Below are 57,671 nucleotides of genomic sequence, written 5' to 3' on the forward strand. Positions count from 1 at the left end.
TTCGCAATAGGTGATGTAAATACCTATCCGGGCAAATTAAAACTTATTTTATGTGGTTTTCATGAAGCAACGCTTATGTGTCAGGCGGCTTTTCAGATTATAAATCCGGGAAAACGTTACGTAATGAAATATACTACTGTCTCAGGTGTAGATGGTTTTGATGGCTCCCGTAAAGAAGCTGAAAAGGCAGTTGTACAAAGTATTGATTAATACAAAAAAAAACTAAAGATTTTGAAAACTCACTTTTAGAATTAAAAGTGAGTTTTTTTATGCTGATTTCGAAATTTCGGACAAATTTAAGGCATTTTTTAGCGCCTTTTCATCTAAGGGTTTAATAAGATAATTGATGACGCTATTATACGTTTTGGCACGCTGCACATCCTCATTATTCGTGCTTGAAGTAAGAATAATAACTTTTGTATCCGTCTTGTATGTCTGCAAACGTTCCAAAAACTCCCAGCCATCAATTTCTGGCATATTTAGGTCAAGCAGGACAAATTGAGGATTTTTCTCTTCAATTTCCTCAAGCGCTTGTAATGGGTTGATATAACAATGGATATTTTTACATATATCGGCCATTGTAATAATCTTCATATTGATGAAATTGGTTATTTTCTGATCATCAACTAGGAACAAGTTTATATCTGTAAAATTTTCTCTCAATTCCATTTTTATTCATTTAAAATTTTGTCAACTTCTGAACCACTCATTTCAACAATTTGCTTAAGGCTAATATCCAGATCCTGAGCAGATATCTTTAAATAGGGCAAAAGGTCGCTGTTCAACTCTTCTATGGGCATTGCTTCGGCAATTTCAATAAGTCCAAGTATGCGGCTAAGAGGCTCCCTTACGTTATGCGCATTCATACGGGAAACTTGCACTAGCATTTTATTTTGATTACGCACCTCTTTAGTACGTTCAGCGATGATATTTTTTTGATTATTGACTATATGTTTGATCTGACGATTTTTTTCTTCAATCAGTTCTAGCGCTTCTTTTAGGTTTTTGTTTTTAATCTCAAGTTTGTTTTTAAAAACAATTTGTTCATATTTAGTTGCGATATTGTCCACAAGCAACTTTAATATCTGTACATCGCTATTATCAAAACATCCCTGATCGTCTGCGAGTATAGAAACGCAAACTTCCAATTCATTATATTTAAAATACCAACCCCATAAAAGTGGGTTTGTCGTATCCCTTCCCGAAACATATTTTTCAAAAAGAAATTCATGAGGGTTTTTACAAAAAGGTATGTGTTTTAAAAGTAGTTCCTCTTCATATGAAAAAATAACCTCTTCAAGTGGCTCTATCCAAAAATCTTTTTTATAAAATGTAAATACCTCATTAGCATCACTTTCTTTAAATAAAATTCTAAAAAGTTTATGATCAAACAGATATTTTATGTCCCTTTTTATAACTGTTCCCAGCTCATCAAATGTTTCTGCTTTGCTAAGTTTTCCCGAAAACTGGGAAAACGCTTCGTACGCGATTCTATACTTTGCTGAGACTATATCCAAATTTCTCTTAGGCTTTTAATTCTAATAATTCATTATCTATCTGAATACCACAAACATCAGCAATTGTATTAAGCATGTTCACTAGATCTGCCTGAGCCATAAGTTCCTGGATTTCAACGTCATCAAAGCCCGCATGTTGCAGTTCTTCAAAATCAGCATGCGTTATATTTCTAGGTTCAAGGGCAGCTTTACTTACTATTGTTATAGCAGTCTTATAACTCTTCGGAATAATATCCGAGTCCATATTTTGTGATACCCTAAAGCTGGCATCATCATTTAATACCTTACCCATACTATCTGCAAAAGCACCATGCGCTTGAATGCAGTAATTACATTTTTTTTTGCTAGAAACATTGTATAAAATTAAATGTTTTAGCAAAGAAGGAACTTCCCCTTCAACCAGTGTGGTTTTCAATTTAGTCCAGTTCCCTTCTAGCAATGTCGCATTATTTCCCTGACATTTAAACCAGTTAAGCACGAATGGAAGTTGTAATGATTTTTTTGTGTCATCGTAAATTGCCTGAACCCTGGGACTAGCATCCTCGTATTCAACAATTTTAAAACGACTTGGATTCTCAGTATTTGTATTTTTCAAAGCCATAATTTAATTTTAAGTGTGTAAAAATAATCATATTATCTCTTTATAAACAACAATTTATGGATGATATTCGATTTTAATCGGATTTTATTGGACTTTAACAGCATTAATTAAGTACAATTTAACAATAAAATACTTACTCGCAAAGAAGTTTTTAATTTTTTGATATTTTCTTTTTTTTGTCTGCTCTGTTTTATAATCTTTGTTACATTCGTTCAATAGTTCAATTTGAACAGAACGTGGTTATCAAGAAAGGCTGAGGGATTAGACCCACTGAAGCCTTAGCAACCCTCTATCTTTAGAGAAGGTGCTACATTCTACCTTAAAATCTTCAATGATATAAAGGATAGATAACATGCTTTAACCTTTTGGTTTTTTCGTGATAACCTTTGTGAATATGCAACTATGTGATCAGTAGTTCTTAACGGAATATGCTGTCGCTAGTAATTATGTAACGATAAAATCAAAATTTAAAGATGAGCAAACTACAGGATGCCCTACAAAAGCGGATACTTATACTCGATGGCGCCATGGGTACCATGTTGCAGCGCTATAAATTCACAGAAGATGATTTTAGGGGCCTTCGTTTCAAAGACTGGTTAGATTCCGTTCAGGGCAACAATGATTTATTATCGCTAACACAGCCCAGGGCTATTGCCGAAATTCATGCAAAGTACTTTGATGCTGGCGCAGATATCGTTGAAACCAATACCTTTTCTGGAACAACCATAGCGATGGCAGATTATCGTATGGAGGAGTTGGTATATGAACTTAATTATGAAAGTGCTAAGATCGCACGGCGGGTCGCAGATGAATTTACTGCAAAGGAGCCTCAAAAACCCCGGTTTGTTGCAGGTGCAATGGGACCTACAAATAAAACCGCCAGCATGTCGCCAGATGTAAATGATCCCGGTTACCGTGCCATTACGTTTAATGAACTGCGCAAAGCATACAAGCAACAAGCAGAAGCGCTGCTGGATGGTGGGGTGGATATCTTGCTTGTAGAGACGATATTTGACACCTTAAATGCTAAAGCTGCTCTTTTTGCAATCGAAGAAATAAAAGAAGAGCGCGGTATAGATATACCTGTAATGGTGAGTGGTACCATCACAGACGCTTCTGGCCGAACCTTATCCGGTCAGACTGCAGAGGCTTTTCTGATCTCGATAAGTCATTTGGAATTACTATCAGTAGGATTTAATTGTGCGCTGGGCGCCGAACAGCTCACGCCTTATCTTGAAGTGGTTTCCAATCGCTCCGAATGTGGTATTTCAGCCTATCCCAATGCTGGTTTGCCCAATGCCTTTGGGGAATATGACCAGACCCCACAGGAAATGGCAGACCAGGTAAAAGAATATCTTGAAAAAGGCCTCATTAATATTATAGGGGGCTGTTGTGGCACTACGCCAGAGCACATTAAAGCTATTGCAGAAGTAGCTAAAAATTTTAAGCCAAGAAAGATAAGAGAACTTAGCAGCAACTAAAAAATCCTAAAAGATAATATTCAAAGTATATTTTTTGGGAATTAAAATTAGTCCTGAACATAGCGTAACTTTAAAATGCTTGCCACTTTAAGGTATAGTTAGCCAAACTTAATTGAATGCACGAAGCAACACCTAGATATCTTAGATTGAGCGGTCTTGAACCCTTGATCGTAACACCGGAAACTAATTTCATAAACGTAGGGGAACGCACAAACGTGGCAGGCTCCCGCATGTTCCTACGTTTAATAAAGGAAGAAAAATTCGATGAGGCACTTGCCGTTGCCCGCCATCAGGTAGAAGGGGGCGCGCAGGTAATTGATATAAATATGGACGATGGCCTTATAGATGGTAAAGAATCTATGGTCAGGTTCTTAAACCTAATTGCCGCCGAACCAGATATTGCCCGCGTACCTATCATGATAGACAGTTCAAAATGGGAAATTATCGAGGCAGGACTCCAGGTGGTTCAGGGCAAGTCTGTGGTAAACAGTATCAGTCTAAAGGAAGGTGAAAAAGAGTTTATAGACCACGCAAAAAAAATAAGGCGATACGGTGCAGCCGTAATTGTCATGGCTTTTGACGAGGTGGGGCAGGCAGATAATTTTGACAGGCGGATTGAAATTGCGAAGCGCAGCTATGATATATTGGTAAATACGGTCAAATTTCCGCCAGAGGATATCATTTTTGACCTGAATATTTTTCCGGTAGCTACTGGTATGGATGAGCACAACCGCAATGCAATGGACTTTATTGAGGCTACTGCATGGGTGCGTCAAAATCTGCCATATGCCAGTGTAAGTGGTGGGGTGAGCAATGTTTCTTTCAGTTTTAGGGGAAATGATAAAGTGCGCGAGGCGATGCATTCTGTATTTCTCTACCACGCCATAAAAGCAGGTATGAACATGGGGATTGTAAACCCAACCATGCTAGAGGTTTACGATGATATCCCAAAGGAATTATTAGAACACGTTGAGGACGTGATCCTTAATCGCCGCGACGATGCCACAGAACGTTTGCTTGAACTGGCAGAAACCGTAAAAGGAAAAAATAAGGAAAAGGAAGTTGATCTTTCCTGGAGGGAAGAGCCTCTTCAGGATCGGGTTACACGGGCGCTGGTTAAGGGTATTGATCAATATATCCTGGAAGATGTTGAAGAGGCACGTTTGGCATCGGCAGCGCCTATTGAAGTGATAGAAGGTCATTTAATGATTGGGATGAATGTGGTGGGCGACCTTTTTGGCAGTGGAAAAATGTTTTTGCCGCAGGTGGTAAAAAGTGCCCGGGTGATGAAAAAAGCTGTAGCGTACCTGCTTCCTTATATTGAAGAGGAAAAATTGAAAAATCCACCTAAAGAAGATGAAGTCGTAAAATCAAACAAAATTTTAATGGCCACCGTTAAGGGCGACGTTCATGACATTGGTAAAAATATTGTAAGTGTGGTACTGGCGTGTAATAATTATGAGATCATAGATCTTGGCGTTATGGTTCCTCCAGAAAAGATCATTGCTTCTGCTAAAGAACATAATGTGGACGTTATAGGCCTTAGCGGACTCATTACTCCATCGCTTGATGAAATGGTTTATTTGGCCAAGGAAATGAAACGCCAGAATTTTACGGTGCCGCTTCTAATTGGCGGTGCAACTACCAGTAAGGCACACACCGCGGTAAAAATTGATCCAGAATATCAGCATGCGGTGATTCATGTAAATGATGCATCACGTGCGGTGACCGTTGTGGGCGATTTGCTCAATCCTGCATCATCTACTAAATATATAGCGGGGATTAAAGAAGATTACCTTGATTTCAGGGATAAATTCTTGAGCCGTGGGCGTAAAAAGGAATACTTGAGTATTGATAAAGCCAGAAAGAACAAATGGTTGCTCAATTGGGAAGAAAGTAAACTTGTCAAGCCAAATAAACCAGGCATCCAGATCATTGAGGATTTTGATATACGTAAGCTGGTAGAATACATAGATTGGTCTCCATTTTTTAGGAGTTGGGACCTTCATGGCCACTATCCGGAAATCTTGGAAGATGAAATTGTGGGTGCTCAGGCCAGGGAACTCTTTGCTGACGCAAAAGTTATTTTGGAGAAAATTTTGGACGAAAAATTGATTTCCGCGAAGGCGATTTTTGGTCTCTTTGAAGCAAATATGGTCAATGATGACGATATAGAAGTATATTTTGAAGGTGATAACACGCGGCAGGCCGAAACTTTTATCTTCAGGACCCTTCGCCAGCAAAGCAAAAAAGCCGAGGGCCGGCCTAATATTGCCCTATCTGATTTTATCGCTCCAAAAGAACATGGAAAGAAAGATTATATAGGTTGTTTTTGCGTAAGTACCGGTTTTGGCGCTGAAGAATGGGCGCAAAAATACCGTGATGAACTGGACGATTACAATAGTATAATGGTAAAGGCGCTGGCAGATCGTTTTGCTGAGGCATTCGCCGAATTTTTGCACAAAAAAGTACGAAAAGAGGACTGGGGCTATGCCGCAGATGAAAATCTGGACAATAATGATCTGATAAAAGAAAATTACCGTGGCATTCGCCCTGCGCCGGGATATCCCGCCTGTCCTGACCATTTAGAAAAGTTGACCATCTGGGATCTGCTTCAGGTAAAAGAAAAAATAGGTGTAGAACTTACCGAAAGTCTGGCGATGTGGCCGGCCGCATCAGTGAGTGGTTATTACTTTGGGAATCCGGAGGCGCGTTATTTTGGTCTTGGAAAAATCAAAGAAGATCAGGTAGCAGACTTTGCAAACCGAAAAAATATAGAATACGCAATGGCCGAAAAGTGGCTCAACCCCAATATAGCAGACGATTGACCTAAAAAAAATGCGTTAGGGATAGTAGTGGAAATCCCACAGCCCGAGGCACGAGGAGCGAGGAATTGTAACAGATAGCCCGCCCGAACGCCAAAAAAAAAGAATAAGTTAAAACCGTAAAGCCAGAAAAGCTTAACAGGAACACAATTATGAAAGTAACGGAACATATTGAGCAGGCACAAGGAAAAACCTTGTTTTCATTTGAAATTATACCTCCTAAAAAGGGGAGCAGTATTCAGGAATTGTACGATAATATAGATCCCTTGATGGAGTTCAACCCTCCTTTTATAGACGTAACCACTTCGCGGGAAGAATATATCTATATAGAGCGCGAAGGCCTGCTGGAAAAGAAAATAACACGTATGCGCCCCGGTACGCTGGGAATCTGTGCGGCAATTGCGCATAAATACAATGTGGATACCGTGCCACACGTGCTTTGCGGCGGTTTTACAAAAGAAGAGACCGAATATCTTATGGTAGATTGCCATTATCTTGGGCTTGACAATGTGATGGCACTTCGTGGAGACGCCATGAAAGAGCAACAATACTTTGAGCCCACAAAAGGTGGCCACAATTATGCAGTGGGACTTGTGGAGCAACTGCGGGATATGAACTGTGGGCAGTACCTTAATGACCGGGTAGAGTCTAAGAATTGTGCCGATTTCTGTATAGGTGTCGCGGGTTATCCAGAAAAACACCTGGAAGCCCCTTCCATTAAAAATGATCTTAGGAGACTAAAAGAAAAAATAGATGCGGGCGCACATTATGTGGTGACCCAGATGTTTTTTGACAACCAAAAGTATTTTGAATTTGTGGAAATGGCGCGCGCAGAAGGTATTAACGTGCCCATAATCCCTGGTATAAAACCGCTTGCGGTAGAGCGGCATTTGCAATTGCTCCCACAGGTTTTTAACCTTGATCTCCCACAGGCGCTTATAGAAGCAGTTGAAGGTTGTAAAAACAATAAGGAGGTTCGGGAAGTGGGCATTGAGTTCTGTATACAACAGTCTAAGGAGCTAATGGAATTTGGTGTGCCCGTACTGCATTATTATTCTATGGGAAAAAGCGACAATATTAAAGCGATCGCTTCGGCACTTTTTTAGAGGGGGATTTTATAGTCTAAAATTCACTTTTTTTACCATAAACTAACTTTTAGATATAGCAAAACGGCTAGATGTAAAACAGTTCTATTGTGATACATTTGCCGTTTATATTTTTTGAATGAATTTTAAGTTGGTAATCGCCTTATTCTGGGGCTCTCTTGTATTTGCTCAGGTTGAAGAACGCAAACCCTATAGCCTGGATGCAAACTTTTTTTATGGCACCATCCTGGAACATAATGCTGAGATCGCAGATCTGATCACTGCCCATCCCACCGGATTCATTTTGAGCTACAACCGCAAAACCTATGGTTTTAATGCCTGGGAAGCGCGTTATAATTATCCAGATTATGGAGCTTCATTTGTTTTTCAGGACCTAAAAAATAAGGCCTTAGGACAGAATTATGGAGTCTACGGTCATTTTAATTTCTATTTTTTAAATAGACGCCTTATGGCTCGTGTAGGGCAGGGAGTTGCTTTTGCAAGCAATCCTTTTGATCTGGAGAAGAACTTTAGGAATACCGCATATGGCAGCAAATTTCTTAGTTCTACCTATTTAATGCTGAATTATCAAAAGCCCAATATCATCGGAAAAATTGGGCTTCAGGCCGGTTTGTCGCTGGTTCATTATTCTAATGCGAACATCAAGGCTCCCAATGCAAGTACTAACACTTTTGCCCTTAATCTAGGGCTTAATTACCAACTAGCGGAAAGTGAACTACCAGCCTATATTCCGCAGGAAAAAACGCGTTTTCAGGAATCAGTGCATTTTAATCTTGTTTTGCGAAGTGGCGCTAACGAAAGCGATTATGTAGGTTTGGGTCAGGAGCCTTTTCTTGTAGTGTCTTCGTTTGTGGACAAGCGCATCAATCAAAAAAGCACCCTGCAGGCGGGAATGGATTTTTTCTTTTCAAAATTTTTAAAGAACGAGATTGAATACAAAGCATTGGCCTTTCCAGAATTTGACGTGCGCGGTGATGAAGACTGGAAGCGTATAGGTTTTTTTGCCGGTCACGAGCTGCGTTTTAACAAAGTCGCATTTGTGACCCAGGTGGGCTATTATGTTTATTATCCTTACGACTTTGAAGGTCGTGTATATTTTAGGGGCGGTCTGAAGCGTTACCTCACCGAAAAAATATTCTTATCTGCGACCTTAAAGTCCCATTATGCCAAAGCTGAAGCTGTTGAATTTGGTCTGGGAATTCGCCTCTAAAAATACTAGTTTCTGCTTACAATATTGAAATGAGTAAAGTACGGCATCGTGTCTGGGTAATTTTCTTACTAAGGAAGGTGGCGATAGCAATAAAACGTGCGGTAACTGCTTATTTTTACGTTAATTTGCGGGTTAATGGCAATAAGCCACAAAAATAGCTCTGGCATCACGTGATTTTTCCTTTGAATAGATTCTTATATACTTTAGTTTTTATAGGTTTTATATCCTGTGATTCAGAGGACGCGTCCCCATGTTTTAAAACCGCGGGAACCACGATCATACAGGAATTTGATCTTGATGGTTTTAATAGCATACGCGTAGCGGGCGATATGCAGCTGATCATAAAGCAGGGGGAAACTCAGCTGGTCCAGCTTAAAAGCGGGGAAAATATCATTGATGAGGTGCAGCTTGCGGTAGAGGATAGCTTGCTTGTTGCGCGCTATGATGATGGCTGTAACCTGGCCCGTGCTTATGGAGTGGCCCAGCTTATCGTGACCATCCCTGAGCTAAAAACGATCAGGAATGCTTCTTCATACGATGTGATAGGAGAAGGTACACTTCGTTTTCCGCAGTTGCGGCTAGAAAGCAATACGCTAGATGCAGATACTGATATATTCTATAATACCAGTGGTTTTGAACTTACGATGGATAATCAGCGACTTGAATTATCTGCCAATGGTAAAGCCTTGTTTAAACTTCAGGGGAATACGGAACGACTTGTAGTAAACTTTGCGGATAAAACGGCTCGTTTAGAAGGCCGCGAACTCATCGCTCAGCATGTTGAGGTCTTTCACCGCTCGGCCAATGCGATCATTGTAAACCCACAGCGCAGCCTTTCGGGCATTATAACCGGCCCCGGGGATCTAATCGCGATAAAAAAACCTGCCAGCGTGGATGTGCGTGAACGGTTTACGGGCAAACTTATTTTTGAAAATCAGTAAAGCAAATGAAATCGATTTTTACTTTTTTCCTGTGTATATGCGCTTTTCTAGGTTTTTCTCAGAAAGAACAAAAACCGGTTACCCTTGACGCTTCTTTTTTTTATGGCAGTATCCTGGAGCACAATCCTGATATCAACCATCTAATCACCGGCCATCCTACCGGCTTTATTTTAAGCTATAACCGAAAAACCTATGGTTTCAATGCGTGGGAAAGGCGTTATAATTATCCTGATTGGGGATTTTCGATGACGTATCAAAACCTACACAATGACTATCTGGGTGAAAATATAGGTCTTTATGGCCATTTCAATTTCTATTTTTTGAAGCGGAACGCGTATTTCCGGATAGGACAGGGTATAGCCTATACGAGCAATCCATACAATGCCGAAACCAATTATATCAACAACGCCTATGGTACGCGTTTGCTGAGTTCTACCTACATTGCGTTGCGCTATGATAAACAGAATCTTTACAAGGGTTTTGGGTTGAATGCTGGCTTTACCATAATTCATTATTCTAACGCAAATCTGCGAGCACCGAACAACAGCACAAACACTTTGGGTTTCAACATTGGTGCGACCTACAACCTGAATTATGAAGATTTCCCTGAATATATTCCGCGGGATGAAAATGATACGTATACAGAGCCGCTGGCCTATAATTTTGCTTTTAGAATGGGTGTAAATGAAAGCGATATTGTGGGGCAGGGCAGGCATCCTTTTTATGATTTCGGTTTTTTTGTTGATAAACGATTGAGCCACAAAAGCACAATCCTGGGCGGTGTAGATCTTTTTTTAGGTACTTTTTTAAAGGAATTGATCAAATTACAGTCGGTATCCTTCCCAGAACTTGGCGTTCGCGGCGATGAAGACTGGAAGCGTGTAGGGCTTTTTATAGGTCACGAACTGCGCTTCAATAAAATCGCTTTTGTAAGTCACTTAGGTTATTATGTGTACTGGCCATACGAATTTGAAAACCGTGTATACAACCGCCTGGGTTTAAAACGCTATTTCACGGAAAATATCTCTGCAGCCGTTACCGTTCATGCCCACGGTGCCAAGGCAGAAGCTGTTGAATTTGGTATCGGTTATCGCCTATAAGTTTAGTTCTTTGCTTAAAATTTGTATTTTTCGGTTTATGAAAAGGTGTTTTTTCTTATTGTTCTTGCTTTTCTCCACCCTTAGCGGTTGTAGGGATATGGAGACTAAAAAAGTCTCTTCGGAAACCATTCTTGCCGAAGAACTCAAGGAAATCGATATGAAAGAAGTGGATGAATATCCCAGCCTTGCCGGTTGTGATAGCCTTGCCACGCGCTCCTCGCGCAAAATGTGTTTTGAACGCGAACTGAGTACTAACTTTCAGCAGTTTCTGGCCACAAAAATCCTTGTTTTTTCAGATCCCATTCGCGATACGATTTGGCTGGACCTCAGTATCACCGCAGCAGGAGAAGCAGAAATAAATGCCATAAAAATACCCGATTCCTTAGAGCGGCAAATCCCACAAATGCAAGAGTGGCTGCGCCAGAGCCTAGATTCACTACCAGAGATCTATCCTGCCATAAAAAGGGGAATTCCCGTGCGCACCGCGTTTAGGATGCCGGTGGTTATCAGGGTAGAATGAGCTTATTTTCTTAAGCCGCGCCCCTTCCAGTCAAAAGATTGAAACTGGCTGCTTACCGCTATATAAATCGTAAAAAAAGGATAGATCAAAAAACTCCCCAAATAGCCAAATAAATAGCTTTTTTTGCCGAAAAATGACGCTGCCAGTGCAATTATTACAAAATCGATCAGGATTTTGAAAAGAACAATTGAGGTAAGAAAAACGGACGTTTTTAGGTAGAAAATGGCCAAAATGAAGGCAAAATTAGCCAGAAAAACAGCCCAACTCACTAACATAGCTACCCTATTTTTATATTTTGAAGCTTTTGCGGCCCAGCGCTTGCGCTGGTTTATGAGTTGGTGCCAACTTGTTTGCGCCTGCGTTTTTACGATACTGTTTTTGGATTTCAAATAACCAACGATATCAGGATTATCCTCTAAAAATTTTTGCATCATTAACAAATCATCACCGCTGGCGATATCTTCATTCCCAGTATAACCGCCTAGCCTAAAAAAATCTGATCTGCAGAAAGCAAGGTTGGCGCCATTGCACAAAAAGGGTTTTTTAATCCCAAAAGCTCCCATGGTTGCACCTTGTAAGCTTAAAAAATCAAGCTGCTGAAAAAGATTTAAAAAGGAAGAAGAGGTTTTAAAAAGCATAACTGGCGCAGCGATAAACTTTTTTTTATGATTTTGGATAAAACAGTTGAATTCTATCAGCCAGTTTTGAGGAACTATGCAATCGGCGTCTGTTGTGAGGATATAATCGTTCTTTGCATGTTCAATAGCCAATGAAAGCGCGGCTTTTTTTCCGCTTTTAGCGATTGATTTTTGGCTTAAAAGGATCATTTTAGATTGAAAAACGGCGTTTTTTTGACAAAATCCGGTAATTATTTCAACAGAATTATCCTTTGAATGATCATCTATAAAAATGATTTCAAACAAGCTGTCAGGATAGTTTAAAGCGCTTAGCGAATCTAAAAGTGCAGGTAGGTTTTCGGCTTCATTGCGGAAGGGGATGCAAATGGAAAAAGTTGTCTTTTGAATCGTTTTAGATGTTCGTTGGGGTAAAATTTTTAGAAAGCCAACGATCAATACTAGTATGATCAAACAGTAGATCGCAATTATTCCGGTTAAAATAGGGATCATAAACTAGAAGAAAGCTTTTATTAGCGGTATTTCTCAGCTTTGATGTATTAACTGAGATCAGTTCTTTCAATCCACTTTTTTGGATTTTTGCCAGTATGGAAAACACCTAAAACGAAAATCGTGTCCCGCTCAATAAGATAATGAATGCCGTAAGGAAAACGGGAGATATATTTAACCCGAATAGTTTTGTATTTTATCTGAAAGCCCACCGGATTACTTAAAACATCCTTATAACCTCCCTCAAGACAAAGTTCAAAATCTAAAGAGAGTCCTTTTCTTTGCTTTTCATACCAGCTTTGCGCATCAAGAATATCATTTAGAGCAGCTCTGGAAATGACGAGGGTATATGTTTTCATCTCGTTTTAGCGAGTTCTTCCCTTACCTGGTCAAGTGATAGATATTCCATTTTTTTATTGTTATGCATATCCAATCTATGATCCAATTCATTTTTAATGGGGTCAGAGAGGTCTATGGCTTCCTCAGAAAGAGAATCCCAAATTTCTTGAACAAGAAGAATTCTTTGGGAGTTGCTCATTTTTAGTATTTCTTCCTTAATATGCATGAAGCTCTCGTTTTTTGTAATTGATTATAAATATAGCGTATTTACCTCAAACTGGCATTTCGGTTTAATCCTTAGGTCATCCGCTTATCGAATAATAGGCTTATATTGATTAGTTTTGTTCCTATAAAATCCTGAACGCGGCATATTGAAATCAGAAAAAGTCATTCTAGGCATAGATCCCGGAACCACAATTATGGGTTTTGGCCTCATACGCGTGGTAGATAAAAAAATGGAGTTCATCCAGCTCAACGAACTTGTGCTCACAAAGTATAAAGATCCCTACGTAAAACTGAAACTTATTTTTGAACGCACCATAGAACTTATTGACACCCATCATCCTGATGAAATGGCGCTGGAAGCTCCCTTTTACGGTAAAAATGTACAATCTATGCTAAAACTGGGCCGCGCGCAGGGTGTGGCCATGGCCGCCGGACTTTCGCGCCAGATTCCTGTTACTGAATATATGCCCAAAAAGATAAAAATGGCCATTACCGGTAATGGGAACGCCAGTAAAGAACAGGTTGCAAAAATGCTGCAAAGCTTGCTGGGACTTAAAACCCTGCCCAAAAACCTGGATAGTACCGATGGCCTTGCCGCCGCGGTATGCCATCACTTCAATTCCGGAAGGGTGGAGGTAGGTAAAAGTTATTCTGGGTGGGCATCGTTTGTAAGTCAGAATGAGAAAAGGGTTGTCCCCCCTGCCCGCAAAGGGGGAGTTCAAAAAAAGTAATTTTTTGTGCTACAAAAAACCCTTCCGCTCGTTGGGCACCTTCCCTTGGTAAGGGCCGGGACTTTTAAACCACGGTTTTTTTGAAAACAATTCAATCCCACCAGTCTTCTTAACAAATAAAAAGTAAAAGCTCCCCTCCTTTTTTCAAGGAGGGGCTGGGGGGTGGTTTAATGTGGTTGTTAACTTATATTGTCAATTTTAGGTTTTAAAATAGCTATTTTTGCCAATAAATTTACTTTTTGAAACAAGAGGAAAATCTTTTAAGCGTTATTCAAAATCCCCCTTTGGGGTCTGGGGGAATATACATCCACATTCCATTTTGCAAGCAGGCCTGCCATTATTGTGACTTTCACTTTTCGACTTCCTTAAAAAAGAAAACAGAACTGGTTAATGCGCTTTGCAGGGAAATGACGCTTCGGAAAGAGGAGGTCACTGGTCCATTGGAAACCATATATTTTGGCGGTGGGACACCGAGTTTACTGGAGGAAGAGGATTTAGAAAAGATATTTAGCGCTATTTATTCCACTTTTGAAATCGCTGAAAATCCTGAAATCACACTGGAAGCAAATCCAGACGATCTTACCCGGGAAAAGCTGGAAATCTTCTCCCGCTCTAAAATCAACAGGCTCAGCATAGGCGTGCAGTCCTTTTTTGATGAAGATTTAAAACTGATGAACCGTGCCCACAATTCCGAAGAAGCCTGGGGTTGTCTGGAACTGGCAAAAGAATATTTTGAGAATATTTCCATAGATCTTATCTACGGAATTCCCGGGATGAGCAATACGCGCTGGGAAGAAAACCTAAATAAAGCGCTGGCACTCGATATTCCACATATTTCAAGTTACGCGCTTACTGTAGAGCCAAATACCGCACTCAAAAAATTTATTGATAAAGGCCTTGTCAAACCTGTTGATGACGCCATTTCGGAAGCCCATTTCGAGATTTTGCAGCAAAAAATGGAAGCCGCAGGTTTTGAGAACTACGAGTTTTCAAATTATGGAAAAGCGGGTTACTTTTCCAGGAATAATACCGCATACTGGACGGGAAAAAGCTATCTGGGCATAGGGCCATCAGCGCATAGTTACGACGGGAAGCGCCGCAGCTGGAATATCAATAACAATACACTTTATATAAAAGCAATTGAAAAGGGCGAACTCCCATTAGAGCGGGAAACGCTGTCTGTGACTGATAAATACAACGAGTATGTCATGACCGGGCTGCGCACCGTTTGTGGGATTTCCCTGGAGAAGATCACTAATGAATTTGGTTTAAAGTTTAGGGAATATGTGCTTAAACAGGCTAAAAAACACATTCAGGAAGACCTGCTTTATCAGGATCAGGACCGACTTCTAGTAACTCAAAAAGGCAAATTCCTGAGTGATGGGATTGCCAGCGATTTGTTCCTGCTTAATCAGGAAGATGTTTAGGCTTCATACGTTTTTGTAGCATTAATCTAAAAGATTTCCTGCAAGATGGCACTGTTGCTTTTGTCACTGGGTAGTTGGTTTTAAGTTAGTATATTTAGACTTCTGAATTTTATCCCTAAGCTTAAAAACATGAAAGCGACCTTCACGATTGACAAAAAACCGGTTTACGTAAATCTTTCAAAACCCATTGACATTTCTATACCGGTGCGCTCAGGTGAAAAAAATCCGCTGGCATGGTATATTGACCCCCCAGAAATCACGCCCGTGGTAGAAGGTAAATGGGTCGCTAAAGTAAGTGAGGGCGCAGTGGTCAACTTCAATAATATTTACTACAATCCCCATGCGCACTGCACGCATACAGAGTGCGTGGGGCATATTACCGAAGAATTTCACAGTATCAATGATTGCCTTAAAACCTTTTTCTTTAAAGCGGAACTGATCACCATTCCGCCCACGTCAAAAGGGGAAGATTATATCATCACAAAAAACCAGGTAGAGAAGGCGCTCAAGGGAAAAACACCAGAGGCCGTCATAATCCGTACCCTGCCCAATAGCCGCGAGAAAGCCCAGCGCAACTGGTCGCACACAAACTGGCCTTACCTGCTGGAAGAAGCGGCGGTTTTCTTTAGGCAAATAGGAGTAAAGCATTTATTGATCGATTTGCCCAGTGTAGACCGGGAAAATGACGAGGGCGTTCTTGCAAGTCACAATGCCTTCTGGAACACTGCGGGAGATACCCGATTTGATGCCACGATTACCGAGATGATTTTTGTGCCGCATACCGTAAAAGATGGCTGCTATTTACTGAATTTACAGATAGCATCTTTTGAAAACGATGCCACACCAAGTAAACCAATCCTTTACTTTATTGAATAATGAAGACACTTTTAAAGATTGAAGAATTAGGCCAATTCCTCTTGGCCATGTTTCTTTTTAGCCAGTTGGATCTGAGTTGGTGGTGGTTTTTCGGTTTATTGTTTGCGCCAGATATTGGTATGCTTGGGTACCTGGTGAACCCAAAAGTTGGTGCGCTGGCTTATACTATTTTCCATCATAAAGCCCTGGCCATTTTTTTGTTGTTGACAGGTTTTTATGCAGGGAACCTGGTGCTGGAAATGGCTGGGATTATTTTATTCGCACATGCCAGTTTTGATCGTATTTGGGGCTACGGTTTAAAATATGAGAAAGGATTTAAGTATACGCACCTGGGTGAAATAGGAGCTTAACACGGCCCTAATTTGTACCAACCTTATTTTGGTGACTTCCTTTAAGGCGATTATCTTTGTTATATGGAATATTTATTTATAGGCCTCGCTGCAGGCAGTATTATCGCCTATTTTGTCTTTGCCCGTTTCAATAAAACGAAGCGCCAGGAGCACGCCAGTTCCCAATCTACGGTACTGATGGAGAAAATTCGTTCGGTTTGTAAATTTATTACGGTGGAAGGCGATTTTTCTGAAATCTACCATTATAAAAACGTACAGGATAAGTGGATGAACCTATTTTTAGGAAGCAAAAAAGCTTTGGTCCTTATTGAGGCTAAAGCCTATGTAGGTTTTGACCTTACCAAAATAAAGATGCACCCAGACGTTGAAAACCGTACGATCACGTTGACTAATTTTCCGCAGCCAGAATTGCTGAGTATCGAAACCGATTTTAAATATTACGATAAGCAGGAAGGCTGGGCAAACCCGTTCACCTCTACAGATCTTACCGAAATAAACCGGGAGGCCAAGCAATATATTGTTGATAAAATTCCGCAAAGTGGATTGTATGCAGAAGCTTCAAAACAAGCCCTGAGTACAATAAGCCTTATGAAAAACCTGGTAGAAACCATAGGTTGGAAACTTGATTATACCGCTCTGCTCCAACTGGAAGAAGGAACCAAAAAAATAGAGAATGAAAATGCCTCCTGAACCGTCTAAAACCAGAAAAAAATTTAGCGTGCATCTTTTGGCACAGGGAGATGTGAAAGTATTTCAGGAACTGGCACACGAAGTCTGGCCCATCACGTACAAAGATGTTCTTTCTAAAGATCAGATCAGTTATATGCTTGAGATGATGTACAGCAAGGAAGCACTTAGGCAACAACAACAAGACGGCTGTGACTTATATCTTTTACAGGCAGACAAACATTCCATAGGTTTTCTCTCTTTGCAACACAACAAAGACAACTCAGGGAAAACAAAAGTGCAAAAGATTTATGTACTCACCGAATTTCAGGGTACCGGTGCGGGCAGGTTTTTGATGAATTTTGCCATTAAACAGGCAAAAAAGCAGGGCGCTGCTGCTGTTTTTCTGAATGTAAACCGATATAATAAAGCCCTCTATTTTTACGAACATTTCGGTTTTAAGAACATGTTTAGTGAAGATAATGATATAGGAAACGGGTATCTTATGGAAGATTATGTCATGGAAATGCCAATTACCTCTGCATAAGCTTCGCGAATTTTAAGATTGAATTCCTGTCTCATAGAACTTAGCAGTTATGAATGTTGAAGAATTCTATACATTTTGCCTTTCTAAACCGGGAGTTGCCGAAGAATTTCCATTTGATAGGGAAACGCTCGTCTTTAAGGTAATGGGCAAAATTTTTGTCCTGACTTCAATGAATACCTGGGAATCTGGTGCGCCGCAGATGAACGTGAAGTGCGATCCAGGGCAGGCAGTTGAGTTGCGCGAGAAATTTCCAGATCAGGTTTTTCCTGGCTATCATATGAACAAAAAACACTGGAATACCGTACATATAAATGCCGGACTACCAGATGCACAAATCCATCATTTTATAAACCACAGTTACGATCTGGTCGTAAGCAAACTTCCTAAAGCAAAAAGGCCACAACCTCTATCGTAAAAAAGCTAAGTATCTTTAAAACTCGAATTTCGGGAATAAGCATTTTGTTAAAGCGAAATTAAACTCCCTTGCATGGGACGCAGTTCTGCGAGCGGGTTATATTTGTACCTCAAACCTAAATTAATGTCAGATCCAGTAGCGCACTACACAAAGAATATTGAGGATTATAAAACGCAGCTTGCTGCCGTCAGGAAAAAATTACTTACAAGCAGTTCTATTCGTTTGGTTCTCTTTCTTACGGCCTGTGCAGGTATATATTTTGCGTGGGGAAATACACAGATAATCCTGGCGATTATAGTGGTTTTTATCATTATTTTCCTGTTTTTAGTCTCAAAACATAGTGATTTACAGTATAAAAGGGGTTTTCTGGAGGAACTTATTAAGATCAATACCACGGAGATCAAAGTACTCCATAGGGATTTTCACGATTTGCCAGATGGGGATAAATTTAAAAATGGCCAGCATGCTTTTAGTATGGATATTGACCTGTTTGGCCGTGGTTCCTTCTTTCAATATTTAAACCGAACCCGTTTAGATCCAGGTGCCGAAAAACTGGCCAATATTTTTACCGAAAATTCCATAGCAAACATTCCGCAAAAGCAGGAAGCGATACAAGAACTTTCAGCGAAAAGCGCGTGGCGGCAAACGTTCTCAGCTACGGCCGCCCTGGTAAAAACCGAAGTTCCGGTTACTTTTATCTTGAAATGGCTTAAAGCTTATAAGCCTTATGTACCACAAACAATGCGGTATATTCCGCAGGTGTTTTCGCTAATTTCGCTAGTGGTTTTTGTGCTTTATTATTTTGATATCCTACCTATAATGGTCCTTGTAAGCTGGTTTTTTGTGGGACTGGCTATTTCTGGGGCTTTTATAAAAAAAACCAATAAACTAGCCGAATATACGAGCAAGACCCAGACCACTTTTGATCAGTATTATAAATTGCTGATACAGCTGGAAAACGAGGAATTTACTTCAGCGTTATTACGGGAGAAAATGGCTAATATCGCCCCAGAAAATGGCAAAAAAGCCTCTGAAATCGTTAAAATTCTATCTAAAAGGCTATCTGCATTTGATCAACGCGGCAACTTGCTCGTGGGTACGTTTACCAATGCGTTCATGTTGTCTGATTTGCGCCACGGGTATGCCATTGAACAGTGGATCGCGAATCATGCAGAGCAGATCAGCGACTGGTTTGAGGTCATTGCTTTTTTTGACGCGTACAACAGTTTAGGTAATTTTAGTTTTAACCACACACGCTATACGTTTCCGGAAATTAAAACCGACGCAAAGATTCTGGAATCCACCGCAGCTTCACACCCGCTGCTTGATTCCAAAAAAGCGGTTTCCAATGATTTTAGCATTGATGAGGAGCAGTTTTTTATCATTACCGGGGCAAATATGGCGGGAAAAAGTACTTTTTTACGTACCGTTTCCCTGCAGATCGTAATGGCAAATGTGGGGCTGCCGGTGTGTGCCGCTTCCGCGAGTTACACGCCCATAAAGTTGATCACCAGCATGCGCACCACAGATTCCCTTACAGATGATGCCTCTTATTTCTTTTCGGAATTAAAAAGGTTGCAATTTATTGTCAAGGCCATTCAAACTGACCGGTATTTTATCATTCTCGACGAGATTTTGAAAGGGACAAATAGCACAGATAAAGCCATAGGTTCCCGAAAGTTTATTGATAAATTGGTCGCATCCCATTCCACAGGAATCATCGCCACGCACGATTTGAGCCTTTGCGCTGCCGCAGATGAACTCCCGCCGGTAGAAAACTATTATTTTGATGCAGAAATCAAAAACGACGAACTCTTTTTTGACTACACCTTTAAAAAAGGGATTTGCCAGAACATGAACGCAAGTTTTCTCCTTCGGAAAATGAATATCATAGACGCGTAAGATGGATTCACTCACCCAAATCGTTCTGGGCGCTGCGGTAGGAGAGGCCGTGTTGGGCAAAAAAGCAGGGAACAAAGCCATGATTTACGGTGCCATTGCCGGTACCATTCCTGATCTGGATACCCTTGTAGGCAAATTCCTGGATCCTTTGACCGCGATTGAGATTCACCGTGGGGTGAGCCATTCCATACTTTTTAGTATCATAATGGCGCCTGCTTTAGGTTGGCTGGTCTCTAAAATTCATAAAAAAACAGCGGCTACCTGGCAAAACTGGTCCTGGCTCTTTTTCTGGTCACTCATCACGCATCCTTTACTTGATGCGCATACCACATGGGGCACGCAATTGTTCTGGCCTTTTGACCTTCGGCTGGCCTATCAGAATATTTTTGTTATCGATCCGCTATATACCGTTCCTTTTTTAATATTTCTGATTTTGGCTATGCGATTGCCAAAAATATCTCTTAAACGGAGAAAATGGAACCGCATCGGGTTATTGGTTAGTTCGTCATATATGGTGCTTTCGCTGGTTTTAAAAGGGATTGCCTTTCATAAATTTGAAGAGGCACTTGATACGCAAGCAATAGATTACTTGGAAATGGACACCCGTCCTGCACCTTTTAACACCATTTTGTGGGCGGCAAATATAGATGTGGGTGACGCCTATCTATTGGCCGATTATTCCTTTTTTGATTCTAAACCTATTTCCTTTCGGCGGGTGCCGAAACAGCACCAACTTCTGGGCGATCTTGCCAATACCAATACGGTAAGCCGACTGGCCAAAATTTCTGAAGGCTGGTACGCAATGACTAAAAAAGATAGGGTTTTGTATTTCAACGACCTGCGTTTTGGCGTATATGACCTTACTGCGGAACAACTTGATTTTGCCTTCAGTTACAGGCTCCTTCCAGATAAAAACGGATTAAAAATCGAAGAAAAAGAGCGCGATCCCGAAGCCATGAAAACGGTGATGTTTTCCCTCTGGGAAAGGATTTGGGGCAACTAATCGCGGCAAAAGCAGTATCTTAGAAATATTGAACGACGCAATAAAAAACTAAAGAAAATGCATTTAAAATTAGAAGATATCACTTCAAAGGAGATTATGCCCGGGTATCACGGCAAACTCGTACATACCGAAACCATGACACTTGCCTTCTGGGATGTAGAGAAGGATGCGGAAGTGCCAGAGCACAACCATGTGAACGAGCAGGTGATGCATGTGGTTGAGGGTGAATTTGAACTTACGTTAGAAGGCGAGACCAAAACGTACCGTGCCGGGGATATCGTGGTCATAGGTTCTTATAAAAAGCATAGTGGAAAAGCACTTACGCCTTGCAAATTGCTTGACGTTTTTAGTCCGCCACGAGAGGAATATAAATAGTTTTTTCTTCGAAAGATTTAAAAGTTATGACATAGGACGTAGGATAATAGACGGAAGATAAAAGACTTAAAACGTAAGATTTTTTGAGGTTTTGAAGTCTTTCGACCAACAACAGCAGAATCATATAAACCAGATCACAATGCAAATCAATTTAGCCCATAAAAAAGCCCTCGTAGGCGGTAGCAGTGCCGGGATAGGGAAAGCTATCGCCTACCAACTAGCAGCAAGCGGTGCGAGCGTGACGCTGATGTCACACAGTGAGGAAAAACTAAAGCGAATCGTTGCAGACCTGCCCACGCACCAGGGACAAAACCATAAATATCTTGTAGTTGATTTTAATGATTTTGAAGCGTATAAAAGGCTGATTTCAGGCTATTTTGAAGAGCATTCCATTGATATTTTAATCAATAATACGCAAGGTCCGCCGGCAGGAACCGCACTAGAAATTCAGGTTGTGGATTATCAGAACGCCTTTGATCTACTTTTTAAAATCACCGTCTTGAATACAGAACTGGCGCTGAAAAATATGCAGAAAAACAAGTGGGGGCGCATTATAAATGTGGCTTCCGTTTCTGTGCGGGAACCTTTGTCCTATCTGGTGTTGTCAAACAGCATTCGGGCTGCGGTAGTCACCTGGGCAAAAAGTCTCGCTGCGGAAGTGGGCAAAGACCAGATCACCGTAAACAGCGTGCTTACCGGTTATTTTGATACGCAGCGTATCGCTGATCTCAATGCAAAAAAAGCGAAAGAGCAAAATAGTAGTGCAGACAAAGTGTTACAGGAAATGGAATCAAAAGTACCCGTGGGAAGAATTGGCAAACCCGAAGAATATGGCTTTCTGGTTGCATTCTTAGCCTCTGAACAAGCGTCATATATCACCGGAACGCAAATCCCAATAGACGGTGGCTTGTTGAAAAGCATATAGATGAAAATTTAGATGCTCAAAAAAGCTGCTTCTAGTTTCATTTTTCAGCTTTTGCAATGGTTTATGGGCGTTACCCTGCGGGTAGGGCTTTACGATGCAATTTTTTTGCTAGTACCTCACAAAAAGGCTTCCCCCGCGGGGGCAAACAGAGTCACTGCAATTCCTAACGCGTAATTTCATTTTAATACTTCAGGTTATTTTTGGTCCTTTTTGCAAAAGGTGTTCAGCATGAAAAAATGCTCTATTTTAGGCAAAAATGGCTAAAATAGGGTATTTTTCACTCAATTTTGGATAATAATCGCGTGCTTTTTTCCGCTTTGCTTCCTTAAATTTGAAGCATTCTCCGTTTAAAAAACAATGCTTATTTATGAAAAAACAGTCCTTTTTTCTCCTTTTCAGCCTGATTTCCATGTTTTCTTTTGGGCAATCCCAGGATATTTCTTTAGACAGTATTATCGCCACGTATGAGAACCACAAAGAGTATGACTGGAAAGAATATCCCCTGGGGAGACATGATGAAGCGCTCGCCATGGAGCGTGCAGATTTTTCAAAAGCATTACTGGCCAGGCTGGATAGCGTTTCCGTAGCGGGTTTGAACACTTCAGAATCGACTTCTTATAAACTATTGCGCTTTGTATTGCAGGATGAAATTGACGCGTATACCTATAAAATGTACCTCAATCCCATACAGGCCGATCAGGGTTTTCACCTGAACCTCAATTACAGGATTCGTCCCATAAATAGCTTGGAGCAGGCTAAAGATTATTTAAAAACATTAAAGGCGATCCCTTATTTTACGCACAGTAATTTTAAATTGATACGCAAAGGCCTTAAGGAAAGGATAATGCAGCCCAAAATAATCTTTAATTGTTATGAATCTACTTACACGATCCACATCGTGGAAAATCCGGCCGATAGCCCTTTTTATGCGCCATTTTTAAATCTGCCTTCCACCATTGCGCAGTCGCGGAAAGACTCTTTAATGCAAGCTGCAAAACAGGTAATTCAAGACAGCGTGGTGCCTAGTTTTAAGGAAATAAAAACTTTCTTTGAAGATGAATACATCCCAAAAACACGCGAAAAAATAGGGGTTTCTGAACAGCCCGGAGGTGCCGACTTTTATCAAAACCGAATTAATTTCTATACAACTTCTACAGAATATACGGCAAAATCCATCCATGAACTCGGCCTTCGTGAAGTAGCGCGCATCAAGGAAAAAATGGAAAATATCATTAAAAATGTCGGTTTTGAAGGGGATTTTGCCGCTTTTTTAGAGTTTTTGCGCACGGATAAACAGTTTTATGAAAAAACAGGAGATGGTCTATTGATGCATGCGCGAGATATTGCCAAGCGCATAGATAATGAACTCCCTGCATTTTTCAAGAAATTACCGCGCCAGCCGTATGGTGTGATTCCCGTTCCTGACGCTATTGCGCCAAAATATACGGGCGGTCGTTACTCGGGAAGTTCAATAAATGGTACGCAGGCCGGGCATTACCTGGTAAACACTTATAAACTGGATAGCCGTACGTTGTATACGTTGCCTGCGCTGACCGCTCATGAGGCCGTTCCTGGTCATCATTTACAAACGGCGCTCAATCAGGAATTAAGCGATAGTATACCGCAGTTTAGAAAAGATTTGTATCTCTCGGCCTACGGCGAAGGTTGGGGACTTTATAGCGAATATCTTGCTGCGGAAATGGGCATTTACCGAACGCCGTATGAAGAATTTGGCCAACTTACCTATGAAATGTGGCGTGCCTGCCGACTCGTAGTGGATACCGGAATACACGCCATGGGCTGGTCGCGGGATGAAGTTGTGGATTTTATGTCAAAAAACACGGCGCTTTCCCTACACGAAATCAATACGGAAACCGATCGGTATATCGGTTGGCCAGGGCAGGCACTGAGCTATAAAATAGGGGAGCTCAAAATCCGTGAACTGCGCAAAAAAGCGGAAAATGAGTTGGGCGAAGCGTTCAATATCCGTGATTTTCATAGTGTGATCTTAGACCAGGGTACGGTAACTTTGCCAATTCTTGATGCGCAGGTAGAGCAGTATATTCTTGATGCTAAAGCGAAATAAAAAAACCTGACTGATTTGAAAAATCAGTCAGGTTTATAGAATACTATTGAATTCGTCATTTTAATTATCGGTAATCAAAACCATTGGTTTGCCACTATCTTTTCCTTCCGTGGAAAGAAAATTGAGGTTTTTATTCTTGCTAAAAAGTTCTTTTGCTCTTGCTGCTGAAATTTTAGTCCCATTATAATAAAAATCTGCATTAGCAGATGTCATTTGCTCGATTATGAGATCTGCACTTGGTGGTGCAGGTGGGGCAGGGGGTGATATGGGAGATGGAGGTGTACTATTAGCAGCGGGTGAAGCTGGAGTTAGTGGGACGGGAGGAGCATTCTTTGTTGCTGGTGAAGCAGGAGCAGCGGGAGCAACTGGAGCAGGTGGAGGTGGCGGTGGAAGCAATTCTTTAGAGGGATTCGTTTTATACAGTTTTGTTTTGTGAAATTCGCTGATCAATATTTCCATGAATTTATCTACGCCATTGTTCGATTGCAATTGAACGGTGTAATTCATCATCTCGTATTCGGTCCATTTTGCGGTGATTCTATCAATGGTTTTTGCGAAATTATTGACTGTAGTTTCTTTTTTGTTAAGGTAAATTTTTTCGTCATTGATAAGAATCTTCAGAATGGGTGCTTTCTGAATTTCTATGTTGTTTAATAATATCTCTTTTTCTGGATTTATTGGCTTCGCCACAATTTCCTGATTGAAAAAGTAAATACAAAAAGCGAGAATGGGTAATAAAAATGCGAGTCTGGAGGCCAGTTGTCTGGCAGAAAAGGGTTGTGATAGCATAACGATTCGTTTTTTAGTTAATGAATAATTAATGGCGCTGGTCAATGTGGTGTGATGAGCACCTTGCGCATATTGAAGTAAAAGGTTTATGTAATTCTCTGGGTTGCATTTATGATTTAGTACTTTTCTGTCGGCCAGGAATTCGTGGTTTAGCGCGACACTCTTTTTTATGAAATGCAGCAGCGGATTGAACCAAAAAACAACTTGCAGCATTTCTATAAACAGAATATCAAGTGTATGTTTTTGATCAACATGGGCCTGCTCATGCAGCAGGATTTCGGGTGCGATTTGTTGCTGTTCATAAGCGGCTTTTGAAAGGAAAATGTAGTTTATAAAAGTATGCGGGACAGTGTCTACATCCAGTAAAACATACACGGAATTATCATTGAAAACATGCATATTATGCCTGATTTTAGTCCGAATTTGGTCAATATTTCGAAGAAAACGGAAGCCGAAAATCAAAACTCCCAGACCATAAATAATCCAAAAACCCAACACCCACCAGTTGGTTACAGAAGCTATAGGTTGGGCGCCAACTACCTCGCTTTCCGAATTTATATAGGTATAGGTCGTAATGGCTTCTTCAACAGCCGGAATGCTATAGGTGATCGTAATCAATGGAAGGATGAAAGCCAGCAACAGGCTCAAGAGAAGGTAAAACCGCTTAAAAGTGTGCGCGTTCTGTTGCTCGAGTGCCAACTTATAAAATCCCCACAGTACCAGTAAACACAATCCAGATTTGATAAGATAGTCTGTCATGATTTCTTGTCTTTAAGCTGTTTGTCAATCAGTTTTTTGAGATCTTCCAGTTCCTGTTCAGTTAAATCGGTTTCCTGGGTAAAGAAAGAGGCAAACTGACTGGCGGAGTCGTTGAAAAAATTCTTGATCATCCCGTTGACCTGTTTGGCGAAATAATCCTTTTTCCGCACCAGCGGAAAATATTCCCGCGACCGTCCTACTTGCACATAATCCACAAAGTCTTTGTCCTGCATACGCTTGAGTAACGTGGCAATTGTGGTCGTTGCAGGTTTAGGATCTGGATAGGCGAGAATGAGCTCTTTCATTAGGGCTTTTTCCTGCTTCCATAAAATTTCCATCAGTTGTTCTTCAGCCTTAGGGAGTTGCATGGTTTTATATTTATTCTACAAATGTAGAATAATATTTTAATTCTACAAGTGTAGAGTAAATTTTTTTATTGGGATTGTTATTTTAAGACAGATTTAATATTGTCGGCATTTCCACAATAGGTGAAATCGTACCTGATGCTCACATCCGGTTTGTCATTTAAAAAAGTGAACCACCCTTTTTCAACAAAGCTGAAATTTTGCCTCTCTGGGAATTAGGAACGTAAGATTTGTATATCTTCAGCCGTTGAGCAGTTAACGTAAACCTATTAACGATTCAAAATCCACAATCAATAAATGCCCAACATGAAACCTCAAATTATCCCCGAAACCGAAAAATAACCCTAGTTTTGCCCTCAAATTTGACAATTTATGAGCCTAGAACAAGATTTAAGAGACCGTAGCGGCAATGTTTGTGAACTGTGTGGAAGCACTGATGACCTGGATGTATTTACCGTTCCGGATTCCGCCGAAAGCACAGCAGATACGCACCTTTTTATATGCGCCACCTGTAGGGCACAAATACAAAATCCCGATGCGGTAGATCCCAATCACTGGCGTTGTCTTAACGATAGCATGTGGAGCCAGGTACCTGCAGTGCAAGTTGTGGCGTACCGTATGCTTCACCGTTTACAAGGGGAGGGCTGGCCACAGGATCTCCTGGATATGATGTATATGGAAGAAGAGAGTAAAACCTGGGCTAATGCAGGAATTACCCAGGAACCTAAAGCAAACGCGCTTATACACCGCGACAGTAATGGTGTTATCCTGGAAGCGGGAGACTCGGTAGTGCTGATCAAGGATTTAAAAGTAAAGGGCAGCAGTATGGTCGCCAAGCAGGGTACAGCGGTACGCCGAATCTCCCTTGATCATGAAAATGAAAAATATATTGAAGGTAAAGTTGATGGCCAGCAGATCGTATTGATCACAGATTACGTCAAGAAACTATAATCCCTTATATTTAATTCACTTTATACAATAAAGTGGTGTTTAGCTATATAGCTGGGCACTTCAAAAAAAACACGTTATATGGATAAAAAAAAGAAAAAAATAGCCCGCTTCGGTATGTTTTCCAAGGGTGCCGTTTATGCAATAATTGGAATTTTAACGGCTTTGGCAGCCTTTAATCTGGGCGGCTCAAAAAGTGGTAGCGGCAATGCACTTGAATTTCTCTCTGGCCAGCCCTTTGGTGAGGTACTGCTTGCAGTTTTGGCCCTTGGCCTTTTTGCCTACGCCTTTTACAGGATATACGAAGCCATTAATGGGCCCGGTGATTCATGGAGCGAAGGAAAAGGATTTGTGAAGCGATCAGGATATATCATTAGCGGAATTTTTTACGGTTCCCTTGGTTTTACTGCGGCAAAAATGGTACTGGGATCAGGTTCTGGATCTGGTAATGGCTCTATGGTATCTTCTATCATGTCAAAACCCTATGGACCGTACCTGATAGATTTTGTGGCCCTATGTATCGCCGGTAAAGGTATTTTTCAGTTATACAAAGCATATTCCGGTAAGTTTAGGGAAGATGTGGAAGAATCAGATTTAAATGAAAAAGAGCGGGAAGCACTCATTAAAGGTGGAAAAGTAGGTTTTACGGCACGCGGCATAGTTTCCCTGATCGTCGCATTTTTATTTTTCAAAGTGGCTCTGGGTGATAGTGGTTCAGGTTCTGGAAAGGGCAAAGTTGCCGCTTTTGAATTTCTTCAGAACACCTTTGGCGCCACGGTAATGGGTATTGTGGCACTAGGACTGGTAGCCTATGCGGTCTACATGTTTATCCAGGCCAAATATCCACAAATGAGACTTTAAATTACATAGAAATACTTCAAGCAAAAACCTGGCAAATCGCCGGGTTTTTGCTTGAAAAAGGGTATTTAAATGCTAAAAATCAAGACTTTTCGGAAGTTTTTAATTTAGTGAACTCGTGGTAAAAATGTGGAATTGTTTCGATTCCTTTTAGGAAATTCCAAATCCCGAAATGCTCGTTAGGGGAGTGGATAGCGTCACTGTCAAGACCAAAGCCCATAAGGATAATCTTACTGTCAAGCATTTTTTCAAAGAGTGAAACAATGGGAATGCTGCCACCACTACGTTGTGGAACTGGGGTTTTTCCGAAGGTTTTCTCGTAGGCTTTTGAAGCCGCCTGATAGCCTATATCGTCAATGGGAGTCACATACGCCTGCCCACCGTGGTGGGGTTTTACCTTAACGGTTACACCAGCAGGGGCGATACTTTCAAAATGATCTTTAAATAACTGGGTGATCTCCTGCCAGTCCTGATCAGGCACCAGGCGCATGCTTATTTTTGCAAATGCCTTGCTGGGGATCACAGTTTTTGCACCTTCTCCAATGTAACCGCCCCAAATCCCATTTACGTCCAGTGTGGGCCTGATGGAGTTGCGTTCATTTGTGCTGAAGTCTTTTTCTCCGTAAACAGCATCTATGTTCAGCGCCTTCTTGTACGTATCAAGTGAAAATGGGGCTTCGGCCATTTTTTTGCGTTCGTCATCGCTAAGATCATCTACTTTATCATAAAATTGCGGAATGGTAATATGGTTGTTTTCATCATGTAGGGATGCGATCATTTTAGTGAGCACATTTATGGGATTTGCCACCGCACCGCCATAAAGTCCACTGTGCAGGTCTCGGTTGGGTCCGGTTACTTCAACTTCCACATAACTCAAACCACGCAGCCCCGTGGTAATGCTTGGAACTTCTTTTGAGATCATTCCCGTATCGGAAATAAGAATCACATCGTTCTTTAATTTTTCCTGGTTGCGTTCCAGAAACCAGTTCAAATTGACGCTGCCCACTTCTTCTTCCCCTTCAATCATAAATTTGACGTTACAGGGAAGTTCATCGTTTTTGACCATATACTCCAAAGCTTTGACGTGCATATACATCTGGCCCTTGTCGTCACAAGCCCCGCGGGCAAAGATGGCACCATCGGGATGGGTGTCGGTTTCTTTGATCACCGGTTCAAAAGGTGCGCTGTCCCATAGGTCTAGAGGATCTGGGGGTTGCACGTCATAATGACCGTAAACAAGTACCGTGGGAAGTTCTTCATTGATTTTCTTCTCACCATAAACCACGGGGTATCCTGGGGTTTCACACACTTCTACTTTATCGCAGCCTGCTTCTTTGAGACGTTCTGCGACCTTGTCTGCGGTGGTAAACATCTCATCTTTGTAAGCAGGATCTGCACTTATGGAAGGAATTTTGAGAAGTTTTATGAGTTCGCTGATAAAGCGGTCTTTGTTTTCTGCTATATAATCTGCTGCTTTTGCCATAGTTATTGCTTTGTTTCAAAGTTAAAATTTATCTGTCGAAAATTTTTATGAAAAGTTGATTTTCATATCGAAAAAATTTTATATATTTGCCCTCGCATTTTCAGTGATGGGGATGCAGGTTTTACAGCGAGTCCTAAGTGTTGTAAAATAAAGTTGCAGGCGTGGTGGAATTGGTAGACACGCTAGACTTAGGACATAGCGAAATATAAAGTGTTAAAATATTAAAATGCGGGCGTGGTGGAATTGGTAGACACGTCAGACTTAGGATCTGATGCCGCGAGGTGTGGGAGTTCGAGTCTCCCCGCCCGTACAAAAGCCGAAGAGAAATCTTCGGCTTTTTCCATTTAAAAAAATGTCGAAAAAAATGTCAGGTACAACATAGGTACAACATTTTGCTAATTTCAGGGCAACATTTGTATTGATGTCAAATATTTCTATTTGTTATTAAACCCTATTAATTTTCTGGTAAAATAATAAATTCTGCTAAATAGCAACCTTATTACTTCGTAAGGGGGAGTTTATTATCATACAATATAACCGCAATTTAAACTCGTAAAATACTTCCATCAAAAGACTACGGCATAAAGCCAATGCTCTTTCCAACGCTTATTTATTCCGTTTCCTTTTGAGCCAAGATTTTATCTTCCGTTTGGTTTCTGCTCAAATATTGTTTAATCAAAAATTTGAGTATTATGACAACAAAAGCGAGTACCACAAAGCAGCGCAGTAGAGCGAAATCTACTGTCAAGAAAGAAGTAAACGGAAAGAAATCATCCATTCTTCAAATTCAGAACTTACAATTGGGCAAAATCAAGCCTGACCCGGAACAGCCAAGAAAGACTTTTAACGAGAATGCATTAAAGCAGCTTTCTGAGAGTATCGAAAAGCACGGTGTGTTACAGCCAATCACGGTAAGACAACAAAATGGCCATTTCATCATCGTGATGGGCGAACGTCGATATCGTGCCAGTAAATTGGCAGGAAAGAAAACGATGCCCTGTATCGTTAGTGCTTATGAGAACAATGATGTGCTTGAAGTTCAGATTATCGAAAACCTGCAAAGACAGGATGTCGAACCGACCGAAGAAGCTGAGGCGATTGCTTACCTAAGTGAGAAATATGAGCCTACCGAAATTGCAAAGCGATTGGGTAGGACAGATAACTTCATCAGACAGCGTCTAAAATTAGCTGGATTGATTGACGGTTTCAAGCAATTTGTACGCAATGGCGAAATGACCATATCATTGGGTGTCGGTGTAGCGCTCTTTGAACCGGAAGAACAACAAATGATGTTGGAAACAATGGGCGAAGATTTTAACGCACATCAGATAAACAGGATGATTAAAGACCAGACCTATGATTTGGAAAAAGCGTCTTTTGATGTAGCTGATAAAAAATTGGTTTCGAAAGCTGGGTCTTGTGTAGAATGTCCGTTCAATGCAGCCAATCAAGGCAATCTGTTCGGCGATGGTAAAATGGTCTGTACGAAAGCAGCTTGTTTTGAAACGAAGAAAAGCAAATCGTTCTTGAACCTGATTGAAAAGTCCAAGAAAGAGAATATCCTTTTAATCCCTGAAATACGACAATATTGGGCAGATGACGAAAGTAATCAGCTCATAATATCACAATTGGAAAAGAACGGATTGAAAGTCTATCTACTGGACGATGTTGAAATCATAGAAAATCCTATTGAACCTACCCTAGAGGCGATTCAGAAAGAATATCAACACTATGATTATTCCGAAGATGAAATCAAAGCAGAGTTGAGCGAGGCGTTACAGAATTATACAGAAGAATTGGAAAAATTCAATTCAGCAAAAGAAAATGGATTTAAAAACGGCATCGTATTCCATCCCGATTCATTCCAGCACAAGGAAATCTTTGTAAAGATTGTCGAAAAATCTAAGAACGATTCTATGGAATACTCGGCACCATTGGCGAATAGAAAAATGGCGGACTGCACGCCTGAAGAGCAAATCATTAAAATCAACGAAAGGGAAATCCGCAAGAAGCAAATAGAGAACAACAAGCAGTTTGAAGAAGTTGTCCAGATGATTCGAGAAACAAAATACATTGATACGAAGAAGACACTTTCAACAGACGAAATGGTCGCATTCTCGATATCGCTCTTTGAAAATAATGTGGACTATATGAGCCAGCAAAAGTATTTCTCAAAGTTCTTGTGCGACACTTCAAAGATGACAAAAGTTGAAATGGTTGAGAATTTCAAGAAGAAGTTCAAAAAGGAAATCTTTCACAAGTTAATACGCTATATGCTCACAAAGCAAGTGCATTTTAGCGAAAGCAATCACGTCAATAATCTGACCAACATTTCATTCTACAAAGCAATGCAAGGATATTATAAATCCAAGATTGCCGACATTGAAAAAGAATATACCGAAAAGAGGGACAAGCGTGAAGCACGTTTGAAAGAGCGCATCACAGTTCTTGAAAAGCAAATTGAGGAACTCAACGATTAGCTTTTGTTGTTTGAAGAAGGGTCGGCATTCGTGCTGGCCCCTTTTTCTTTTTTATGATAATGTTTTGAAAGATGGGTTCATAAGGAAGGGGGTATCAATCAATATCAGAGCAAAGGTAAACTCGTAAAATACACCCATCAAAAGACTACGGCATAAAGCCAACGCAACATCCTACGCTTATTTATTCCGTTTCCTTTTGAGCTGTGATTTTAGCTTCCGTTTGGGTACTGCTCAAATATTGTTTAATCTAAATTCAAAAGCTATGTATTTACAAAATTTGCAACAGGATGAAATTTTCGTGTCATCAGAAATGAAATCCTTAAAAAGTCTGACACAGATGGAATCCCGAAGAGGGCTTGAAAATGCCATTATCTCAAATGGCAAAATCGTTAACGTCGTATCGAACAGCTACGGTCACATTCCAAATCAACTGTTCTTCAAGAAAGCTGAAGAAATGCTGACTGATGCACAACTGAACTTCCACAAACGCACCATCAACAAAAATGATAGGTCGTTCATTACTGACTTTATTATCGACGACAAAAGCCAGTTTACAGTCAAGAACCATAAGGACTTGATATTGCCGATGCTTCGGTTCAAGAATTCGTATGACGGAAGTGAAAAGACCTCTGGACACTTCGGTTTTTATAGAGAAGTATGCTCAAATGGTCTGCACGTGTCACAGGCTGAAATCGAGTTTTCCATAAAGCACAATAAGAACAATACGCACTTGATTATGCCGAGGCTGAACAATCTATTCGATAAATTTCTGGACAATGAATTCTATACCATTACCAAGAAATTCGACAAGATGAAAGAATTTAAAATCATCGATACACAGGAATTTGTGAAGGCGATTCTTGACAGAACGAAACTGTTCCGATACGAGTGTAGCGACAAGAACAGCGACCCGTCGAAAAAATCTCGTGAGGTCATAGAAATCTTGAACTATGAAGCCTTGTTGCTCAATGAAGAACCAAATCTGTGGTTAGGTTACAATGCGTTCAATTCAGTACTTCATAATGTCTTAAAGAAAAGTTTCGGTCAACAGGAACGATTGGACAAGAAACTGTTCGATGAAGTTTATGCGATGGCATAACATCAATAAAGGTTCATCCAGTACCTTAAACTGGATTTTTTTTCATTTCAATATGATGTTCTTTTGGCAAATCCCAATAATTTCTATTAGAAATAACCATTTCAAATATTTACCACTTTATTGACATAGTGGCGATAATTAGTTTTCAAATATTCGCCACTTTTTTGTATTTTTGGCAAAGTTTTGATATTGTATTATGCCAAAAATTATAGAAAACAAGCTTATAGAAGCGTTTAAAGAGCAAAGTTCCTTTGATAGGGACCAGCTATTTCAGTTTTATTTGGACCTTGAACCGGATTTGAAGGAAAGTACATTTAGTTGGCGCATTTACGACCTGAAGAAAAAAGACATCATCAAAACTATTGGTCGTGGATTGTATGTTATATCCCATAAACCCAAGTATAGACCAGTACTGTCTGATAGTGTTCTAAAAATAGCAAGTAAGACCAATGAACGGTTTGAGGAAATCCAATATGCTATATGGGAAAACCAATGGCTAAATGAATTTACTCTGCATCAAGTATCCAATCAAATGATTGTAGTAGAAGTGGAAAAAGAATTTACAGAATCACTATACTATTATCTCAACGATTCGTTGAAAATGGATTTTTTCTTGAATCCCGATGACAAGGAAATTGAATTCTACATTTCCGAGAGTGCTGTCCCCGTGGTCATAAAACGTCTCGTCACCAGAGCACCGATAAGTAAATTGAAAGACAAAAAAAATTTAGTTCCAGTCGCCACACTTGAAAAAATAATGGTGGACTTGTTTGCCGATGAAAACCTGTACCATTTTTACCAAGGCTCTGAACTCATAAATATTTATGAAAAGATACTTGAGCGATACAGTATTAATTTCACAAAGCTCTTTAGCTATGCGAAAAGACGAAAGAAAGAACAGGAAATCAAGCAATTTATGAATAACCACATACCGAATATTTTAGAGGACATAATCAATGATTGAAAACAAAAGCTTCACAAAAGAGTGGCTGGGTATTTTTCGGTCAAAAAAAGAACATAAAGGCATTAATGTGACCATTTTGGAAAAAATGGTTCACGCATTTTCATTGTTGGAACATCTAAAAATAGAAGGACTTGATTTTGTCTTTAAAGGGGGCACTTCACTGGTGCTTTTACTTGAAGAAGGCAATCGGTTTTCAATAGATATCGATATTATTTCGAGTGTAGAGCGTGACCCATTGGAAAAAATCCTTGATGCGGTTGTTGCCAACTCACATTTTAAAAGCCACACTTTGAATGAACGTCGAAGTTATAAAGAAGGCGTTCCAAAGGCACATTATACTTTTGAATTTGATTCAGATTACAACCCGAACGTTCCAGGAACCATTCTGTTGGATATTCTTTTTGACAGCCCACATTATCCAGAGCTCATAGAATCTTCCATTGAAATTCCTTGGCTATCGGTTAATGAGCCTATAATATCAATTACCACACCTTCGGTAAATTCCATCTGTGGCGACAAGCTTACTGCTTTTGCGCCAGAGACCATCGGTATTCCATATTATAAGGGCGACCAGTTATTTGCAATGGAAATCTGTAAGCAATTGTTCGATTTAGGAAAGCTATTTGAAAACATTACGGCTATGGCAATGGTTAAAAAAAGCTTTTCAGCTTTTGCGAAAGCGGAACTATCATATCGCAGTTCGGATAAAGATTTCAGCGGCAGAAACCTCAAAGAAACAGATGTGCTTTGGGATGCCATAGACACCTGTGCCATCATCGCCAAAAGGGAACGTAACCCAACCAAGGAAACAAAAAAGAAGTTTGACGAATTAAACCGTGGCATACGCAGTTTTGGAAGTGCATTTCTTATGACGGGAAATTTCAGAATAGAGGAAGCCCTTGCAGCTTCTGCCAGGGTAGCTTATTTGAATGCTATATTGTTGCAAGATGAGATAACAGAAATTGAATATTACAAAGGACAAGACATAAGTAAACTTAACATTGAAAAAGCAGATTGGGCATTTTTGAACAAACTAAAACGACAGCCAGATAAAAGCATATTTTATTATTGGTATAAGGCGGTGGAATTACTATAAATATGAAGAAATGAATCTAAAATATATAATAGAAATATGCATTGGGATTGATATAGCCATTATTGGTATCGCTTATCCTATAATAATTGATAAAATATCGAATATTGGAAATAGGTATGACTCAAATTATCTTTCCGAAGTTTTTGAACAAGAATTTCCACAAAGGGCATATGGTCGCATTTTGCCATTTCGGAGCAGGAAAGTTACCACTTTCGAATGGCTGTTGTTCTTCACTATCGCATCATTTGCCTTTTTGATTGCAGGTGCCGAACCATTATTTTGGAAAAACTCAATATGGATGCAAAATTCTGCAAAATTATTGACATTAACTCTTACCTTTTTTCTTGTAATATCCTTTATAATCTGGCTTGACAAAATAGCGTTATACAACGGAAAACCAGCTCGCCTATTGAAATATCTGATTGCGAAATATCAATCAATTTCAAAAGAAAGTAGATATAAAGAAAACCTTATCAATTCACTTAACGAGATAGCCTATTTCGCTGTAGAAAAGGAGGATATCCATTTACAAGAGGAATTGAGTAAGTTTTATACTGAAGAGTTTATTAAAATTCGTCATAATCATAATTCAAGCGAAGCTTTAGAATATCCATTTTATTTTTATGATGTAACCCGTAAGCTAATTAAAAAATTGCTTCGGAAAGAAGTTTCTGAATTGGATAGATTGACATCTCCCGCAGTATCAAATTGGTGGTTGTTGGGACAGGATTTTCAGGAGATTCCAATATCAGAAAAAACGTATGATAGTATGTGGGGCAATATCTATCAGATTTCCGACAATGCAAAGTTTATAAAGGAGCATTGGAGCACTGCACACCAATATTATAGATTTCAATTAGGGAGGAAAACTGGCAAATACAACATCGATATTAGAGATTATGAGAACAAGGAGGAAATTGAAATAAGAGAAAGTGAACAGATAAGATTTTTAGAGTTTCACTATGCATTGGGTGGCTTGTTATTGTATCGTCAAAACAATAATGGACTAAAACGAATTCTAAATTTCACACAAAGTCAGCCGCCAGATTATTACCTATTGCCTAACTCTATGTATGACATATTCTACTGGTTTGCCTATTTTAAAGAAGGGTATGTAAACAGAGTTACGCCTACAGATTTTAAATACCCATTTCCAGACATTGATAATTTAGGCCTCTCACGACAAATAACCTTTTGGATTTGTCAATATGTATGTTTGCTTTTTATAAGACAATTTTTCTTGCAACCCTATTATACGTTTCATCAATTTACCGAACAACCAAGATTGCCAAATAAAGTACTTGAATTACTTAAATGGAAAGATGCTTTGGACTATTTCAAGTTTTGTTTAAACAAAATATTAGAGAATAAAGACTTATTGGATTTACTGGGCTATAATTTGTCAGATGCTATTTTTGAGGATATAGAAGGTTTTGAGCCTGAATTACGAATTAGAATTGAAGAGCAAATTCAACAGAATAGAACAAATGCACCATTATCTGATAATAAAATCAATCAATTTTTGGCCAGCAGTTCAACGATGATAGACGACGCATTTAATCAGTACAGCCTCATAATAAATAAAGATGATTTTGCAAATGATGAACCTGTGATGCGATTCGGTCTAAATGGAGGTTCCATACTTTTCCGAAAAGAAGGTTTTACAGAAGGAGACATACCACATCTAAATTATGATTCGATATTTGCACAACAAATCATTTATGACCAAATCAATCGATATATTCCAAACTCTTTCCTCGGAGCGAGAACACGTAGATACTTAATAGACAGAGAAAACTTTGAAGATGCGTTTAAAAGATTAAAATACGATAAAGAGAAACATCTAATTGTAGGGTTTGGTTTTTTCGACAATGGTTTAGTCGAAATACCTGATTTCCTTGAGAATATGATTAGGTTGACTTCGCCAGTTTTTACAAATGTACTATTCGTTCTGCCAAAGACTGACCTTCCGAGAATTAATCATCCAGACCTCAAAGCTGATGAGATTAAAGAACTGCGTCTTGAACCAATTATACCAGACAGAAACGTATATGCCTCTGTAATCGACTTGAATCTTGATGAGAATAGTGAGTTGAGACAACGCTGGAACACAAATGAAAATCAAAATCCAGCGGAATCTGTACAATTAACAATTGCATTCATCGCAGAGATTATTTGGAGACAAAATAGAGATGTCGTTCAGTTGAATATCACTTCGCCACTACGTGAACAAGGTATCAAAAATGATTTAAGCGATATTGTTCCTTTCAAGACCATTGAAAATGATTGAATTCAGAAACCCATATCACATAGAACCACCAGGTGTTTCACGACAAATATTATCGCATCCAACAAATGAAACTGAAGCAATAGAACTTGCAGTATTTCAAGAACATCGATACGCATTTTTCTATTGGAACAAATGGATGCGTAAAAATGAAAATACTAATCCACCTTGTTTGGTTTCGCTAGACTGGCATCAGGATTTATGCTACCCTTGTGAAACAGAAAAAGAATGGTTAGATAAATTAGATTTAACGAGTGATGCAGAAGTGTCTTTATTCTCTTGGGCAAAACTGGCTGGAAATAATGACGGTCATATTCTATGTGCTGCCTATCTCAATTTGATTGGGGATATCTATGTGCATTGCAGGCAAGCTTCCTTTCCAGATGCTTGGAAAGATGAAGAATTGATAGATAAGTACGGCAACAAACATACTATCAAAAAATTCAAAACTTTTGACACATTACAGGATGATTTATTGAATTCATCAGAAACATCTGTATTTTTTGATATAGACTTGGACTTCTTTTCGATAAAGAATGGCTTAAGTGATGGTTCTTTTGAATTTACCTATCTACAGGAACAAGAAATACGTACAATGTTAGATAAGGACAATCCATTAATTCATTGGATTTTTGAACGTTTAAAAGGATTTACTATCGCAACAGAACCAGAACATTGCGGTGGACTTTTAAGAAGTAATAAGTTTCTTGATTTAATTAGCAAAATCTATTTCAGTCCAGAATTGTTTGCACCTAAATGTAATTGGAAATGGAAACCTAAATATTGATGATGAATTGAATCGATAATAATACGGCCATTCAGCCCATTCCCCTACATTCCGCGAAAAGCTATATTTCAGGCAAAGCGCTTCATTAAAACAAGTCTTGGACACAACTATAAAGCTTCCGATTTCCTTTCCACTTGCCCACTCATTCCCAAGAAAATCGGGAAGTGGTCAAACTCCATTTCAACCTACACCTTTCAAGTTAAGTCCGCTTGACGTTCTACTTCAAAAGGATATACAGTTTTCATAATTCGTTCAGCCCAGTCCCCTGCATTTCGCGAAAAGCTACATTCCGGGAAAAGAGCTTCTCTGGACAGGTCTTGGACACAATCCCCAATTTCGACTTTCCATTCCGTTAACCCTTCCGCTATGCTGGAAAGTAACACTACATTCCCTTGCCAAAATCGTGAATCAAGTCCGTTTAAAAAAGGAAGTTAATTATCATACAATATACACGCAAGGTAAACTCGTAAAATACTTTCATCAAAAGACTACGGCATAAAGCCATCTCTTCTTCCCTCGCTTATTTATTCCGTTTCCTTTTGAGCCAAGATTTTAGCTTCCGTTTGGTTTCTGCTCAAATATTGTTTAACCAAAAATTTTAACATTATGAAAAATACAACTGTAAAATCCGACATTTCATTGCAAGAAGCAGAAGAACATTATCAATTGAGTAGTGAAAATTACACTATTGAAAGTGCGGAGAGTCATTTAGCTTACTACAGAGAAAAGCATCCCCTTTACTACCAAGTATTAAGTAATGTTTAATCTGAAAATCAGAAAGAACCTTTTGTAGAATGAGATAACTACTCACCAAAGTAATATTAACCTTTTATTGAATACGAATTTCATAACCCGTTCAGCACATTCCCCTGCATTTCGCGAAAAGCTACATTGCGGGAAAAGAGCTTCTCTAAATAGGTCTTGGACACCATCCCCAATTTCTACTTTCCATTCCGCTAACCCGATCCGCTGCGCTGGAGCGGAACGCTTCATTCCCAATCCAAAATCGTGAACGGAGTCCGCCAAATCGGAATTCCATTTAATCATTTGGTGCCACTTCCTATGTTATTGTACTTCACAAAGTCTTTAGAAATACTTCCGCACCCTCGCTGCCCTAACCTTTTTTTGCCAGCAAAATACCAACATTTTGAACTTGAACAGACTGCATAAACCGTTACGCTGCGCTTCACTTTTTATAAGTCCTTATCATTTCAAAATCTTGAAACTGTATCAGCAACAAAAAAAGGTAACAGCGAGGGCGCTATGGGAAGTAAATCTAAAATAAAACTTATGAAATCTTACAAAAACATACAAAGGGAAGCGACACCAAAAAAAACAAAAAAGGAAAACGCTCAAGATATAATAAGTAAATCACTTCAAAAAAATATAAACGCAAACTGTCTGAATGGTTCAGATAGCATTTTAATTAATCTTTAAATATTTTATTATGAGTACTTTAAAAAATCACGTACAGTTAATCGGAAACGTTGGACAAGAGCCAACAATCACGAACCTTGAAAGCGGAAAAAAAGTAGCCCGTTTTTCAATCGCAACAAACGAGTATTACAAGGATGCCAAAGGCGAAAAGCAAACCGAAACTAATTGGCATACCGTTGTAGCTTGGGGCAAGACTGCCGAAATTATTAAAAAATATGTTGATAAAGGCAAGGAAGTAGGTGTTACGGGAAAACTGAAATCCCGAAGCTACGAGGATAAAGAGGGTATCAAGCGATATGTTACCGAAATCGAAGCAAATGAAATCCTTTTGCTTGGAAGCAAAAATGATAAGTAATCATTGAAATTTTAGAGGGCGTACCTCTCAAACGTTGCGCCCTTTTTTTATTAATAATCTTTAAAACTTTTATTATGAAAACTATTAAAAATCACGTTCAGTTAATTGGAAACATTGGGCAAGACCCACAGGTTACAAATCTTGAAAATGGAAAAATTGTGGCGCAGTTCTCAATGGCTACAAATGAAAATTACGAAGACTCAAAAGGGCAGAAGCAATCGGAAACCCATTGGCATAGTATTGTGGCTTGGGGAAAACTTGCTTCAATCATTGAGAAATATGCAGTAGTAGGAAAACAAATTGCCATTGCGGGCAAATTGGCGCAACGCTCTTATGAAACCAAGGAAGGCGAAAAACGATACTATACCGAAGTTGTAGCAAGAGAAATTCTTTTGCTCGGGTCTAAAAATGGTAAGTAACCATAAAAATCCAAGAGGGCACAGATACCAGTTTTCAATTAGTTCGTGCCCTCTTTTAATTATTCACTTAAAATAAATGAACAATGAAAGCACAAGTTAACGAAATCAAAGAAGGATTGCAACATTTTCACGGAACGGAAATGTTCTATCAAATCCCATTATTAAGAACACGTTTTACGGACGGACTAAAATATCTTGCTAATGTGGCAGATTGTTTTTGGCTCATTACGGACACTTCCGTGATTGCAAAAAGTCTGATGAACCGAAGCGAATTTATAACCATAGACTTCAAAAGATTGCCCGAAGAAAAACAGGATTATTCGGGTTATGAAGCCGAGATAATTTACAGCGATGGCAATGATAATATTTTGGAAAAACACGGTTATCGGGCAACCGATTTTCCACTCGATGAACTGCGGTTATTTTTTGTAAATGATACGCTGATGTTACCAAGCGAATACTAAATTTTAAAGCTATGGTTTATCTGAATTTTACAGACTTGAGCGAGGAAACTCAAAACCGTCTTTTGGAAGATTCCAAAAAGGATGTGGAACGAAAATTTGGCGATGATATTCGCAAATACGTAAGAGAAAATTATACCTGTTTTGAAACGATGATAGAGGAAGAAGCATTGCGAAATTTATATTCCTATACGTTTATTTTCAACATCTAATTTTCTAAACTTTATAGTCAAGCACCTCTAAATTTTTGGAGGTGTTTTTGTATGCAATTAATTTCAAGTCGAGAAAAAAGCGTATCTTTATTTCGCTGAAATTCAGCACACATAAATTCATATAGTTATCCCATTTTTAACTTTCGCTGGTAGCTGTATCCATCTATATTTTACATATTGGAATTTCCGAATTCCTAAAAGGGCAATTTGCTTTTTAGCCAGATTGTATGAAATTTTTGTCACGCTTTGGCGTGACGAAAAGGAATAGCAAGAGGGTAACGGGCAGAGCCACGTTACATATTCCTTTTAGCGTATAAACCATTGAATTTCAAATACTTGAAAATTAATGGATTATATAAATTTCTTCAATTTGCGTCAAATGCCCTTGAACAACCTGTAAACAGGGATGGATTTACGTCAAATGCACAATAAAAGCGAAAGAAAATGGATTCATTCATCACCATCAGGTTCAAAAGGAAAACTGCCAAACGTTTTCAAGAATTTTCAAAAAAGCACTTCAAAACACATACTGAAACGATGGAAGCCATTCTTGATTTTTTCTTCTATAATGAGATATCGCCAAAAGAAAAGTTAGGTCCGACAGGGCGAACCATCGAAGCCAAACTATTAAAAAGAATCAATGCAGTCATCGCTATAATGCGTGATGTTGAAAAGACACAAACCAAACCAACGGTCGCAATGATTCAATCCCTTTTTGAGACAGAACAGCCAAACAAAAAACCGCTGATTTTGGAAAAGAAATATGCCGAAGAAAAAAAGGAAGTACGCTTCCGTGAAAAACAAAATCCAAGTAACCAACTGTAAATTTTTGAGCTATGTACATTACAATCACACCTCAAAAAATAGGAGGTAATTATTCTAAAAGTTCGGCTGATTTTGTTGGCTATCTGGAGAAGGAAAATCAAGGATTGGAACAGCAGGATATGGAGCATTTCTTTAACCAAGATGGCGACGAGATTTCAGCAGAAGAAGTGGTCAGGGAAATAGACGGCAATACTGCAAAACTTGAAAAACACGAACCACGGTTTTATTCTATTACCGTAAGCCCATCTAAATACGAACTCAAACGGTTGCAGAATCATAGTCAAGATTTGCAAAAATACACCCGTGAGATTATGAAGGATTATGTGGCTTCATTTAATCGCGAAATCAATGGGCGACCCATTAACATCGATGATATTAAATATTATGCAAAAATTGAACATCAAAGGACCTTCAAAGGCACGGACTTTCAGATAAAAGAAAACCAACCGTATGCTACAAAAATACTTCAACTAAAAACTGAAGTCCGAAATGTGCAAGAAGGGCGAGCGGAAGGAAATCTAAAAAAAATGGAAAAAGAGATTGGGAAACTAGAAAGAGAAGCACCGCACCAACAGAACGGAAAACGAATAGTACAGGGAATGCAAAAGGAGGGCAGCCAAAGCCATATTCACATCATTGTGAGCCGTAAGGATGTTTCCAATAAATTCAGTTTGTCACCTGGAAGTAAATATAAAGCTTCCGACGTTGAATTAAATGGTAAAACGGTAAAACGGGGATTTGATAGAGATGGGTTTTTTGAGAAAGCAGAAAAGACTTTTGATAAGACTTTTGGCTATCAAAGGAACTTCGCTGAAACCTATAAAGCAAGAAAGGATTTTATCAAGAATCCGAAAATCTATTTTGCTTCACTAATGAAACTGCCCACCAACGAAAAAGCATTGGCGTTCAAAATAATGGGGAAAAGTGGCATCCCGATGATGCCGAGTATTCCAGTTACACAGGCACAATTGGCAATGAAAATTTTTAATAGGCTACGACGTGGTGCGGAAGTGGCCATCAAATCGAGTTCCATCGGAATCTAATCTAAAACTATGCAAATGGACAATCTCGTAACGGTACTTTTTATTATTGGTTTGGCCAGTAGTGTTTTTTATGGAATATTTCGGATAAGCAGATATGCATTTGTCGTCAATTTTCTATTGATTGGTGCTTTTGTGTATTATTTAAATGAACAATTACCATTGTTTCAAATAGCACTTTATTTGGTTTGTCCTCTGACATTAATTAATATAGGAATGTATGTATTCTTGCATAAAACGGACGAGCCTAAAAGTGGAAATGCCAAATATCAAGTCAATTTTGCCACCACGAAAGGAAATTTTAAACTGGATAACATCAAACGAGGTGCATCCATAATAGGTTCTGCCGGAAGTGGAAAGACAGAAAGTGTAGTCTATGGTTTTTTGAAACACTTCGAAAAAGAAGGGTTTTGCGGAATTATCCACGACTACAAGGATTTTGAGCTTACCGAAATGGCTTATCCACTCTTTAAGGATGGCGATATCCCATTTAAGGTCATTTCCTTTGATAAAATCATACATAGGGTAAATCCTATTGCGCCACGCTATTTAGAGAACGAGGAAAGCGTAAATGAGGTTTCAAGGGTGTTAATTGAAAACCTTCTGGAACAAAGGGAATCAGGAACAACTGGAACTACAAAATTTTTTAATGATGCTGCGGAAGGCTTGATTGGTGGATTGATTTGGAAATTAAAAACTACCTATCCACAATTCTGTACCCTTCCACACTTGATTGCCATTTATCAATATCTGGATACAGAAAGCCTTATCCAGTTTTTGGAAACCAATACCACATCGAGGGCAATGGCGGATGCATTTATTAGCGGAAAGGATTCCGAAAGGCAAACTGCAGGTGTGAAAAGCACCTTGGCAAATGCGCTTAAAAGAATCAGCACCCAACGGATTTTTATGGCATTGTCTGCGGATGAAGTACCACTCAATATAAATAGTCCTGAAAATCCTACCGTGATTTCGGTTGTGAACAATCCCAAATTTGAAACTTCGTATTCGCCTGTAATCGCCACCATTATCCATACCATTACAAAACAAATGAGTGTGCGCAATGCAAACCCTTCATTTCTTATGATGGAAGAAGCCCCCACTATTCGTCTTTTGAATATGCACCGCATCCCAGCAACCCTGCGGAGCTATAACATTTCTACGATTTACGTAATGCAGGACAAAATCCAAAACGATATGATGTATGGCGATAAGGCAAGCAAGGCAATTTTGAGCAATCTTTCCTATCAGTTTTTTGGCAAGGTCAACGACCCAGATACAGCCAAATACTATGAACGCTTTTTTGAGATTATCAAAGACCCAACAAAAAGTATAAGTCGTGGGCATAACTTGGATTTTGATACACGTATTACTACAGGCGAAAAGGAAATCCCGAAAATTAGAGCAGATGTGTTTTTCAGATTAAAACAGGGCGAGTTTATCACGTATGCTGATGGGAAAGATAAGAAGGTGCAGTTTAAATTGGCCAACATAAAAAGAGAGTTTCCAAAAGAATCGAAGCAATATTCTCAGGCGGATTTGGAGGCTAATTTTGAGAGGATTTTTGAGGAAGCGAGGTCTATATTTGAATAGTAAGGAAAAAAGACCTCACTTTCTTCGTTAACCTAAATATCATTGAGCTTTTCTGCATCTATATTGAGAAAAAGGATGGAATGAATCATCTATAGTATTCCAAAAACCGTACCATTAAAACTTATTCGCCGATTAATTCATTACTATCTGACTATAGTCAAATAGTAGATGGTAAACATAAAATGATTCTTTTCCCCCAAAATTTTTTGTGTGAACTGAACTGTAGGTATTTTGAAAAAAACTGTGAAAACTTTGGAATTTTAAATATTGAAGAGTATTGATTTCTATATCTTTTTTTAAAATACTATTGGCTTTTGTCATTACTTTGTGATGGTCTATATTCAAATTCTCAATGAAGGCTATTTGTCCCTCAAAAGGAAGCCTTAAATTGGTGTGATTTCTATTTGCTACTTTTCTAATGTCACCTATATAAGCTTTTGTGTCCGATAAAATTCTGATTCGTTTACATTCTATTGCAAAATAGACCTGATTATTTTTGGACATCCATTCGCTTTGAAGTCCTAATCTATCCACGTATATATCAATTTTATCGGGTTTCTGTTTAGAATCAACAAGGTCTATATATCTTTCTTGGGTTTCAGCAGCAAAATGAATATCTTCTAATTTTGAGATTTTATCTTTTAATAGGTGTTTTTTAACGTTGAGATAATTATCTACTAAATCAAATTTCAAATAGTCCTCAAATGATAATGTACTATTCTCTTTGACTGCATTAATAGAGTATGGATTTTTTGTTTTTTCCTTTAGACAAATCCCGTAACATTCGCATACGTAAGAAATTATTTGCTGTATTCTTTTATTAGTTATAGAAAAAGTATTTTTCCTATGTTGTATGAATTGGGATGCATCAGAAATCATTAACTTCATTACTTAAGTCATTAAACTCTGCTTGCTCAATAGTGTTTCTAAATTCTGCTGCGTCATACCAAGCGATGGCGCGATGCCAACATTTATACTCATTTGGTTTAATTATATAAAATGAATTATTTTCAAATCCCTTAATGTCCTTTTGTAGATACAAGTTTTTTAGAGGATCACGCGTATTTGTAATTTGAGATATACTTAAATTGTCTGCCAACCTTTGCAATACTTCTTTTTCATCAAATTTATCTTTTGGGTATATAATTTTTTCTTCCGGTTCTACATTTAAAAGAACAAAGTTCATTGCAATGAAATAATCTAAAATGTAAATCTCTATTTGAATAAATTCATCCTCGTAAAGGTTCCCAATTTCATTTAGGTAAACTTCTGCATATTTTTGTAGAACGAAATCTTGGTTTCTGTAATGATTAAAATTAAAGTGAGTGAAATCCGTAACCAAATCTTGCTTGCTTTCTTGGAATTGGTATCTCGAGACATTAAGGGCATAATCTATTAAATCTTTTTCATAGTCTTTAATTTCGTAAATTTCAGCAATTAACCCATTTATTTTTAAGAAAATCTTGTCATCAAATTCAGGCTCTCCTAGATTAAAATCTGAATAATGCTTTCGGAAAGAATTCAAAAATTCATCTACCAATTTAATAAGCTCCTCATTCAATGAATTATCTGGCTTATTAAAAGGAATGTTCAAAAATTCGTCTACAAATCGAATAGCGGGCCTTGTACCAACACCCCAAGCGCTCGCAATTAAAAACATATAATAAGTAGCCATTTCTGAAATCAATAAACCATAAATAGGCTTGATTATATTTTTATTAAATGAAGAGATTGCAAAAGTACCCTTTCTAAATACCGAGTCCGATTCGCAATAAGAAATGACTGGTTTATTCCAATTCTTACTCTGCTCCTTTAATAGAATTTTACTCCCTTTAAAAATCTCTATTTTTCTCCCTCTTGAGAGTTTGACATCTGCTTCTCCTAAAGTTTTGGCCTTATTTACCTGTGTATAGTATTCATTTATTTCACTATTTTCAACTATTGGCAGTCCAATTAAGTTTGGATATGGTTTTGCATCCAGCCCCCTTTCTATACCAGCTCCTTTGAAAGTAGTTTTCTCATCTATTAAATCTAATATTTTTAATGTATTTTGAGACTCTAACCTTTTTATAAATCCAAAATCTAAAATATTTCCATATAATGCGACTTTAAACATCCAATCATTTTCAACAAAATGTTTTTGAGCAATTTTCTTGTTGTCGTATTTTTCAATGACCAACATTTTAAAATACTTTAAAAATGAGTTCACCTTTATACTCAAATGTTCGACAGAATTTTCGAGATGATTTTCACTTTTCGCTTGGCGATAAAAGACTATCGAAGTTGGGCTCTCTTGCTGCTCGAAAAGAGATTGTTTGACAGCTGATAAATCTAAAAACTTATTTAAGCAGAAGGAAGTTAAAAATTTATGCTTAAATTCTCTGGTTGTAGTTGAAACATTATAAAAAACGGTGCTGGTTACTATTAAGGCTGTAACAGTATCAACTTGCATAAAATCATTCGAACGCAATAAAAAGGATTGTGCAATTTCTAATTTGCCCTTAATTTTTTTGCTATAAGTATTACTGGAATTGACCCATTCTAAGTGTTTATACGATTTATCTTTTTTCCAAGGCGGATTTCCTAAAATAAAATTAGGTTTTTGTCCTATAACAATCTCGTTGAATTTGTGGTCAAGATCAAAAAAATCTGCTTCAAATAAATTTTCTCCTAAGAAATTCGGGAAAGGATATTTTTCTATATCCTTTGGATTTTGGTAATCTAAGAGAGCGATATATATTGAAAAGCAAGTTACTTTTAAAGCCTCCGGATTAATATCAATACCAAAAAGATTGTTTTTAGCTATATTCCTGATAGATGTACTGAAATCCTTATTGTTCTCTTTGCCATTTAAGTTAATTTCTTTTTCAATCATCTTTCTTAAAGACTGGACTAAAAATATTCCAGAACCCACCGCAACCTCAAAAATCTTGCAGGAAGATGTATGACTGTTTTCTAAATACTTATCTATGGTATCATTTAAAATATATTCCACCAAAAAAGGAGGTGTATATACCGCAGCATCTAACTTTCTTTTTTCCTCATCAATTAATGACTCATAAATACCAGAAATTACTTCTACAGGAATAATTGAAAAGTCAAATATGTGAAAATAATATCCATCAAACAAGGTTCCTTGTTCTTGGACTTCTCCTTTAAAAACATCTGCTAGAAATTGAGATTGGCTTGAGGTTAATTTTATATCGAATTCTTTAAATAGAACCCCATTGAAATTTTTATTTAACTTAATAAACAAGCTGTCCAATTTGGCAGGATCCTGAATTATTTTACTAAAGCTAAATCTTTTCTCATCAATGCTATTTCCTGTGATTTCATCATCGTCAATTTTAACCCCTCTATCAATCAAATAACGAATAAAAATTAATCGGAGGATTAAGGAATTTGCTTCGTTTTCAGTAAGTCCATCAGGCTTACTTATTAAAATTTGTCTAACAGAGCTTATATTTTGAAACAATCGATCATTTACCCGTTTCCGAAAATTATTTTTCTTTGTATTTTCGAAATATTCATATTGCAACCATTTCCAAGTAAGTCCGCTTTGTAAATTCCAAAAAGAAAATTTTGATTGTCTTTCCTCTGCATTTAAGGGAATTTCTTCCAGAGTTCTTTCTTTTTTATGGTAATTAAGAGCATTGTAAACTTTTACATCTTGATTTTTAACAATAAAAATCACAGGCGAATTGTCAAACGACCATACTTGTTTATGAATATCTAATTCACGAGTTGACAGATGATTTTCATCAAGATAAAAAAAAAGCAATAAGGGTTGCTGATTAAAAACGTAATAAGCATCAGGATTAATTATTTCTAATTTCTGCTTAACTTCAGGGGCAAATCCATCATAGGAAATACCATCTGCTCTATCCATAAAATAGACAGCTCGGTGCTCAATTAGCCCTAATTGATTTAATATGTTATTTAATGGCTCGATTAGAAATCAAAAATTTATTTACACAAAAATAGAAGTTTTAATAGACCATCCATAAGATAAATTGTATTTGTTTTGTCAAGCGGAACAGAATGATGTTTTATTTAAGCCACATAAATTCCGAAAATAGTCTGTTTATCTTAAAAAGGCCCTTTATCCCTCGGTCCATTATGGGTTACCTTCCATTGGCCATCTTTTTGAACCAGTTTAAAAACACCCGGTTTTGGGTCATAAGCTGTTGCATATTTTACCCAAGCCACCTCGCCATCCATAGCCTCATCCACCACTTTAAAATTAGCTTCTGAATCTTTATCTTCAGTAAACATTGCTTGAATGCTTGAAAGGTTTGCATAGCCTTCCGAAGTGGTAAATTTTTTCAAGGTAGCTTCATCACCTTGATAAAAACTTTCGGCAACAACTTTAGCGGTTTCAGAAGGGGAAAGGTTCTTTTTTTCTGAACACGAGAAGAACAACAATACGAGCGAGCAAATGACTAAATTTTTCATAACGTTACTAATTTGGGTTATTGATATAACTATGTGATATTTTCAGTTCAATATTACGTTCGCCATCTTTTTCGTGCAGTTCAAAAATTGCTCTGCGGTCAATGGATAGCGAAAACTTCGGCAAGACATAAACAAACCGAACCGTTTCGTTTTCTGTGATTTTAGAAGGCATATTATGTTTGAAAATCGGTTCTTGATACAGTCGTTGTAACGATTTCTTTTTCCCCTTCTGTCTTGTTTCAACAGAGAGTTTTAAGAAATTCAAATCATAATCCAACGTAGAATTATTCTCAATCTGGATAACGAAGTAGAGTTCTTCCTTATCAAAAACAATATTCTCAACACTCAAAACGATACCTTCATTTCGCTTTTTAATTCGACCTATACGCTGGTTTCTGTTAAGAAGATACGAGCAGAATTTTTGATAGTAATATGTTCTATTATCTACACGTTCTTCAGAGGATTCAGCAAGAATAGAATCGACTTTAATCGGTTTCTCATTCCCTATACTATTGGATAACGAAATGAAATAATTGAGCTTAGACAGCTGTTTTTTATATCTTACAATATACGAAAAAATTGAACCATTTCTATTGACTACCAGTAGATTACTTTCTTTACCAGGCTTTGCTTGTAGAAGTCCAAAATACTGTTCTTTTTCACGATTGTAGGTAAAAACAAAATTATCTGAACCGGTTATACCTTGCCGAATAGGTTCAGGGAAGAATAATGCAACGTTTTTGGTGTCGTTAGCATATATGGTATCGAGGATTGTAGTTGTTTGCGCTTTCGCGAAAGCGAAACTTAAAACAAGAGTGGAAATTATGATATACTTTTTCATAAGAATGTGTTTTTAAATGCCCATTATGGGCTCATAATTTAGGTTTTAGAATTAATTTATAATTATTCAATACCGTAACTTTTACGTTTCGGTTGTTACGTCTGAGTACTTTGGATATACCACCAACTTGTGGTACGGTTGGAATGTTGATGTCGCCAATAATATCGTCCAAGACTTCGGTGGTGGCTTCAGCTCTAAAATTGTTCTCGACATAAATGCCCTCACTACCATCTGACAAATCGAATGCTTTGAGTTTAGTAGGATGATGTTTAATGTTCTCAATATCTATCAATGCACGGTTGGGCTGAAAGCTTATAAAACCAAAAATTGGTGTGTTTTTAGGCATCTGCTTACCGTTTATTGTTGCAGGTTTGGTAAGGCGCATTCGTAATCTGGTATTTACTTTCACAACTTGGTCGCCATCGACAACTACATATATGGTTTCATCAGTATTACCGATGATTGAAAACTCGTTGGGTTTTGGCGATGCGGCAAAGAACAATTGATGTTCTAAGCCTAATTCTTTGGCTTCAATTTTTTGTTCTCTTTTTACTTCAGTAGAATCAATTTTTGATACCGCTTTGCGAACAGTTCTTTTATGTCCTAAGTTTTGGTATCGTTTCGATGAATATTGAATTTTGCCAGCTTCATAGATGCTATCTACAATACGCTCTTTTTCGCGTTCTGGTAAATCTGGGTCGTAGAATCCCAAGGAATCAATCAGTTTTTCATCATAGATGCTCGGTGCATTGTTTTCACGTACTTCCTTTAAATCATTGATGGCATCCAGTTTGGAATCGTATTCTTTTTGATTTTCTTCCAAATCGGGTATCAAGGTCTGTTCAAGGTTTTCATTTTCACTTTCATCATCGCCCATAACCATTATAGAGTATGATATCAGGAAAATGAAGATTACTGCCAAAACCGCTGCAAATACTATTTTGTTCTTTTCTACTCTCATCTGTTGATATTTATTTGTTTTTAAAGGTCAGATGTAATTCGCCAACCAATATTTCGATTAGTATCAAAAACAGTTATGGCTCATTTCATAATCGTGGTTTATAAATGCCGATTATCGGCTCAATTTTCATTGTTAAGTTTTTTTAAGGTGTTTTCAAAATAATCGGTTATCAATAATCCGTGTGGATTGTTTGGGAAGTTCCGATTGACCATTATGAGGTTTCCAGTTGAAACCAGTTCGTAGGTGTCAATAATGGAACCTCTATTGATTTCAAAAATGGTGGTCGTAGTGAAACTATATGAACCATTATTTTCAATTATCTTTGAATCAATACTCAACACTTTCTGAACCAAGGAATATTGCAACAATCGGTTATAAACACCATCCGCTTTCTTTTGGCGATAAAGGTTGTCAACTGAACTATTGCCCAACCAAAGCGCTTTTTCCAAATTACGTTCATAGTTGCTCGCATCGATATTGTAGAAATAGTTATGGAATAGTTCTAAATGTGCCAAAGCTTCAACCCTGAAATTTTCTTTTTGGGTAACGAGTTTAAGCGGAATTATACTACCGTCGGTATTGATGGCAAAGGCACTGTTTATCGCACTTTTATGAGTAGTAAATGCCATCCAAACGGAAAATGTGCTAGCCAAAAAGGCACATACCACGACTGCTAAAACGATAAACCTATTCAACTTTAGGACATTGTAAATATTCTTATAAGGTGTTTTCATTTCGATTGGATTAATTGGTAAATAGCCTTAATGTGAAAGATGTTGCACGTCTGTATAGTTTAAATTTCAGAAATACGATAAAGCCAACCGAACCAAGCTGTACAACAGGAGCGAAGAATCCTTCGCCCACATCGGTGCCAAAAAGATTATTCCAAAAGTTTGTGTCTATTTCCGTGTAGAGTGCATTTACAAAAACGTTGACCAGAAAAAAAGCAGGAACGAGCATATAGACCGCTGCATACAATTTGAAAAAATTATAGGCGAGCGAACGGAATTTTTCGAATACTGCCAGACTGATGATTAATGGAAAAAATGCCTGCATAATTCCCAAAAGGAAAAAGCGTTCAGCCAAAAACAACGGATAAATAAAAAGGTCAAGAATCCAAAGGAAGATACCGATGATGAATGAAAATATCTTGAATCCATAGAGCGGTGTAACCAATGCTTCGTAAAGCAATGTCATTGCGTTTTTTGCAGCATCAATAAGGCTTACATCTTCTTCAATGGGAATATCCTGCATTTGTAAAGGCAATAATGTTGGTGCAGTACCTCGATACTGACCTTCGATAGCAACCAAAATACCATCGAAGAAACCTAAAACCTGTGTAGAGAAAATGACCAAGAGAATGACCGCAAAATTCTTGGCCAATTCGCCCGGACTCAATCCCCAAGTGTAACCGTCTTTGTCTGCAATACCCTCATTGTATTTTTTAAGAATGTTGACCAGAAAAAACAGAACAGCAAGTGTTTTCATCCCTGCAATAGTGTATTGCGAGAAGTTGCTGCTCTGTATGGTCTGGAACACCGCATCTATGTATTCCAACCCAATCCCTAAAAGTATAGTTGCGGTCATTTTAATATCCTGTTTCGCGGTTATTTACCTTATCCTGCATTTTTCTGAAGGAAATGATATCACGATAGCGTTTTGTTTTAGTGGTTATGCTGGAAACCATTTGCTTTGATTCCAACTCTTTTGCTTTAAGAATTTCGGCACGTTCGGCATCGCTCATTTTTAGATAGTCGCTGGACAGGATTTTATCAATAAAATCCACCGTGTCCAATGAATTTTGAACTATGGCATCGAATGATTCCACAACTCTTGAAACTTCATCTGGTTTGATGTAAGGCGAGTTTAAAATATCCTGTAAATCATTTTGCATTACATTGATAAGGCGTTGATTGTTGTCTGCAATTTCTTGAACTGCTCTAAGTTGCTGAACCACACTTGAAACCTTTTCGATGGCCTCTTTTGCATCTTTTAAAAATTTTACAGACTTAATCATTTGAGCTGTCTGCTTGCCAGATTCTAAGAGTTGTTTTACCAAGCTGATAAAATTGGTATTGTCATAAGTGGGCATTCCCTGTGCAGTAGCGTTACCCGACATAAATAAGGTCAATGCTACTGTCATTAGTAAAATTTTGATTTTTGTCTTCATAATATTATGTTTTAGATGTGAATTGAATTATTGCTTTTTCCATATCGTGATGCTCGTTGTAGAGCTTCATTATTTCTTCGTTTTCCTGACCATCGGTTAAGTAAGCCGCATAGACTTCCTTCGGAACTTCAAGACGGAATATGTTACTTTCCCTACCGATTTTAATAAACATTTCGGTGTACTTCCGTGGTCCGGAAAGGTTGTTTTTGATGGACTTTAATTGGTTTAAATCGTGGCTTGAAAGGTTGAGTCTTTTAACCAGTTCGTCATAACCTTTTTCATTGTTAAGGCTGTAAATGACCTGCGTATTTTCCAATATGCTGGCTGAAGTTGAATTGTTAGGCAATTGATTAATGGATTGTAGAATAATCCCAATCGCACCGTTTTGTTTACGTATGGCTTGATAGTAGAATTCTACGCTTTCCAGAACATTTTCAAACTTCAGTTGCTTGGCAAACTCGTCGAAAAGGATGATACCTTTTTCAGCACGGTTTTTCCAAATAGTTCTTTGGATGGCTGACTTTATCAGCTTCAACATTACAGACAAGATTTCCTTATTGTCCTTTACTTCATCCAGTTCAAAAACTATCAAGCGTTTGTCCTCGATTTTGTACGTCTGGTCTTCGCTCACTTCAAAAAGGAAACTATATAGACCATCACCGACATACTCGGACATTACGTGCAAAAAACTCGTGACGTTAAAGTAATCGGGATGGATTTTTAAGGTGTCCAGAAGGTCTTTCTGATTCCTTTCTATAAAGCTGTAAAAACCATCTAAAGAGTGATTTTCTGGAATGTTATCGTAATAATGACGCAGTATCTTTTTGACCGAAACTGATTGAGCTTTTGTAACTTTTAAATCTGAAGCAAACAGCTCGAATAGGAAAACTGATAAATCTTCCAAACGTTCTGGAGTGAGGTCATCTTGATGACTAATGTAAAATGGATTAATGCCCAAATTCTTCCCGCTCTCATAACGCAGTACTGTATATTTTTCAGGATAGAGTTTAGCAAACTTGGTGTATGAGCCACCCAAGTCGATAATAACGAGACGAACACCACTTTCAAAATATTGGCGCAGGATGTTATTGGCCAAAAAGGATTTGCCTTCGCCTGTTGGCGCAAAAATGGCAAAGTTTCTTGCCTTGATGCGTTTCTTCTTTTCATCCCAAACATCCTTCAGGACAGGAATGTTATGTTCACGGTCATTAAAGATGATTCCGGTGTTATCAGATTTATAGTTTGTATTGTTGATGAACAGGCAAAGTGCGTGCTTCAAATCTGTCACATACAAATCATTATTTGAGAAGTTGGAAGAGAAACAGCAGTAACTATTTAGGATGTAATTCTTACGTTCTTCGCCTCTTGGATAATACGGGATGATATCCAATTCCTTAAATTCGGTCTTTATTTTTGAGGTTATCTTGTCGAGCTCTTTGCCTTCTTTTGCCCAATAAACAATATTGAGATGACCACGTATAATCCGTGCATTGTCATCCGCATTGATTTGGTCTAGAATATGCTGAATTTTGCCTAGTACCACTTTGTTTTGAGAACCAAAATTGGAACTCTTGTTCAGTTCCTCAATCTTCTTGTCGAGCAGCTTGCGCCACTTTTGTTTATCATCGAGATAGATTATCTGGTTGACGATATGATTTTCATTAAGCGTAAGCCCAAGACCATCAATAAACCCTTGATGAAACACAAAATCATCTGATGTGAATTTCTCATTGGTTTTGCTACTCTGTACACTTTCGCCAAAGCACAGTTCGCTATTGATGGCAAGGGCATCAAAATGGTTTTCGCCAATATTGACGCTTTTCTTTTCCAGTATTATGTCAGTATCAAAGCCTTCGTTGAATCCATTGAAATAGGAACTAGTGAGCTTCTGAATCTCTTCCGCTTTAAGCGGAAGGAACGCCATTTTTCTGCTATTGTTTATAAAGGAAACAGAGTCGCTTACCGAATTGACGAAGCTTTTGATATTGTCATCCAGTTCTTGTACAATTCCTTTTGAAACCTTTCGGAAGGGATTGACGTATTTTGGATTGTTGAGGGCCTTGTTTTTGGTCAGGATGAAGAACAGATAACATTTATGCTCTATGTGTGTACGGCCTTTAAAATGTTCGTGGGTTGCTTTTTCTAAAAAGGTTTTATTCGGAAGCTGTTCCGAGGAATAGGATTTTTTCAGGTAGATATCCTGTTTGTGAACCACTGTTCCAACAGGCAAAGATTTTAAAGCCTGAAACCAAGCACCGTGCATATCTTCAAAATCCTTTTCGGACAAAGAATAGATTTCGGGTAGGTTTCCTTCAAAACATAATACCACATTGCCATTATTGGCAAATACGATATTATCTTGAATATCCGTAATGGGTTGATATGCCGAAAGGTTAATCTTGTTCATAATCGAAGCCAGAATTTCTTTTGTTACTAATGATTTTTGGAAAAGCCTTAGCCATTTGGAATAGTTGTGGATTGTGGGCTATTCTCGTCAGCGCCACATAAAGGGAAGCGTTGAAAACCAACACACCTATTATTATCCCAAAGCTGAAAGAGAAGATGATGATGAGCAACGAAGCCAAAATAGAAACCATCATCAAAGCAAACAGGGAAATGGGCAGCCCAAAAATGACCGCCCTTTTCCTGATGTTTTTATAGACTTCGAACCGTTTCATTTATACAACGATTCCTATTAGGTAAGTAAAGATTCCGACTACTGCACCTGCAATCAATACAAATACTAAAACTCGGGTAATCCCCTTTTTTAAATCTGCATTTTCCCCAAAAAAATGTCCTGCGTTAAACAGGAAACCTACAAGGAAGATTACACCGAGAAGTATTGGAAAAATAGTTCGGATAGTGTCGCCTACATCGTTAACTGAATCTTCAATGCCACCAATTTGAGCAAAAAGCGAAGTGGTTAAGAGCGAAAGAATGGATGCTAAATAGTGTGATTTTTTCATAACGGAACAGTTTAAATTTTTGGTTCATTTTCGTTATTGGAAATTTACATATATTTGAACTTAAATAACTGAAAATCAAATAATTGTGAATAAAATATTATTTGATATTGTTTGAATTCCGTTGCTATTATTTGGCATCAAATCCTATGGATTTTTGAAGGGAAGTTGTTGATAACCCGAAAATTGAAAATGAAAAATCTGCTCAAAAACGTCAGTTTTGTGATTTTGGTTCTAAAAATGTGCTTCATTTTTGGACAAGAATCGACTGCTCAAAAACGAATAATAATTGACGTTGGACACGGCGGAAAAGATGCTGGTGCAATTGGTATAAATGACATTCAAGAAAAAGATGTGGTTTTATCGATTGCAAATGAGATTTTAAAGTTAAATGACGACTTGGAAAAACCACTCGATATTTATTTGACCAGGTATAAAGACACTTTAATATCATTATCGGACAGGACTAAACTGACCAAAGCCTTAAATGCTGATTTGTTTGTGTCTTTGCATTGCAATCATTCCGATAATCCGGATGCAAGAGGTATTGAAGTTTACGCTTCAAGAAAACAAGAAAAATTCTCAAAAGCATCGGTTTTTATGGGCTATCAAATTGAAAGTGCACTTTGTGAAGCAATAGGCTATGATAGCAGAGGTGTGAAGTTTACGAACTTTCAGGTGCTAAGGGAAACAGCAGATTATTGTACTGCCATATTAATAGAATTGGGCTTTTTATCCAATTGGGATGAAGAAAGCTATATCTCAGACAACCATAATATTGAGCGTATCGCACTATCGATATTATTATCCATTCAAAAATCAATAGAATTATGAAAGATATTTTTTTAGAGTTAACGAAGAGCTTGAAGGACATTGTTTTACAATGTGTTTCAGAAGTTATTTTACTGTACAAATCCTTTAGAAGTTAGATTACCTAAGTTTATTATCTACACATTATAAAAAACAATTTATTCAATAGTGTATTTAAGTATTTGCTTAAATAATATAATAATGATATATTTGTGGCCACTTTAAATCAAAAAAGATGAGCTTGGAAATAACCTGTACACGGAACGAAGCAGACAAGAAGCAAATATCGAGATGTAAGGAAACCATAGAGAATTCTTCAGGTAGCTTAGAAGCAATAAGCAAAATTTTGTCTCTTGCGGGAAGCGAGGTACGACTGAAAATTCTATTTCTATTGAACATAGAGAATGAACTGTGTCCTTGCGATATTGCTGACATTCTTGAAATGAGTGTTCCTGCCGTATCCCAACATATCCGTAAAATGAAGGATGCGGGAATTATTACATCGAGACGTGAAGGGCAAACATTGTATTATTCGCTGGTAAAGAGTGAGGACAATGTTTTGAATGGAATTTTCAATTCAATTTCAGCAAGAAAGAAAACAGCTTAGAAAGTTTACATTATGGCACCGAATAAAACTTCAAATACCGCGGCCTATACCGGCATTTTTACCGCAGTTGGAGCATCAATATGTTGTATAACCCCTGTCTTGGCATTAATTGCTGGAACAAGCGGAATTGCATCTACATTCTCTTGGGTCGAGCCATTTAGACCCTATCTTATCGGCTTGACCATTATTGTTTTGGTCTTTGCCTGGTACCAGAAACTACGACCGAAAACACAGGAAGAAATAGATTGCGCCTGTGAAGATGATGCGAAACCATCGTTTTGGCAATCCAAACGGTTCTTATTGATAGTAACACTA

General features: G+C 38.4%; 59 protein-coding genes, 1 tRNA gene and 1 riboswitch (2 of these 61 only partly in view). Of the genes, 41 read left to right on the plus strand and 19 right to left on the minus strand.

The genetic code is table 11. The annotated features are described in order from the left end of the window. Nucleotides 1-210, plus strand: the final stretch of a protein-coding gene (locus P162_RS10760) for an NAD(P)/FAD-dependent oxidoreductase (RefSeq protein WP_031427407.1). The gene continues 843 nt to the left of window position 1, outside the view; only the last 210 of its 1,053 coding nucleotides appear in the window; its start codon lies beyond the left edge, outside the window; the stop codon is at nt 208-210. Nucleotides 211-267: 57 nt separating this feature from the next. Here the strand turns inward: P162_RS10760 and P162_RS10765 are convergent, their stop codons facing one another. Genes P162_RS10765 through P162_RS10775 form a run of 3 tightly spaced genes read right to left on the minus strand, consistent with a single transcriptional unit; the run spans nt 268 to nt 2,118 of the window. After that, nucleotides 268-669: a response regulator gene (locus tag P162_RS10765; protein ID WP_051907861.1), complete on the minus strand. Its 402-nt coding sequence runs from the start codon at nt 667-669 to the stop codon at nt 268-270. Nucleotides 670-671: 2 nt separating this feature from the next. Beyond that, entirely contained in the window at nt 672-1,517 is an 846-nt protein-coding gene (locus tag P162_RS10770) for a hypothetical protein (protein ID WP_031427409.1), read from the minus strand. A gap of 7 nt (nt 1,518-1,524) precedes the next feature. Beyond that, a complete protein-coding gene (locus tag P162_RS10775; protein WP_031427410.1) occupies nt 1,525-2,118 on the minus strand; it encodes a carboxymuconolactone decarboxylase family protein in 594 nt (197 codons plus the stop codon). Between the two features lie 237 nt (nt 2,119-2,355). Beyond that, nucleotides 2,356-2,472, plus strand: a riboswitch (SAM riboswitch). 119 nt (nt 2,473-2,591) lie between these two features. On the opposite strand from P162_RS10775, the gene P162_RS10780 reads away from it, so the two are divergent. From P162_RS10780 to P162_RS10810, 7 genes are all read left to right on the plus strand, one after another. Further along, nucleotides 2,592-3,599 carry a homocysteine S-methyltransferase family protein gene (locus P162_RS10780; RefSeq protein WP_031427411.1) on the plus strand — a complete coding sequence of 336 codons (1,008 nt, stop codon included), beginning with the start codon at nt 2,592-2,594 and terminating at the stop codon, nt 3,597-3,599. A 116-nt stretch (nt 3,600-3,715) separates the two neighbouring features. Further along, nucleotides 3,716-6,427, plus strand: coding sequence for a methionine synthase (gene metH, locus P162_RS10785; protein ID WP_081868414.1), 2,712 nt, complete (start codon nt 3,716-3,718; stop codon nt 6,425-6,427). A 149-nt stretch (nt 6,428-6,576) separates the two neighbouring features. Beyond that, a complete protein-coding gene (gene metF, locus P162_RS10790) occupies nt 6,577-7,530 on the plus strand; it encodes a methylenetetrahydrofolate reductase [NAD(P)H] (RefSeq protein WP_031427413.1) in 954 nt (317 codons plus the stop codon). A 118-nt stretch (nt 7,531-7,648) separates the two neighbouring features. Next, entirely contained in the window at nt 7,649-8,740 is a 1,092-nt protein-coding gene (locus tag P162_RS10795; protein WP_031427414.1) for an acyloxyacyl hydrolase, read from the plus strand. Nucleotides 8,741-8,922: 182 nt separating this feature from the next. Continuing rightward, entirely contained in the window at nt 8,923-9,681 is a 759-nt protein-coding gene (locus tag P162_RS10800) for a head GIN domain-containing protein (RefSeq protein WP_031427415.1), read from the plus strand. A gap of 5 nt (nt 9,682-9,686) precedes the next feature. Continuing rightward, a complete protein-coding gene (locus P162_RS10805; RefSeq protein WP_031427416.1) occupies nt 9,687-10,781 on the plus strand; it encodes an acyloxyacyl hydrolase in 1,095 nt (364 codons plus the stop codon). A gap of 97 nt (nt 10,782-10,878) precedes the next feature. Further along, nucleotides 10,879-11,301 carry a hypothetical protein gene (locus P162_RS10810; RefSeq protein WP_164076246.1) on the plus strand — a complete coding sequence of 141 codons (423 nt, stop codon included), beginning with the start codon at nt 10,879-10,881 and terminating at the stop codon, nt 11,299-11,301. A gap of 2 nt (nt 11,302-11,303) precedes the next feature. On the opposite strand, the gene P162_RS10815 is transcribed toward P162_RS10810, so the two are convergent. From P162_RS10815 to P162_RS10825, 3 genes are read right to left on the minus strand one after another with little or no spacing between them, the layout of a single operon-like run. Next, the gene (locus P162_RS10815) at nt 11,304-12,428 is read right to left on the minus strand and encodes a glycosyltransferase family 2 protein (protein ID WP_031427418.1); all 1,125 of its coding nucleotides are present in this window, start codon (nt 12,426-12,428) and stop codon (nt 11,304-11,306) included. A gap of 47 nt (nt 12,429-12,475) precedes the next feature. Then, entirely contained in the window at nt 12,476-12,784 is a 309-nt protein-coding gene (locus P162_RS10820; RefSeq protein WP_031427419.1) for a hypothetical protein, read from the minus strand. Continuing rightward, nucleotides 12,781-12,963: an addiction module protein gene (locus tag P162_RS10825; protein WP_164076247.1), complete on the minus strand. Its 183-nt coding sequence runs from the start codon at nt 12,961-12,963 to the stop codon at nt 12,781-12,783. Before P162_RS10825 ends, P162_RS10820 begins: the two co-directional genes overlap by 4 nt. Before the next feature lie 172 nt (nt 12,964-13,135). On the opposite strand from P162_RS10825, the gene ruvC reads away from it, so the two are divergent. The 12 genes from ruvC (at nt 13,136) to P162_RS10885 (ending at nt 24,292) form a co-directional block, all read left to right on the plus strand. Beyond that, nucleotides 13,136-13,720 (plus strand): crossover junction endodeoxyribonuclease RuvC, encoded by a 585-nt coding sequence (ruvC, locus tag P162_RS10830; protein ID WP_081868415.1) that lies wholly within the window; start codon nt 13,136-13,138, stop codon nt 13,718-13,720. Between the two features lie 239 nt (nt 13,721-13,959). Then, nucleotides 13,960-15,147 (plus strand): radical SAM family heme chaperone HemW, encoded by a 1,188-nt coding sequence (gene hemW, locus P162_RS10835; protein WP_241077758.1) that lies wholly within the window; start codon nt 13,960-13,962, stop codon nt 15,145-15,147. Between the two features lie 129 nt (nt 15,148-15,276). Next, nucleotides 15,277-16,023 carry a cyclase family protein gene (locus P162_RS10840; protein WP_031427423.1) on the plus strand — a complete coding sequence of 249 codons (747 nt, stop codon included), beginning with the start codon at nt 15,277-15,279 and terminating at the stop codon, nt 16,021-16,023. Next, nucleotides 16,023-16,373, plus strand: coding sequence for a DUF4260 domain-containing protein (locus P162_RS10845; RefSeq protein ID WP_031427424.1), 351 nt, complete (start codon nt 16,023-16,025; stop codon nt 16,371-16,373). The genes P162_RS10840 and P162_RS10845 overlap by 1 nt, the downstream gene beginning before the upstream one ends. 63 nt (nt 16,374-16,436) lie before the next feature. Then, nucleotides 16,437-17,063, plus strand: a complete 627-nt coding sequence (locus P162_RS10850; RefSeq protein WP_031427425.1) for a DUF4230 domain-containing protein — start codon at nt 16,437-16,439, stop codon at nt 17,061-17,063. Beyond that, nucleotides 17,047-17,586 carry a GNAT family N-acetyltransferase gene (locus P162_RS10855; protein ID WP_051907863.1) on the plus strand — a complete coding sequence of 180 codons (540 nt, stop codon included), beginning with the start codon at nt 17,047-17,049 and terminating at the stop codon, nt 17,584-17,586. The genes P162_RS10850 and P162_RS10855 overlap by 17 nt, the downstream gene beginning before the upstream one ends. Nucleotides 17,587-17,635: 49 nt before the next feature. Further along, nucleotides 17,636-18,001 (plus strand): MmcQ/YjbR family DNA-binding protein, encoded by a 366-nt coding sequence (locus P162_RS10860; RefSeq protein ID WP_031427427.1) that lies wholly within the window; start codon nt 17,636-17,638, stop codon nt 17,999-18,001. A 123-nt stretch (nt 18,002-18,124) separates the two neighbouring features. Then, nucleotides 18,125-19,903 carry a MutS-related protein gene (locus tag P162_RS10865; RefSeq protein WP_031427428.1) on the plus strand — a complete coding sequence of 593 codons (1,779 nt, stop codon included), beginning with the start codon at nt 18,125-18,127 and terminating at the stop codon, nt 19,901-19,903. 1 nt (nt 19,904) lies between these two features. Beyond that, a complete protein-coding gene (locus P162_RS10870) occupies nt 19,905-20,906 on the plus strand; it encodes a metal-dependent hydrolase (RefSeq protein WP_031427429.1) in 1,002 nt (333 codons plus the stop codon). A 57-nt stretch (nt 20,907-20,963) separates the two neighbouring features. Next, nucleotides 20,964-21,281 (plus strand): cupin domain-containing protein, encoded by a 318-nt coding sequence (locus P162_RS10875; protein WP_031427430.1) that lies wholly within the window; start codon nt 20,964-20,966, stop codon nt 21,279-21,281. Nucleotides 21,282-21,420: 139 nt separating this feature from the next. Continuing rightward, nucleotides 21,421-22,206 (plus strand): SDR family oxidoreductase, encoded by a 786-nt coding sequence (locus P162_RS10880; RefSeq protein ID WP_031427431.1) that lies wholly within the window; start codon nt 21,421-21,423, stop codon nt 22,204-22,206. A gap of 367 nt (nt 22,207-22,573) precedes the next feature. Beyond that, nucleotides 22,574-24,292, plus strand: a complete 1,719-nt coding sequence (locus tag P162_RS10885; protein ID WP_031427432.1) for a DUF885 domain-containing protein — start codon at nt 22,574-22,576, stop codon at nt 24,290-24,292. Between the two features lie 60 nt (nt 24,293-24,352). Here P162_RS10885 and P162_RS10890 read toward each other — a convergent pair whose 3' ends face one another. After that, the gene (locus P162_RS10890) at nt 24,353-25,840 is read right to left on the minus strand and encodes a M56 family metallopeptidase (protein WP_051907864.1); all 1,488 of its coding nucleotides are present in this window, start codon (nt 25,838-25,840) and stop codon (nt 24,353-24,355) included. Beyond that, nucleotides 25,837-26,208, minus strand: coding sequence for a BlaI/MecI/CopY family transcriptional regulator (locus P162_RS10895; RefSeq protein ID WP_031427434.1), 372 nt, complete (start codon nt 26,206-26,208; stop codon nt 25,837-25,839). Before P162_RS10895 ends, P162_RS10890 begins: the two co-directional genes overlap by 4 nt. A gap of 369 nt (nt 26,209-26,577) precedes the next feature. Here P162_RS10895 and P162_RS10900 point away from each other — a divergent pair, with 369 nt between their 5' ends. Together P162_RS10900 and P162_RS10905 are read left to right on the plus strand one after the other, a co-directional pair. Continuing rightward, complete coding sequence (locus P162_RS10900) at nt 26,578-27,156, plus strand: PhnA domain-containing protein (RefSeq protein WP_031427435.1); 579 nt, start codon at nt 26,578-26,580, stop codon at nt 27,154-27,156. A gap of 78 nt (nt 27,157-27,234) precedes the next feature. Beyond that, on the plus strand, nt 27,235-28,014 hold the full coding sequence (locus P162_RS10905) for a DUF1206 domain-containing protein (RefSeq protein ID WP_031427436.1): 780 nt from the start codon (nt 27,235-27,237) through the stop codon (nt 28,012-28,014). A gap of 79 nt (nt 28,015-28,093) precedes the next feature. Here P162_RS10905 and P162_RS10910 read toward each other — a convergent pair whose 3' ends face one another. Beyond that, complete coding sequence (locus tag P162_RS10910) at nt 28,094-29,494, minus strand: dipeptidase (protein WP_031427437.1); 1,401 nt, start codon at nt 29,492-29,494, stop codon at nt 28,094-28,096. A gap of 228 nt (nt 29,495-29,722) precedes the next feature. Here P162_RS10910 and P162_RS10915 point away from each other — a divergent pair. The 15 genes from P162_RS10915 to P162_RS10990 all read left to right on the plus strand — a co-directional run bounded on the left by P162_RS10915 (nt 29,723) and on the right by P162_RS10990 (nt 44,549). After that, nucleotides 29,723-29,804 (plus strand) — tRNA-Leu (locus P162_RS10915). A 382-nt stretch (nt 29,805-30,186) separates the two neighbouring features. Then, nucleotides 30,187-31,974, plus strand: a complete 1,788-nt coding sequence (locus P162_RS10920; protein ID WP_031427438.1) for a ParB/RepB/Spo0J family partition protein — start codon at nt 30,187-30,189, stop codon at nt 31,972-31,974. A gap of 262 nt (nt 31,975-32,236) precedes the next feature. Further along, the gene (locus P162_RS10925; protein ID WP_031427439.1) at nt 32,237-33,073 is read left to right on the plus strand and encodes a DUF932 domain-containing protein; all 837 of its coding nucleotides are present in this window, start codon (nt 32,237-32,239) and stop codon (nt 33,071-33,073) included. A gap of 196 nt (nt 33,074-33,269) precedes the next feature. Beyond that, the gene (locus tag P162_RS10930) at nt 33,270-34,037 is read left to right on the plus strand and encodes a DUF6577 family protein (protein ID WP_031427440.1); all 768 of its coding nucleotides are present in this window, start codon (nt 33,270-33,272) and stop codon (nt 34,035-34,037) included. Further along, nucleotides 34,030-35,133: a nucleotidyl transferase AbiEii/AbiGii toxin family protein gene (locus tag P162_RS10935; protein WP_031427441.1), complete on the plus strand. Its 1,104-nt coding sequence runs from the start codon at nt 34,030-34,032 to the stop codon at nt 35,131-35,133. Before P162_RS10930 ends, P162_RS10935 begins: the two co-directional genes overlap by 8 nt. A gap of 10 nt (nt 35,134-35,143) precedes the next feature. Continuing rightward, complete coding sequence (locus P162_RS10940) at nt 35,144-37,423, plus strand: hypothetical protein (RefSeq protein ID WP_031427442.1); 2,280 nt, start codon at nt 35,144-35,146, stop codon at nt 37,421-37,423. Continuing rightward, nucleotides 37,416-38,207 (plus strand): UPF0489 family protein, encoded by a 792-nt coding sequence (locus tag P162_RS10945; RefSeq protein WP_164076248.1) that lies wholly within the window; start codon nt 37,416-37,418, stop codon nt 38,205-38,207. Before P162_RS10940 ends, P162_RS10945 begins: the two co-directional genes overlap by 8 nt. A 606-nt stretch (nt 38,208-38,813) precedes the next feature. After that, a complete protein-coding gene (locus P162_RS17705; protein WP_164076249.1) occupies nt 38,814-38,972 on the plus strand; it encodes a hypothetical protein in 159 nt (52 codons plus the stop codon). 682 nt (nt 38,973-39,654) lie between these two features. Next, complete coding sequence (locus tag P162_RS10960) at nt 39,655-39,999, plus strand: single-stranded DNA-binding protein (RefSeq protein ID WP_031427446.1); 345 nt, start codon at nt 39,655-39,657, stop codon at nt 39,997-39,999. Nucleotides 40,000-40,073: 74 nt separating this feature from the next. Beyond that, the gene (locus P162_RS10965; RefSeq protein WP_031427447.1) at nt 40,074-40,418 is read left to right on the plus strand and encodes a single-stranded DNA-binding protein; all 345 of its coding nucleotides are present in this window, start codon (nt 40,074-40,076) and stop codon (nt 40,416-40,418) included. An 83-nt stretch (nt 40,419-40,501) separates the two neighbouring features. Then, complete coding sequence (locus P162_RS10970) at nt 40,502-40,882, plus strand: DUF6876 family protein (protein WP_031427448.1); 381 nt, start codon at nt 40,502-40,504, stop codon at nt 40,880-40,882. An 11-nt stretch (nt 40,883-40,893) separates the two neighbouring features. After that, a complete protein-coding gene (locus P162_RS10975; protein ID WP_031427449.1) occupies nt 40,894-41,091 on the plus strand; it encodes a hypothetical protein in 198 nt (65 codons plus the stop codon). 444 nt (nt 41,092-41,535) lie between these two features. Continuing rightward, nucleotides 41,536-41,916 carry a BfmA/BtgA family mobilization protein gene (locus P162_RS10980; protein WP_031427450.1) on the plus strand — a complete coding sequence of 127 codons (381 nt, stop codon included), beginning with the start codon at nt 41,536-41,538 and terminating at the stop codon, nt 41,914-41,916. Nucleotides 41,917-41,927: 11 nt separating this feature from the next. Then, entirely contained in the window at nt 41,928-42,959 is a 1,032-nt protein-coding gene (gene mobB, locus P162_RS10985) for a MobB family relaxase (protein WP_031427451.1), read from the plus strand. A 9-nt stretch (nt 42,960-42,968) separates the two neighbouring features. After that, nucleotides 42,969-44,549 (plus strand): type IV secretory system conjugative DNA transfer family protein, encoded by a 1,581-nt coding sequence (locus P162_RS10990; protein ID WP_031427452.1) that lies wholly within the window; start codon nt 42,969-42,971, stop codon nt 44,547-44,549. Between the two features lie 132 nt (nt 44,550-44,681). On the opposite strand, the gene P162_RS10995 is transcribed toward P162_RS10990, so the two are convergent. From P162_RS10995 to P162_RS11035, 9 genes are all read right to left on the minus strand, one after another. Then, a complete protein-coding gene (locus P162_RS10995) occupies nt 44,682-45,428 on the minus strand; it encodes a hypothetical protein (protein ID WP_008610926.1) in 747 nt (248 codons plus the stop codon). After that, a complete protein-coding gene (locus P162_RS11000; RefSeq protein WP_081868416.1) occupies nt 45,418-48,438 on the minus strand; it encodes an Eco57I restriction-modification methylase domain-containing protein in 3,021 nt (1,006 codons plus the stop codon). The genes P162_RS10995 and P162_RS11000 overlap by 11 nt, the downstream gene beginning before the upstream one ends. Nucleotides 48,439-48,638: 200 nt before the next feature. Next, entirely contained in the window at nt 48,639-49,004 is a 366-nt protein-coding gene (locus P162_RS11005) for a hypothetical protein (protein WP_031427455.1), read from the minus strand. A 7-nt stretch (nt 49,005-49,011) separates the two neighbouring features. Beyond that, nucleotides 49,012-49,845, minus strand: a complete 834-nt coding sequence (locus P162_RS11010) for a DUF4138 domain-containing protein (protein WP_031427456.1) — start codon at nt 49,843-49,845, stop codon at nt 49,012-49,014. A 31-nt stretch (nt 49,846-49,876) separates the two neighbouring features. Next, nucleotides 49,877-50,806 (minus strand): conjugative transposon protein TraM, encoded by a 930-nt coding sequence (traM, locus tag P162_RS11015; protein WP_031427457.1) that lies wholly within the window; start codon nt 50,804-50,806, stop codon nt 49,877-49,879. 119 nt (nt 50,807-50,925) lie between these two features. Beyond that, complete coding sequence (locus P162_RS11020) at nt 50,926-51,540, minus strand: conjugal transfer protein TraK (RefSeq protein WP_031427458.1); 615 nt, start codon at nt 51,538-51,540, stop codon at nt 50,926-50,928. A 10-nt stretch (nt 51,541-51,550) separates the two neighbouring features. Beyond that, nucleotides 51,551-52,393: a hypothetical protein gene (locus P162_RS11025; RefSeq protein WP_031427459.1), complete on the minus strand. Its 843-nt coding sequence runs from the start codon at nt 52,391-52,393 to the stop codon at nt 51,551-51,553. A 1-nt stretch (nt 52,394) separates the two neighbouring features. After that, a complete protein-coding gene (locus tag P162_RS11030; protein WP_031427460.1) occupies nt 52,395-52,976 on the minus strand; it encodes a hypothetical protein in 582 nt (193 codons plus the stop codon). A gap of 4 nt (nt 52,977-52,980) precedes the next feature. Further along, the gene (locus P162_RS11035; protein ID WP_031427461.1) at nt 52,981-55,383 is read right to left on the minus strand and encodes a TraG family conjugative transposon ATPase; all 2,403 of its coding nucleotides are present in this window, start codon (nt 55,381-55,383) and stop codon (nt 52,981-52,983) included. A 110-nt stretch (nt 55,384-55,493) separates the two neighbouring features. On the opposite strand from P162_RS11035, the gene P162_RS17710 reads away from it, so the two are divergent. Beyond that, nucleotides 55,494-55,637, plus strand: coding sequence for a hypothetical protein (locus P162_RS17710; protein WP_164076250.1), 144 nt, complete (start codon nt 55,494-55,496; stop codon nt 55,635-55,637). Nucleotides 55,638-55,654: 17 nt separating this feature from the next. Here P162_RS17710 and P162_RS11045 read toward each other — a convergent pair whose 3' ends face one another. Next, a complete protein-coding gene (locus P162_RS11045) occupies nt 55,655-55,942 on the minus strand; it encodes a hypothetical protein (RefSeq protein ID WP_031427463.1) in 288 nt (95 codons plus the stop codon). Nucleotides 55,943-56,131: 189 nt separating this feature from the next. On the opposite strand from P162_RS11045, the gene P162_RS11050 reads away from it, so the two are divergent. From P162_RS11050 to merTP, 3 genes are all read left to right on the plus strand, one after another. Beyond that, on the plus strand, nt 56,132-56,773 hold the full coding sequence (locus P162_RS11050) for an N-acetylmuramoyl-L-alanine amidase (protein ID WP_031427464.1): 642 nt from the start codon (nt 56,132-56,134) through the stop codon (nt 56,771-56,773). Between the two features lie 211 nt (nt 56,774-56,984). After that, nucleotides 56,985-57,356 carry an ArsR/SmtB family transcription factor gene (locus tag P162_RS11055; protein WP_008610939.1) on the plus strand — a complete coding sequence of 124 codons (372 nt, stop codon included), beginning with the start codon at nt 56,985-56,987 and terminating at the stop codon, nt 57,354-57,356. A 12-nt stretch (nt 57,357-57,368) separates the two neighbouring features. After that, nucleotides 57,369-57,671, plus strand: partial view of a mercuric transport protein MerTP gene (merTP, locus tag P162_RS11060; RefSeq protein ID WP_031427465.1) — the 5' portion only. It continues 300 nt past the right edge of the window; only the first 303 of its 603 coding nucleotides appear in the window; the start codon lies at nt 57,369-57,371; the stop codon falls past the right edge of the window.

Origin of the sequence: Flavimarina sp. Hel_I_48 (genome assembly GCF_000733945.1) — a bacterium.
GTDB lineage: Bacteria > Bacteroidota > Bacteroidia > Flavobacteriales > Flavobacteriaceae > Leeuwenhoekiella.

Bases quoted from the DNA above. Each gene is read 5' to 3' on its own strand.
- P162_RS10765 (WP_051907861.1), bottom strand. From the start codon at position 669: ATGGAATTGAGAGAAAATTTTACAGATATAAACTTGTTCCTAGTTGAT.
- metF (WP_031427413.1), top strand. From the start codon at position 6,577: ATGAAAGTAACGGAACATATTGAGCAGGCACAAGGAAAAACCTTGTTT.
- P162_RS10905 (WP_031427436.1), top strand. From the start codon at position 27,235: ATGGATAAAAAAAAGAAAAAAATAGCCCGCTTCGGTATGTTTTCCAAG.
- P162_RS10990 (WP_031427452.1), top strand. From the start codon at position 42,969: ATGCAAATGGACAATCTCGTAACGGTACTTTTTATTATTGGTTTGGCC.
- P162_RS10805 (WP_031427416.1), top strand. From the start codon at position 9,687: ATGAAATCGATTTTTACTTTTTTCCTGTGTATATGCGCTTTTCTAGGT.
- P162_RS10845 (WP_031427424.1), top strand. From the start codon at position 16,023: ATGAAGACACTTTTAAAGATTGAAGAATTAGGCCAATTCCTCTTGGCC.
- P162_RS10855 (WP_051907863.1), top strand. From the start codon at position 17,047: ATGAAAATGCCTCCTGAACCGTCTAAAACCAGAAAAAAATTTAGCGTG.
- P162_RS10980 (WP_031427450.1), top strand. From the start codon at position 41,536: ATGGATTCATTCATCACCATCAGGTTCAAAAGGAAAACTGCCAAACGT.
- P162_RS10795 (WP_031427414.1), top strand. From the start codon at position 7,649: ATGAATTTTAAGTTGGTAATCGCCTTATTCTGGGGCTCTCTTGTATTT.
- P162_RS10940 (WP_031427442.1), top strand. From the start codon at position 35,144: ATGAATCTAAAATATATAATAGAAATATGCATTGGGATTGATATAGCC.
- P162_RS11055 (WP_008610939.1), top strand. From the start codon at position 56,985: ATGAGCTTGGAAATAACCTGTACACGGAACGAAGCAGACAAGAAGCAA.
- P162_RS10895 (WP_031427434.1), bottom strand. From the start codon at position 26,208: ATGCAACTCCCTAAGGCTGAAGAACAACTGATGGAAATTTTATGGAAG.
- P162_RS11025 (WP_031427459.1), bottom strand. From the start codon at position 52,393: ATGACCGCAACTATACTTTTAGGGATTGGGTTGGAATACATAGATGCG.
- metH (WP_081868414.1), top strand. From the start codon at position 3,716: ATGCACGAAGCAACACCTAGATATCTTAGATTGAGCGGTCTTGAACCC.
- P162_RS10900 (WP_031427435.1), top strand. From the start codon at position 26,578: ATGAGCCTAGAACAAGATTTAAGAGACCGTAGCGGCAATGTTTGTGAA.
- P162_RS10860 (WP_031427427.1), top strand. From the start codon at position 17,636: ATGAATGTTGAAGAATTCTATACATTTTGCCTTTCTAAACCGGGAGTT.
- traM (WP_031427457.1), bottom strand. From the start codon at position 50,806: ATGAGAGTAGAAAAGAACAAAATAGTATTTGCAGCGGTTTTGGCAGTA.
- P162_RS11030 (WP_031427460.1), bottom strand. From the start codon at position 52,976: ATGAAGACAAAAATCAAAATTTTACTAATGACAGTAGCATTGACCTTA.
- P162_RS10890 (WP_051907864.1), bottom strand. From the start codon at position 25,840: ATGACAGACTATCTTATCAAATCTGGATTGTGTTTACTGGTACTGTGG.
- P162_RS11000 (WP_081868416.1), bottom strand. From the start codon at position 48,438: ATGGATAGAGCAGATGGTATTTCCTATGATGGATTTGCCCCTGAAGTT.
- P162_RS11020 (WP_031427458.1), bottom strand. From the start codon at position 51,540: ATGAAAACACCTTATAAGAATATTTACAATGTCCTAAAGTTGAATAGG.
- P162_RS10815 (WP_031427418.1), bottom strand. From the start codon at position 12,428: ATGATCCCTATTTTAACCGGAATAATTGCGATCTACTGTTTGATCATA.
- P162_RS10945 (WP_164076248.1), top strand. From the start codon at position 37,416: ATGATTGAATTCAGAAACCCATATCACATAGAACCACCAGGTGTTTCA.
- P162_RS10820 (WP_031427419.1), bottom strand. From the start codon at position 12,784: ATGAAAACATATACCCTCGTCATTTCCAGAGCTGCTCTAAATGATATT.
- P162_RS11050 (WP_031427464.1), top strand. From the start codon at position 56,132: ATGAAAAATCTGCTCAAAAACGTCAGTTTTGTGATTTTGGTTCTAAAA.
- P162_RS10910 (WP_031427437.1), bottom strand. From the start codon at position 29,494: ATGGCAAAAGCAGCAGATTATATAGCAGAAAACAAAGACCGCTTTATC.
- P162_RS10920 (WP_031427438.1), top strand. From the start codon at position 30,187: ATGACAACAAAAGCGAGTACCACAAAGCAGCGCAGTAGAGCGAAATCT.
- P162_RS10975 (WP_031427449.1), top strand. From the start codon at position 40,894: ATGGTTTATCTGAATTTTACAGACTTGAGCGAGGAAACTCAAAACCGT.
- P162_RS10810 (WP_164076246.1), top strand. From the start codon at position 10,879: ATGGAGACTAAAAAAGTCTCTTCGGAAACCATTCTTGCCGAAGAACTC.
- P162_RS10865 (WP_031427428.1), top strand. From the start codon at position 18,125: ATGTCAGATCCAGTAGCGCACTACACAAAGAATATTGAGGATTATAAA.
- P162_RS10935 (WP_031427441.1), top strand. From the start codon at position 34,030: ATGATTGAAAACAAAAGCTTCACAAAAGAGTGGCTGGGTATTTTTCGG.
- P162_RS10840 (WP_031427423.1), top strand. From the start codon at position 15,277: ATGAAAGCGACCTTCACGATTGACAAAAAACCGGTTTACGTAAATCTT.
- P162_RS17705 (WP_164076249.1), top strand. From the start codon at position 38,814: ATGAAAAATACAACTGTAAAATCCGACATTTCATTGCAAGAAGCAGAA.
- P162_RS10870 (WP_031427429.1), top strand. From the start codon at position 19,905: ATGGATTCACTCACCCAAATCGTTCTGGGCGCTGCGGTAGGAGAGGCC.
- P162_RS10930 (WP_031427440.1), top strand. From the start codon at position 33,270: ATGCCAAAAATTATAGAAAACAAGCTTATAGAAGCGTTTAAAGAGCAA.
- P162_RS11035 (WP_031427461.1), bottom strand. From the start codon at position 55,383: ATGAACAAGATTAACCTTTCGGCATATCAACCCATTACGGATATTCAA.
- P162_RS10925 (WP_031427439.1), top strand. From the start codon at position 32,237: ATGTATTTACAAAATTTGCAACAGGATGAAATTTTCGTGTCATCAGAA.
- P162_RS10965 (WP_031427447.1), top strand. From the start codon at position 40,074: ATGAAAACTATTAAAAATCACGTTCAGTTAATTGGAAACATTGGGCAA.
- P162_RS10885 (WP_031427432.1), top strand. From the start codon at position 22,574: ATGAAAAAACAGTCCTTTTTTCTCCTTTTCAGCCTGATTTCCATGTTT.
- mobB (WP_031427451.1), top strand. From the start codon at position 41,928: ATGTACATTACAATCACACCTCAAAAAATAGGAGGTAATTATTCTAAA.
- P162_RS11005 (WP_031427455.1), bottom strand. From the start codon at position 49,004: ATGAAAAATTTAGTCATTTGCTCGCTCGTATTGTTGTTCTTCTCGTGT.
- P162_RS11045 (WP_031427463.1), bottom strand. From the start codon at position 55,942: ATGAAAAAATCACACTATTTAGCATCCATTCTTTCGCTCTTAACCACT.
- P162_RS10850 (WP_031427425.1), top strand. From the start codon at position 16,437: ATGGAATATTTATTTATAGGCCTCGCTGCAGGCAGTATTATCGCCTAT.
- P162_RS11010 (WP_031427456.1), bottom strand. From the start codon at position 49,845: ATGAAAAAGTATATCATAATTTCCACTCTTGTTTTAAGTTTCGCTTTC.
- P162_RS10780 (WP_031427411.1), top strand. From the start codon at position 2,592: ATGAGCAAACTACAGGATGCCCTACAAAAGCGGATACTTATACTCGAT.
- P162_RS10960 (WP_031427446.1), top strand. From the start codon at position 39,655: ATGAGTACTTTAAAAAATCACGTACAGTTAATCGGAAACGTTGGACAA.
- P162_RS10995 (WP_008610926.1), bottom strand. From the start codon at position 45,428: ATGATTTCTGATGCATCCCAATTCATACAACATAGGAAAAATACTTTT.
- P162_RS10875 (WP_031427430.1), top strand. From the start codon at position 20,964: ATGCATTTAAAATTAGAAGATATCACTTCAAAGGAGATTATGCCCGGG.
- P162_RS10775 (WP_031427410.1), bottom strand. From the start codon at position 2,118: ATGGCTTTGAAAAATACAAATACTGAGAATCCAAGTCGTTTTAAAATT.
- P162_RS10825 (WP_164076247.1), bottom strand. From the start codon at position 12,963: ATGAGCAACTCCCAAAGAATTCTTCTTGTTCAAGAAATTTGGGATTCT.
- P162_RS10970 (WP_031427448.1), top strand. From the start codon at position 40,502: ATGAAAGCACAAGTTAACGAAATCAAAGAAGGATTGCAACATTTTCAC.
- P162_RS10880 (WP_031427431.1), top strand. From the start codon at position 21,421: ATGCAAATCAATTTAGCCCATAAAAAAGCCCTCGTAGGCGGTAGCAGT.